This window comes from Rugosimonospora acidiphila (assembly GCF_039543385.1).
GTDB classification, from domain to species: domain Bacteria; phylum Actinomycetota; class Actinomycetes; order Mycobacteriales; family Micromonosporaceae; genus Rugosimonospora; species Rugosimonospora acidiphila.
In genome coordinates this window covers 1-55,986 of sequence record NZ_BAABJQ010000014.1, presented here as the reverse complement: position 1 = coordinate 55,986, position 55,986 = coordinate 1, and the positions used below count along the sequence as shown (strand labels likewise).

The following is a 55,986-nucleotide window of genomic DNA, read 5'->3' as shown; positions in this document are numbered from 1 at the left end:
CGGCCCGCAGTACTCGGTCGTGCGCTTCGACGAGGTACCGAAGATCGAGGTGATCCTCATCAACCGGCCCGACCAGCCGGCCTGGGGAGCCGGCGAGCCCACGATCGGCACCATCGGCGGCGCGATCGGCAACGCGGTGTTCGCCGCGACCGGCAGGCGTATCCGGCAACTGCCGATGACTCCGGACGTGTTCCTGGCGGCGCCGACCGAGTGACGCCGAACCCGGTGAAGCCGACTCGGTGACACCGGACCCAGTGACACCGGACCCAGTGACACCGGACCCAGTGACGCCGGACCCGATTGGCGGCCCTGTGACGCCGGGCGGCGGGCGCGCCCCGCTCGCCGCCCGGCCTGCCCTCGGTTAACCGCTGTTTCATCCTGGTTTCACCGATTGGTCTCCAACCATGCCCGCTCCACGAATTCGGGGCGAATTCCGATGCGCCGGACCGCACGACCTGGGGCGATGCGCGGTACGGTGCTGCCCATGCGGCTGAACTGCCAGGCGATCCTGGTCGACATCGATGGCACCCTGGTGGACTCCGCCGGTGCCGTGACCCGGGCGTGGTCCCTCTGGTCCAAGGAGTACGGCGTCGACGTCGACGCGGTGCTGCGCGTGTGTCAGGGCCGCCGCAGCGAGGACACGGTCGCCGAGTTCCTGCCCCAGGGGCAGCGCGAAGAGGCGCTGCGCCGGCTGGACGCGCTGGAGTTGGCCGACCTCGCCGAGGTCGTCGCCCTGCCCGGCGCGCACCCGCTCCTGGAGAGCCTGCCCTCCGGGCGGTGGGCCGCCGTGACGTCCGGCAACCGGGCGCTGATGGGCGCCCGCCTGGCCGCCGCGGGACTGCCCGTCCCCGAGGTGGTGGTCGCCGCGGACGACGTGAGCGCCGGCAAGCCGAGCCCCGAGGGATACCTCAAGGCCGCCGCGGCGCTCGGCTACGACATCGACAGGTGCGTGGTGGTGGAGGACTCGCGGGCCGGCGTGGCGGCCGGCCGCGCGGCGGGGGCGTGGGTGGTCGCCGTCGCTACCACCCATCCGGCCGCGCAGCTCGGCGTGGCCGACATCGTCGTACCCGATCTGACCGCGCTCACCGTGGACGTTATCGCGGGTGGCCTCCTGCTGAGGATCGCGAGCTGATGGGCGGCGGGTACGACTCCGGCCGCCCCCGCCGGGCGGCCGGGTGGCTCAGCAGGCCGTGATCGGCCAGCTCGGCGGCGATGCCCACGCTGGGGTTACGCAGGGTCAGGGTGAGGTGCATGTCCGGCGCCGCCTCGTGGGCGGCGATCAAGGCGCCGACCGCGGTCGGGTCCAGGCTGGTGGCCCGGGCGAAATCGACCACTATGCGGCGGCGCCGCTGTCGCATGAGAGCGTTGATCAGCTCGCGGCGGAGCTGATGGCTGCCGGTCTCGTCCACATTCCCACGCAGCGAAATCACCACGCTGTGGGCGAAGATCCGGGAGCTGACGGTGGGGGCCACCATCACTACCTCCGGGTCGGTAGGTTCATGCCGGCTTAACGTTACGGCCGGGCGATCGTGCTTATCCAGCCTCCCGGGGCTGCGAGCTGGTCACAGTGATCATAAGCGCGAATATATGGTGACCCTGCGTGACTGATTGCGGACTGTACCGGCTCGTAGCGGGCGTCGCCGCTGAACAACGCGTGAACGCCGCGCCCGTGCCCGGATCGCGGGTGGCCGGGCCGCGGGTGGCCAGACCGCGGGTGGCCGGTCCGCGGGTAGCCGGGGCGCGAGTCCCCGGCACCCGACGACGCCGACCCGGGTGGTCGACTCAGCCGAGCCCGGATCGGGCCAGCGGGGCGGTGCCCAGGATCCGCGTCACGTACTGGCGCACCGCGAAGTGCTCCGCGTCGCGCAGGCTGCGCACCTTGCCGTCCGCGATGGCCCGTCCGATGCCCGACTCGATCGCGGCCAGGTCATCGGGGGTGAGCCCCTGGTCGCGTACCCGGCGCAGCGCGACGCTGGTCAGCGCGTCGGGGGAGGGGTACCCGATGTCGTAGCGCAGGAACCGGTCACGGATCGCCTCGTCCACGAGGTCCGGCCGGTTGGTGGTGAGCACCAGCGCGGTGCGGCTGGTGTCCAGGTCGTCGACCGCGTGGAAGAACACGCTGTCCTGGGAGAAGTGCCACTCCTTGGCCTGGTCGCCGCCGCGCGCCATCAGGATCGACTCGATGTCGTCGAAGATGAGCACCGAGCGCTGCCCGTGCAGGCCGAACCCGTGCCGCGCGGCGTCGAAGAGCTCACGGATGCGCTTCTCGGTCTCGCCGTACTTGGACCGGGCGAGGTCGCTGCCGTCCACGACGACCGCGGCCACCCCGTCGCGCCCCGCGGCGCGGGGGAACCGCCGGACCAGCTCGTACGCCAACCGCCGGGCCAGCGTGGTCTTGCCGACGCCGGGCGGCCCGCTCAGCAGGAACCCGCGTACGGCGCCCCGGCGGATGTCGTGGCGCCACTGGTGCTCGACCAGCGTGGTCTGCTCCGCGACGAGGGGCAGGTGCAGCTCGTCGAGCAGTTCGCCGGAGCCGCCCGCCGCGGTCGGGTCGCCGTCGCCGAATTCGCTGCGCAGCCGCTCGAGGTCCAATGCCGTACCCGGGTACGCGGGGAACCCGTGGTCGTGGTGGTGCTCACTCATGCGCGTCCTCCAGCGGTGGGGTCAGGACCGGGAACGTTCCCGCTCCCGGTTGATCGCACCCGCCTCGATCGGGTTGCCGTCCTCGTCGTAGATGCGCTGGCTGCCGAAGCCCTCCGGCCACACGCTGGTGAACCAGGTGCGGATGCCGAAGGCGATGCGCAGCTGCTGAACCGGGTTCGGGTTGTCGTTGGTGTGTTCGTGCTCCCACATCGCGGGTGGGACGTAGAGCACGTCGCCGGCCTCCCACGGCACGTCGCGGCCCTGCATCTCGGTGTAGCCCTGCCCCTCGATGGCGTAGACGACCGCCTCCAGGTGCTTGTGGCGACCGCTGTGGTGGAAGGCCTCGTCCCGCCAGCGGGTGGTGACCGCCACGCTGACCGACCGGAAGCCGTTGCGGGGCACCACCAGGTGCTGGGTGAAGCCGTGCTGGTTGCGCACGGCCGCGATGTTGCCCTGCGCCGAGTAGGAGGGGTCGGTCGGCGCGTCCTCCAGATGGATCAGGGCGCGGCCGCCGTCGTCCTTGTAGTACTCGGAGACCTGAGCGGGCATCGCGGCCAGCTCGGCGGGGTCGTTGGGCCCGCACTCGGCGAGCTGCTGGATGCGCGCGACCCGGACGAAGCGCTCCAGGTCGAAGGCCATGCCCGACACGTACAGGACCGGCACGTCGCCGGTGTTGAAGTGCTGGTGCTCGTGCCAGAACGGGATGTGCAGCGTGCTGCCCTCGTGCCAGTCGAACCGCTGCCCCTCGATGATGCTGAAGCCCTCGCCGGAGAGGATGTGCAGGGACTCCTCGCCGTGGCGGTGCCGGCCGGTGTGCCAGCCCACCGGGATCTCGGCCTTGAGCACGTTGCTGCCCATGGTGGCGAAGCCGAGCTCGTTGGCCACCATGAGCTTGACCTTGGCGTCCTGTGGCGTGCTCACCCACGGGATGTCCTTGTCCCGCGCGACCGCGGGGGAGTTCCAGAATTCCTGCTGGAGGCGGTCGGGTGTTTCGAGCCAATCGTCATAGAAGGTCTTGGCCATGCCTCGCGTCCCTCCAGATGTAAACTGTGTGCTGGATACATTACACGGAAGCGGTGTTCCCGTGACCCAAGATTCTTTCCGGCTTCCGAGCGCCATTCGGGGGCGGTGGTGTCGCTGGCGTCGAGCGAAGTGGATATAGCATACTGTGATCTGCCACTGGCGGGTCGGCGCTTCTTCGGCCCGGTGCGGCAGCGCCAAACTCAGCTTTGCACCGCTGCCGCAACCACCGTGAAACGGCAACTCTCCAGGTACGTCTTACCCATCAGGGAGCCCAGTTGACAAACTCCGCCTCCGTTCCCGGTGACCGCCGCCTGCACCGTCGCACCACCTCTGACACGGTGGCCGACGAACTGCGCTCAGCGATCCTCCGCGGCGACTTCGAAGATGGCATGGAGCTCAACCAGGTCGACCTCGCCCGCGAGTTCGGTGTGTCCCGGGTCCCGATTCGGGAGGCGTTGCGCCAGCTCAAGGCCGAGGGCCTGATCTCCTCCGAGCCGCACATGCGCGCCGCTGTGGTGGGCCACACCCTGGAGCGGGTCATCGAGATCCTGGAGCTACGCATCCTGCTGGAGACGTACCTGCTCTCGCGCAGCGCCACCCGGATGACCAAGGGCGACTTCGCGGAATTGCGCGCCATGTGCGACAAGATGGGGCGCACCCGCAGCCACGAGGACTGGCTCGTGTTGAACACCGCGTTCCATGACCGGCTGTACGACCACGCCGACGCGCCGGTCGCCCGTGACCTGGCACACCAGCTGACCATGCGGGTGCAGCGCTACACCCGGATGGTCCGGTCCGGCCGCAACAAGCGCAGCGGCGACCCGAACGCGGAGCACGTCGCGATCCTCGACGCGCTGGAGCGGGGAGACGTGTCCGCCGCGCGGCAGGAGTTGGAGCGCCACATCCAGCACACGGCCGCGCGGGTCAAGCAGATCTTCGTAGACCGTGGTGAGCAGGCCAAAGCGACCACGGCCTGACGCCGGCGGCCGGCGCGCCCCACGCAGGGGCGTCCCACGTCCGTTCGCGACGCCCCGGGTGGGATCCACCCGGGGCGTCGCGCGTTTCGCCAGCCGGAACTCCCGCGCCGAAATCGGGGTGCGGTCAGCGCGGATGCGTCGCTCGAGTGTCTTGCATTCTGAATACAGTTGCCCAATACTGATAACGCGCAGAGCCGACACCAGCACGCGACGCGACCCGTGTCGGGGGCCGCGTCACGGGGTGCTGCTGTCGGGCCGATCAAGTGCAGCCTGTCGAAGGGACCATCGTGGGAGCCAATATTCGGTTTCATGAGTGGCGTACGGAACGCCGGATCCGGGCCGCGGCCACCAGGGGAATCCGGCCGCCACTGACCAATCCCCTCGACGAGACGCTCAATCCGCTGCCAGCCGAGGGCGAGCAGGTCAAGGACCGCCGCCAGCTCGTACCGGCCCTGGGTCTGCGCGAGTACTGGTGGCCGGCGCTGCCCAGCAAGAGGGTGCCCAAGAAGCGCCCGATCTACTGGAAGCTGCTCGGCGAGGAGTTGGCCTTCTTCCGCAACGCCGACGGCAGCGTGGCCGCGGTCAGCGACGTCTGCCCGCACCGCGGCGCGAGCCTCGCGCAGGGCAGGAGCTTCTATCCGGGCACCGTCTCGTGCCCCTACCACGGCGCGACGTTCGACGGTAAGGGCGCCTGCAAGGCGTTCATCACCGAGGGCCCGGCCTCGAAGATGGTCGGCGACCTGCGCGTGCGCGCCTACCCGGTGCAGGAGCACAAGGGTTGGGTCTTCGTCTGGATGGGCCGCGAGGAGCCCTCCCCGATCGAGCAGGACGTGCCGCCGGAGTTCTTCGAACCCGACACCACCATCGTGCTGACCACCTACACCTACTGGCGCAGCTCGTGGATCCTGGCCATCGAGAACCAGGATGACCCGCACAACTCCCTCTATGCGCACCGCAACTCGCTGATGCAGCTGATGTCGCCCCGGTTCCGGGCGCGTACCCCGGTCGGGCCGCGGGCCAAGCTGGTCGAGGACCGCGCCCTGGTCATCCTGAACCTCAACCAGAAGTACTACGCCGACGAGAACGGCCAGCTGCCCTACCAGATGCACTACCCGGACGTGGACGGCGTGTGGCCGCTGTCCCTGTGGCGCAAGCGGCTGTGGAAGCTGTTCTCGCCCTGGTACAAGTACATCGTCTGGCGGCCCTCGCGACTCAACCGCCGCTTCGAGGTGGAGGCCGAGGAGTGGGGCAAGGGCCGGGGCTCCTCGTGGCACCTGCCGGCGATCGTGCGCCGCAACTTCAACACCTACATGTTCTCCCGGTGGGCGGTGCCGGTCGACCCCGAGCTGTCCCGGATTGTCTACATGCACGCCCGCCGTACCCGGCACGGCGTCACCAGGGCGGCGCTGCGGGTGTGGTGGCGGCTCTACTACAACTGGTGGAACTACTACAACTTCTCCGGCGCCGACGACAAGGTCGCCTCGCCGTCGCGCTACTGGACGCCGGAGAGCCTGTCGGCCACCGACTCGCACCTGGTCATGCTGCGCCGCCTGATCACCGAGCGCTCGCGCGACGCCAAGCTGCGCTTCGCCCGCGGTCAGAAGCCGGAGAACGCCAACAAGGTCACCACTCCGCCGGAGAAGGACGGCATCGTCCGGCAGGTCGGGGTGGGCATGCGCCCGCCGGAGGAACTGCTGGACGACCTGCCGGAGTTCGAGGGCGGCCGGGACACGGCGGTGCCCGTGTTCATCTCCGACGCGAAAAAGTGACCACGCGCCGACGGCCGCCGGGGTGCGGCAGCCGGCGCGCATCGGGCAAACACCTGACCGGTGGGGTCCGGGCCGCCACGGCGTACCCGGGCCCCGTCCTGTGCACAGAGGAAGGAACGCGAGAAATGGGCGACAACTGGGTGTCGGCGTGTCCGCGCGAGGCGCTCCGCTCGGGCGAGATGACCATGGAGGAGCTGTCCGGCAACGAGATTGTCCTCGCCGACGTGGACGGTGAGGTCTTCGCGTTCGACGGCATCTGCACGCACGCGTTGGGCTACCTCGACCAGGGTGACCTCGACGGGTACCAGGTGCTGTGCCCGCTGCACGAGGGCCGCTTCGACATCCGCACCGGCAAGGTGGTCGCGGGGGAGCCGGATGAGCCGATCGCGGTGTACCCCACGAAGGTCCAGGACGGCACCGTCTACGTCAACGTCCCCGAGTGACACCGGCGCCGCCCGGCGCACGCGCACTGGCCCCGGCTCTCCGTCAGGAGGGTCGGGGCCACTGCTTTAGGGGGAGGCAACGGGTTCAGCGCCCCGGGGTCCGCTGTTGTCGTCCCCGGTCTGATGGCGGCGGATCTCGCCGTGGTGGTTGGCGGACCAGGACGCCAGGGCCAGGACGGTGGGCAGCAGCGAGGTACCGAGTTCGGTGAGGGCGTACTCGACGCGGGGCGGGACCTCGGGGTAGGACGTCCGGGTAACGAGCCCGGTGCGCTGTTCGCCCTGGTATCGACCCGTCTGCGCCGAAGATCCCCGCGCTCCTGGCCGCTCGCCACCCCCTCCGTCATTGGACCCTACGCACATGAATGTGCCTTTTGTGGCTCTCCGATTCTAATGCATGATGGGTCTACGAACAGGAAGTAAGAAACGAAGGAGGGCGACATGAAGGTCGAGTTCTGGTCGGACATCGTCTGCCCCTATTGCGGGCTGATGGACCACCGACTCCACCTGGCACTGGACCGGTTGCCGTACGGCGAGCAGGTGCGGGTGATCCACCGATCGTTCCAACTGCACCCCGATCTGCCACGCGAGGGCGTCAGCCAACGTAAGTTGCTCGAGCTGGTCGGGGCCCCCACGACGATGGTGGACCGGGTCCTGCGGCCGATCGAGCGGGTAGCCGAGGCGGAGGGCCTGACGCCCTACCACGCGGTCGACCGCACGCTGGGCCCGACAGACCTGGCCCACGAACTGCTCGCCTACGCGACCGACCAGGGCCGCGGCGACGAGATCTGGACGGCGATGTTCCGGGCGCACTTCGGGCAGGCCCGCAAGCTGTGGACCGCCGAGGAGGTCCTCGATTTCGCCGCGGAGGTGGGCCTGGACCGCGCCGGGGCGGCCGAGGCCCTGCGTAGCCGCCGCTACCAGGCCCGCGTGACGGCCGACCAGCGCGAGGCTCAGCGGCTTGGCGCCCACGGCGCGCCGTTCCTCGTCTTCGACGGCCGCTTCGCGGTGCCCGGGGCGATCGGCCTCGATGACCTGATCACGGTCCTGGACAAGGTGTGGGCCGAAAGCCATCCCACGCCGCAGCCGCTGCCGGTCGTCGGTGGCGCCGAGGGCGTGTGCACCCCGGACGGGTGTGCGCTGCCCGACCGCACGGTCTGACGCCGCTCGCCCCAGGCGAGGAATTCCCAGAACCGCCATTCACCGGAGCGGACCGCTCGGGTGGCCCGAGGGTGGCCAGGACGAACAGCATCACGCTGGTGAAGGCGGCGAAGGTCCGCGACATCCCCAACGTCTGGACCAGCAGCAGGGAGGACGACAACCACGCCGGAGGATCCGTGTTCCCGATCTCCGACAACGCGGCGAACCTGCGCATGGCGGGCTGGCGAAGTAGCCGCGGCACCCCGGCGGGCCCGACGGCGGGCCGGCGCGGCTTGGCCCGGCCGGACCCGGTTCACCACGCCGTAGGCCCCGATCCTCCCTGAGGAGAGTCGGGGCCACGGCGCGAGGGGGTGGGGGAGGCCTACAGACCGAGGAAGGCCCGCGCGTTGGACTCCTGGATGTCCAGGCGCACCGCGCCCGGCAGGTCGAGGTCGGTCAGCGGCCACTCCGGCGGGACGTCCAGGAACGGATAGTCCGAGCCGATCACGATCTGGCCGGTACCCACGAAGTCGATCAGGTACCGCAGCGCCGCCGGGTCGAACAGCAGGATGTCGTAGAACAGCCGGCGGGCGACCACCTCGGGTGGGGTGGGCAGCCGCTTGCGCATCGGCGCCTTGGTCCGCCAGGTGTGGATCAGCCTCGGCAGCGCCAGCCCCAGCCCGCCGCCGCCGTGGCTGGCCAGCAGCCGCAGCGTCGGGCTGGCCTCCAGGGTGCCGTTGGCGATCAGCCCGGCCACCGCCAGCGCGATGTCCAGCGGGAAGCACACCGCGCTGGCCGCCGGCCCCGGTACCGCCGCGGCCATCGGCGGCTGGAAGGCGTGCAGGAACACCGCCAGGCCCAGCCGGTCCGCCTCCACGAACACGTCCCGGAACCGGGGATCGGCGATGCTGACCCCGTTGACGTTGGTACCCAGCTCGACCCCCGACAGCCCGAGCGCCTTGACCGTGGCCAGCTCGGCCGCGGCCGCCTCGGGCTCCTGCAGCGGCACGGTACCCAGCCCGTAGAACACGCCGGGGTGCGCCCGTACGGCGTCGGCGAGCCACGTGTTCAGCGCCCGGGAGAAGTCGAGCGCCGGGGCGATCGGGGCCCAGTAGGAGAAGAGGTGGGGCATGGGGGACAGCACCTGTGCGTGGCAGCCCCGGCCCGGCAGGTCGGCCCGGCGGGCCTCCAGGTCCCAGGCGGTACGCGCCACGGTCCGGTACAGTGCGCCGTCGACCAGCACGTCGCCCGTCTCCGGTCCGGTACGCAGCACCGGCCACCGTGGGTCGCCGGTCACCCCGAAGGGCAGACCGTCCGGTACGACGTGGGTGTGCACGTCGATGGTCGCGCCGCCCGCGGCGGGTGGCGGTGGTTCGAGGGACATCCAGACGCTCCGTGTCAGTCGAGGATCGGCCGCAGCGCCGCCACGACCTCGTCGGGCCGCTCCAGGCAGCTGAGGTGCTTGCACCCGGGTATCACCGTCAGGTCGGCCCCGGAGATCGCCTTGGCCAGCGCCTGGGCGTGCGGAGGCGGGGTGGCCTGATCGAGTTCGCCCACCACCACCGCGGTCGGCACCGCGATCCGTTCCAGCCGCTCGCGCAGGTCCATCGCGCCCAGCGCCGTGCAGCTGGCCACGTAGTTGTCCAGGTCGTTGCGGCGGAAGATCTCCAGCAGGCGTTCGCACAGCTCACCGTGGGAACCGCGGAACCCGTCGGTGAACCAGCGCTCCAGCTGGAAGCCGGCCAGCGAGGACAGGCCCCGCTCCCGGGCCTGCCCGGCCCGGGCGGCCCACGCGGCCGGGGCGTCCTCGCCGTACCAGGCGGTGGTGTCGACCAGCCCGAGGCGGCCGACGAGGTCGCCGTGGCGGATGGTCAGTGCCTGCGCCACCGACCCGCCCAGCGACATGCCGATCAGGGTCACGTCGCGCATGCCCAGCGTGCGCAGCAGCTCGGCGACGCCGTCGGCCATCGACTCGACGCTGCTGGGGTCGCCGTACGGAGCGGGTCCGTGGCCGGGCAGGTCGGGTGCCAGGACGGTGACGCCCGGACCGAGCAGGGGGGCGAAGTCCCGCCAGATCGTGCCGTCCATGGCGAGGGAGTGCAGCAGGACCACGGTGCGGTCGCCACCCTGGCCCACGAGGTCGTAGCGCAGCTGTCCGGTCATGTCTCCTCGGTCGTCTCGAAGTGGGGGTGGGTGCCGCCGGCGCGCGGCGTCAGATCATGCTCGATCCGCCGTTGACGCTGAGCACCTGGCCGGTAATGAACGAGGCGTCGTCGGAGGCCAGGAAGGCCACGGCGGCGGCCTGCTCCTCGGGCTCGGCCCGGCGCCCCATCGGGATGGTGGTCAGCACCCGCTCCCGCAGCACCTCGCGGGACGCCTGGTCCTGTTCGCTCATCGAGGCGTACCGGGGGCTGATCCGGTCCGGTTGCGAGTTGGTGCCGCCGGGGGCCACGCAGTTGCAAGTGATGCCGGTCTCGGCGACCTCGCGGGCGATGCTCGTGGTGAGCGCGTGCACGCCGCCCTTGCCCACGTTGTAGGGGGCCCGGTCCCACAGCCCGTTGCGCACCGACTCGGCCCCGATGTTGACGATGCGCCCGGCGCCGCGCTCGATCATGTGCGGCAGTACCGCGCGGCAGCAGAACAGCGTCGGCAGCAGCGACCGGTTCATCTCGGTGAGCATCTCCTCCGGCTCCCACTCGACGAACGGCTTGAACGAGGTGGCACCGCCGACGATGTTGGCCAGGATGTCGATGCGACCCTCCAGCCGTACCGTCTGGGCCGCGAGCTCGGCCACGCCCGCGTAGTCGGTCAGGTCGCCGGTCAGGCCGCGTACCCGCGCGCCGTGGGTGGTCAGCTCCTCGACGGTACGGGCACAGCCCGCCTCGCTGCGGTCCCAGATGACCACCCCGGCGCCCTCGGCGGCCAGCCGCCGGGCGACGGCCCGGCCGATGCCCTGCCCGGCGCCGGTGACCACGGCGATCTTGCCGCGCAGCCGGTTGCGGGCGCGCACATCGAGCGCCTCGGCCGCCTCGGCGTCCACCAGTTGTACTGCGTTGTCGGTACCGGTCACAGCCGTCGTCCTCTTCCTGTTCGGTGGTGGGGGTTTCCAACTGGTCTGGCTCGGCGTGTGTGGCGCCGCGCCGCGACCCGGACCAGTCGTGGGTCGGTGAACACGGCTACCGGCCGCCGGAGGCGCTTTCGGCCGGTTCGAGGGCGCGCAGCATGTCCCGCAGCTGCCGGACCAGCGGGCCGTAGCCCGACTGGTGGCGGGTCTCGTCGACGGTGCGACCGCGGCCCAACGGGATGTCCATGACGCCCTCGACCACGCTGCCCGGCCCGCGGGACAGCACGACACACTGGTCGGCCAGCAGTACCGCCTCATCCACCTGGTGGGTGACCATCAGCACGGTCAGCTTGGTGAGTTCCCGGATGCGCAGCAGTTCGTCGGACAGCCGGTCGCGGGTCTGCGGGTCCAGCGCGGAGAACGGCTCGTCCATCAACAGCAGGACGGGATCGTTGGCCAGCGCCCGGGCCAGGTTGGCGCGCTGCTGCATGCCGCCGGAGAGCTGGTGCGGGTAGTGCTCGGCGAACTTGCTCAGGCCGACCATGTCGAGCATGTGCCCGACCCGGTCGCGTACCTCGGCCTTGGGGGTACCGCGCAGCTCCAGCCCGTACCCGACGTTGCGCTCCACCGTGCGCCAGGGCATCAACGCCGGGCTCTGGAACACCACGGAGCAGTCGGCCCGGGGTCCGGTCACGGCCGAGCCGTCGACCAGCAACCGGCCGTGCTGGTAGCCGAGCAGGCCGCAGACCGAGCGCAGGAAGGTGGACTTGCCGCAGCCGGTCGGTCCGACCAGCGCGACCAGGGAGTCGTCGGGCACGTTGAAGGTCAGCGACCGTACCGCCTCGAAGAAGGAGCCGTGGCGCTGGCTGAAGTACCCGATGCCGACGTCCTCGACCTCCAGCTTGAGGGGGCCGGCCGCGGGTGCCGTGCGTTGCTGGGTAGGGGTCGCGGTGGCTGCCGTCACCGCGAGTTCACTGTCCATGACCTCTCCTCGTCCGTTCGCCGCGCTCATGAGGTGCGCCAGCGCTGGAAGCGGCGTTCGAGTATCCGCAGCAACTGGGTGGCGATCAGCCCGAGGGCCGAGATGATCACGAGGCCGGCGAACAGCTGTGGCGCCTCGAAGCTCTGCGCGGCGGCCTGCATCGTGAAGCCGAGCCCGGAGCTGCTGCCGGCCAGGAACTCGGCCACCACCACGCCGATGAGGCCGTTGCCGATGGCCAGCCGCACCCCGGACAGCACCTGCGGAAGGGCACCCGGAAGCACGACCGTGCGGATCAGCTGCAGGCGGCTGGCCTTCTGGGAACGGGCCATCTCGATCAGCAGCGGATCCACGGAGTGCACCCCGGTCATCGTGTTGATGAGCACGGGGAACACCGACATCAGGAAGACCATCGCTATGCCGGTGGTGCGCCCGATGCCGAACCACAGGATCAGCAGCGGGACCAGCGCGATGCGGGGCGAGGCATACACCAGGCTGACCAGATAGTCGAGGAAGAACCCGACCCGCTTGTACCAGCCCATGAGCAGGCCCAGCACGATGCCGGCCACCAGGGACAGGAGCAGGCCGTAGATGAAGGTCAGCCCGGTGGTGCTCAGGTCCTTGGCGAACTGGGCGGTGGTGATGTAGTCCCACATCGCGCGCGCCACGTCGGTCGGGGAGCTGACGAACAGCTTGTTCACCCAACCGGCATCGGCGGCGACCTGCCAGGCCACCAGTACCAGGATCAGGCACAGGGTGCCGAGCACGATCGGCTCTCGGCGCCGGTAGCGCAGCCGCCACGGCGACATGCCCCTCGGGGCCCCCGAGGCGCCGACCTGACGGTCGGCCGGCGCCTCACTCGTCACTGTGCTCATACCGCGACCGCCTCTCCTCGCCCGTTCATGGTGTCCGTCCGGGCGCGGTCGGGCCCATCACCGATGTGCGCATCATCATTGATGTCCTCGCTAGAAGAGCACGAATGCCTTGTTGGAGTTGAAGATGTACGTCTCGACCAGTTCGGCCCACTGCAGCTTGCTGCCGAGCTCGGACATCGCGCCCAGCAGGCAGAACCAGTTGAGCATCTCCTGCTGTCCGGACTTGGTGATCGATTCCAGCGGGTACGAGCGCCAGGCGTCGTAGTCGCCGGCCTCCAGCGCCTCGAACAGCCGACGGTCGCTGGCCACGTCCGGGTACAGGTACCGGTTGCAGGCCGCGAGGAAGCCGTGTGACCAACTCGCGGAGGCGACCAGGGCCACCCGCCACGGACTGGCCGCCATCACCCGGGCGGTCGCCGCGCCGAGATCGAAGCAGCGGGTGGGGGACGGCGACGGCGGGTCCAGGGCGTCGCCGCTGGGCGGGTTGCCCGGGTCGACGAACAGCCCCTTAGCCGAGATGACCAGCCCGCCGTAGCAGTTCACCGAGATCGGCAGGATCGGGTACGGGAAACCCTTACGGTCGTAGTCCAGGTACAGCACCGTGTTGGTGAACGCGTGCGACAGGCCGTCGTACTCGTTGGGGCGGTAGCTGTACGCGACGTCGAAGCCGGCCTCGATCAGGCCACCGGCCAGGTACCGGCCGGCCCGGTTGTTGCCGGCCACCCGCAGCTCGGTGTCGGAGTCCTCGCCCCACGCGTTGTCGCCGAGGTGGAAGTTCTTCCACGGCTTGTGCGTGAACTCGTCGTACGCCAGCACACAGAACGGCGGGATGACGCTCTCTTTGAAGTTCTCGTACTGGTCGTCGCCCCACACCACGACGAGGTCGGGGTTGAACTCGTCGAGGCGGGTGCGGACGGTGGCGAGATTGCGCCGCAACCGGTCGCGGTGCTCCGCGGCGGCGGACAGGCCCCGGTCGTCGCCGAGTTCGGCGACCAGCTCGGCGGGCAGCGCCGAGCCGGTCTTCGCCTCCTCCGGCGTCGAGGGATGATTGATCATGCGGGTGAACGCCGCGGTCATCCGTTCGTCCTGAGCGGACAAGGGCGGGAAGTGGGTCATGCCCACGCCTAGTATTTCGGCCATCTCTCCTCCGTGTCGCCAGTTGTGTCGTGGGGCGCTCAGGCCGGGTTGCGACTGACGAAGAACTCCGAGAAGTCGGTCGGCGCCTTGTCAATGATCTTGCTGCGGACCAGGCCGTCGGCGGTCGCCCGCATCTGCGCGTCGGACAGCTTCATCGCCGGCTGGCGCAGCGGGCCGCCGTTGTAGCCGGTCAGCCAGGCCTGGTACTTCCACAGGTACCGGTGGATGAAGTTGGCGCCCTCGAAGGCGGCCTGGGCCGAGCCGCGGGTGGTGCGCGCGGCCTGGGTCTGCCAGTAGATGTCGATGGCCTCGTCGCGGCGGCCCTCGGTCAGGGCGGCGAACATCCGCGGCATCCGGTCGCCGTAGTACTCGTAGTTGCTGGTGCCCATCCACTGCATGCCGAAGACGTCGGTCCAGATCGGCGCGTTGGGCTCGAACGGGTCGGACACCACGATGTTGTGGTCCTTCAGCGCCCTGAAGCACTCGTACGTGCCGGTCGCGCCGGGGCGGCCCACCTCGTACTTGACGCCGATGACGTTCTCGAAGTCGGCCATCTCGATGATCGCGTCCAGCGGGAACCCGCTCGGGTGCACCCGGCTGAAGTTCCAGTGCTGGGCGCAGAACAGCACCACGCCGAGGTCGACGTTGTCGCAGATGTTCTTCGTGTAGTCGATGATGTCCTGCGCCGACTTGGGGTAGAAGCTGTTGGGGTGGCCCAGCAGCACCGCGTCCAGGCCGATCGCCTTGGCGTCCTTGGACATGGCGATGATCTGGTCGGAGTTGTCGAAGGTGCCGTGCAGCAGGATCTGGTGCTGCCCCTTGGCCTCGTCGACGGCGATCTCCATGAACTGCCGCATCTCGTCCAGCGTGGTGCCGACCTCGGACACCAGCAGCGCCCCGGTGAAGCCGAGCTCCATGTTGCGCCGCACGTCGTGGCGGATGCCCGCTTCGTTGAGGCCGCTGAGGTCCGACTTGAAGCTGGGGATGATCACGTTGCAGACCCCGAGCAGGTTCTGCTTGGCCCAGTCCTTCGCCTCGGACTTCTCGTAGCCGCTGCCAGCCATTGTCACTCCGCTCCCTTGGTGCGTTGGAAAGAAAGGATGTTCGTGTGGTGTCGTGGGTTCATTGAGATACGTTCAGCGCGACGTACTTGGTGTCGAGGTATTCGGCGATGCCCTCGCTGCCGCCCTCCCGGCCCAGGCCCGACGCCTTGACTCCGCCGAACGGGGCCGCCGCGTTGGACACGATGCCCTGGTTGAGGCCGACCATCCCGACGTCCAGGGCCTCGCTGACCCGCACCGCGCGGTCGAGGTTCTTGGTGAAGACGTAGGCGACCAGGCCGTACTCGGTGTCGTTGGCGAGATCGATGGCCTGCTGCTCGCTGTCGAACGCGATGACCGGCGCGACCGGGCCGAAGATCTCCTCGCGCATCAGCTCGGCGTCCAGCGGTACCGCGTCGAGCACGGTGGGCGGGTAGAAGAAGCCCGGCCCCGCGGGCGCCCGCCCGCCGGTCAGGACCCGGGCGCCCCGCCCGACGGCGTCGCCGACGAGCCGGTCGACCTTCTGCACGGCGGCCGGCTCGATCAGCGGCCCGATCTGGGTGCCGTCGTCCAGCCCGTGACCCAGCCGCAGCGCCGCGAACCGTTCCGCCAGCGCCTTGGCGAAGTCGGCGGCGACCGCGCGTTGGACGTAGAAGCGGTTCGCCGCGGTGCACGCCTCGCCCATGTTGCGCAGCTTGGCCAGCATCGCGGCGTCCACCGCCGCGTCCAGGTCCGCGTCGGCGAACACCAGGAACGGCGCGTTGCCGCCCAGCTCCATGGAGGTGCGTACGATCTGCCGGCCGCACTGCTCCAGCAGGATCCGGCCGACCTCGGTGGAGCCGGTGAACGACAGCTTGCGGATCCGGCCGTCGTCGAGCAGGGGGCGGGTCACCTCGGCCGGGGTGGTCGTGGTGAGCACGTTGAGCACGCCCGGCGGCAGCCCGCACTCAATGAGCACCTGGGACAGCAGCAGGGTGGTCAGCGGGGTCAGCTCGGACGGCTTGATGATCATCGTGCAGCCGGCCGCGATCGCCGGAGCGATCTTGCGGGTGGCCATCGCCAGCGGGAAGTTCCACGGCGTGATGAGCAGGCACGGCCCGACCGGCTGGCGCATCACCATGATGCGCCCGGAGCCGTTCGGAGCGACCTGGTAGCCGCCATCGATGCGCACGGCCTCCTCCGAGAACCAGCGCAGGAAGTCGGTGCCGTAGTCCAGCTCGCCCTGGGCCTCGGCCAGGGGCTTGCCCATTTCCAGGGTCATCAGCGCGGCGAACTCGTCGCGCCGGCGGCGCACCTCGTCGTACGCGCCGCGCAGGATGTCCGCGCGGACCCGGGGCGGGGTGTGCCGCCAGGTCCGCTGCGCCCGCACCGCCGCCTCCAGCGCCGCCGTGGCGTCCTCGGCACGCGCGTCGGCCACGGTGGCCAGCTCGGCGCCGGTCGCCGGGTCGTGGACCCGGAAGGTGGCGCCGGCCGCCGAAGCGGTCCAGGTGCCGTCCACCAGCAGTCCCGATGGCAGGTCCACCGGTAGCCGTGGATGGCGGGTAGCGACCGCGTCCATCAGCTGACCCTTACCGCGTTGTTGGCGAACGGCTTGAGCGCCGCCAGCTCGCCCAGCTGCCGGCCGCGGCCGTCGCGCTGCGCGCCGTCCAGCAACAGGCGGGCCAGGGCCAGGTCCTGCAGGGCCGTGCCCACCGACTTGTAGGTCAGAAGGTCCCGCTCCGCGGAGCGGCGCAGCAGCGAGGCGTCGGCCGACACTGACGCGACCGGGGCAAGGTGGTCGCGGGTCAGATCCCCGTCGGCCAGCGCGGCCAGGATGTCTCCCGATTCGGCGAGCACCTGACGCAGGTCGTCCACGACCAGGGTGCCGGTCCGTCGCATGGTGGCCGCGTCCAGTTCGCGCAGGTTTGGCCGGGTGGACCCGACCGACAGCACGGTGGCGCCGGTGGCCAGGTGGGCGCCGTCGAGCACCGGGGTGCGCGACTTGGTGGCCAGCATGACCAGGTCGGCGTCGGCGAGCGCGGCCTGCGAGCTGTCGCAGGGGGTCACCTTCACGTCGAGTTCGGCGGTCATCCGGGTGGCGAAGTCGACGCGGCGCTCGGGGGAGGGGCTGAAGACGCAGATGGCCTCGAAGTCCCAGGTGCGGGTCAGCGCCTTGGTGTGCCCGTCGGCCTCGTACCCGGAGCCGATGACCGCGAGCGTGCGGGGCGGCCGGGTGACCATCAGCTTCGCGGCGGTCGCGGTGAACGCGGCGGTGCGCAGCCGGGTCAGTTCGTCGGCGTCGAACGCGCCCAGCAACTCCCCGGTCGCCGATTCGTACAGCAGCACCAGGTACCGGTTGCCGATGCCCTCGGTCAGGGTCATCACCTTGACGCCCATCACCGGTCCGAGCACCGCGGGCATCACCCGCAGGAACCCGTGCCCGCTGGGCACGTCGATGCGGGGCGGCAGCTGACTGTTGCCAGAGGACTCGGCCTCTACCGCGGCCAGGGCGGCGCGCTCGCACAACTCGTGCGTGGCGAGCGCCTTGATGTCGTCGCTGTCCAGAAAGAGGGTCATGCGGCGGTCCGTTCGTAGTCGGGTTCCCGTGCAATGGCTACTGTCAACACTTTCGAGAAGTACCTCCGCGGGAAGTCTTCGACAGTCGCGCTCTCGTTGGCTGGATCGCCCGCCGGGCGCGGTCGGCGTCCGTGGTTCCGGATCGCGATCCCTGTTGCTGGGATGCTAGCAGGGCTTCGGGCTACTGTATACACCTTGCCGGTGTTGTTCTGGCCGGTGTTCGCGGTTGGCGCCGGGGCGCGCATCCGCACGTAAACCCTGATGGGACAAGGGTTTCCGGGCCACCCGGCCGGCCATCCGGCTCGGGTGGCTGGCCGGGCGGGTCGCGGTCGCGACACGGCCGCGGCCACGCTTAACCCCGCGGCCCTGGTCGGGGCAGGTTGGGCCACCGCTTCACGACGCGGTCCTGGTCGGGCCACGTGCACGGCGCCGCCACGTGCACGGCGCCGCCACGTGCACGGCGCCGCCACGCTCACGGCGCCGCCACGCTCACGGCACCGCCACGCTCGCGACGTGGCCACGGTCCTGGCCGCGGTCGGCTGACGGCGCGGCCACGTTCGCCGGCTGGTCGGTGCTCAGGCGTTGGCCGGGACGGCGACCGACTCGTACGCCGTCTGCGCCGCGCGCAGTGCCGCCACGACGTCGTTGAACAGCGTGCTCGCCGCGAGCGTGGCGACGATGGCCTGGTTGATCTGCTCGATCGTGACCCCGAGGGTCAGTGCCCGCTTCACGTGCACGGCGAGGCTGTTCAGCTGCCCGACGGAGGCGAGCGAGCCGATCACGATCAGCTCGACGGTCGCCTGGTCGAGCGGGCCGGCCTCGACGGCGTGGCGCAGCTGCGCGAAGGCCTCGGCGGCCGCGGGGTTCGCTGCGGCGAGCACCTCGGCGGGGCGCTTCTGCGGTTGGCTCATGGTCGCTCCTAACGGTCGCGCTCCATCGCTGGCGATGAAGTAAACTGTATTCATTTTTCCACGCCGGCGGCGATCGGCGAAAGGGGCAGCGGGGACGGTGTTCGGCCGGGCGCCGGCGGGTCGGCCTCAGTCGGCGGCCTGGGCGCGCGTCGCGTGGCACGAGATCGCCTTGTCACGGGTGGCCAGCACGTGCTGCTTGACCGCTTCGCACGCGGCGTCCGCGTCGCCCGCCGTGATGAAGTCCAGGATGAGTTCGTGCTCGTTGTTGGCGTCGCTCGGGCGCCCAAGCCCCTTGCCGTCGCTCCACATATTGACGTACCGCTGGGCGCGCGCACTCAGCTGCCCGACCAGCTCGATCGCCACGGTCGCGCCGGAGGGCCGGTTGAGCTCGGCGTGAAAGGTGGTGTTCAGCGCCAGCCACGCCTCGAGGTCGGGGGTGTGGCGCATCTGCGCGATCAGGGCACGCAGCCGCGACACGGTCGCGGTGTCGATGTTCCGGATGCTGCGCACCACGATGTACTCCTCCAGTAGCGCCTGGATCTCGTACATCTCGCTGACCCGCTCCACCGACAGGGCGGCGACCACGGCACCATGGTGCGGCCTGACCGTGATCAGGCCCTCCGCCCGCAGCTGGTGCATCGCCTCGCGCACCGGTACCCGGGACACCCCCAGCATCTTCGCGATGGCTACCTGGTTCAGGGGCGTCCCGTCGGCCAGAATGCCCTGGTTGATGGCGTTACGCAGAGTGTCCGCAACCTGGCTGGACACGGTGCGCCGCTGCGGCATCCGCGGGTCCGGCCGCAGCGCCTCCAGACCGGCACCGGTGGTGGGCACCGCGTCGTCCGCCGACGCCGCCAGCGCACGGGCCAGCGCCTGGTCCACCGGCGCGCCACTCTGGTCGCCGGTCTCATTCGCCAGATCCTGGGGAGTCGTCATCTCGGTACCCGCTCTCCCTCGCAGCGCAGCACCGACCCTCGACGGGGCCGATGAGGCCAGTAGAAAGTATCCGGCCCGCCGCGCCCGTTGGGCGACGGTGCGCGGGGTAGAGACGGCATCATATCGATCTTACGGAGCTGTATCCAGTATCCGGCGTCAACCGATTGGCATCGGTCGCGGAGCCGCGCCCGCGGGACCGGATCCCGTTACGGCCGCCATTTCCGCTGCTCTCGATGGCTCTGGTTGATCAGAACCTGTTGACAGTGTTGCTGGATACAGTAGGCTTCATCCTCACGACGAGGGGAGCTCCATAGCAGGCAACTACGTGAGCAGTAGGGGCCTCGGGCCGGGGCCGACCCATGTCGCCCAGTCGCGCGCCCCGTCACCAGAAGTCACGTCCACTACCGGCGCGCGCCCGGCACCCGGTGGGTTCGTCGATCCGCTCGCGCGTCCCCTCGTCCGACAGGCACCAGACCATCCAGGAGAGACTGTGGGACAAGTCGTTCTGGGCGTGAGCACCGTGCACGCCCCGTTCATCACGGGAGCGCCGAAGATGGCTCCCGACGACCGCCGGCAGCGCGTCTACGACGGCTTCAGCCAGCTGCGCGAGCACGTACGCCGCGCCGAACCCGACCTGATCGTCGCGTTCTCCAACGAGCACATCACCAACTTCACGCCGGGGCACGTCTCGGCGCACTGCGTCTCGCTGGCGCTGGAGAACCCGGCCCTGCCGGAGTTCAACCTGCCGAAGGCCGGGGTGCCCGGCGATCCGGAGTTCGCCCGGGGGCTGGTCAGCTACGCCTACGCCAACGACTTCGACCTGGCCTACGCCGCCGAGCTCGAGCTGGACCACGGCACCGGGCTGCCGCTGAGCTTCCTGACCCCCGACTACGACGTGCCGGTGGTGGTCATCCTGCAGAACGTCATCTTCTCGCCGATGGCCTCGGTGGCCCGTTCGTTCCGGCTCGGCGAGCTGGTGACCCGGTACGTGACCGAGCGGGCCGACAACCGGCGCGTGGCGCTGCTGGGCACCGGCGGGGTGTCGCACTGGGTCGGTAACAGCAGGCACGGCGACATCAACAGCGAGTTCGACGAGTGGTTCCTGCGGCAGATCGCGAGTGGCGACTACGGTCCGCTGGTGCGGTTGACCCAGCCCGAGATCGACGAGGCGGGTGACGGCGCCAACGAGATCCGCAACTGGCTCGCGGTCGCCGGGGGAGCCCAGGCGCTCACTCCGTCGGTGGTGCTGGAGGAGACGTTCGTACCAGGCTGGAACACCAGCGCGTACCAGGTGGTGTGGCAGTGAGCCGCGCCGATGCCAAGCCGTACCGTCGCATGGAGGTCAGCCATGTCCACCCATGAGGTTGTCCGCGCCATCCGGGACATCCAGCGCCGGCGCATGTTCGACGTGTTCGACGCCGACCGCCCGTCGTTCCTCACCCGCTACCGGCTGACCGACGCCGAGCAGCACGCGTTGCTGACCAACGACTACCGGGCCCTGTACGACGCGGGTGTGCATCCGATGTCGGTGCTGTTCTTCAGTCAGGTCAACGGTGTTCCGATGCCCGAGTACCTGAGGATCATCGGTGCCGCCGCGCACCGGGTGGCGGAGTTCGGCCGGCTGGGCCGCGACTGACCCGCGGGGGCGACGGCCGTGGCCCGGCCGTCGCCGGTGACCGCTATGCCCGGCCGTCGCCGGTGACCGCTATGCCCGGCCGTCGCCGGTGACCGCCGTTTGCGGCCGTTGCCGGTGACCGCCGGGCCCGAGCGTCGCGGCTGACCCCTGTGCGCGGCGCCAAACAGGCGGGTGCCCGCGCCGTGCGCCGCACCGGAATCCGTGCCGCTCGGCAGCGGCCACGGGAGACCCGCGCGCGCCAGCGACGGCACCGCCAGCGACGGCGCCACCGGAGGGACCCGCGCGTGCGCGCCAGGTGCGTGTCGCATGTCCGGCGTCCGCCCGCGCGCCGTCTCTTGTTGCCGGTGTGTTTCCGTGGACCGCCTTGGAGACACTTGACAGTTATTCTGTATTCATTAGTCTTCATCCAACGTCCGTGCTTACAGCAGCCTCGACAACCGCGCCGCAGAAGCACTCACACCCGAGGACGGTGCCGGATGAACCGGAGTACTTCACCACCACCCGCGTACGCACTGCGCACGGGCACCCTGATTGCCGGCTGCCTCGCGGTGTGTGTCGCCCAGATCGGCCTGGCCATCCCGGCCACCCTCAACGGCCTGTTGCAGACCGCGTTACACCCCATCGGCTCGCAACTCACCTGGATCTCCGACGCCTTCCTGTTGCCGGTCACCGTGCTGGAGTTGACCTTCGGCGTGCTCGGTGACCTGTTCGGCCGCAAACGTCTGCTGATCGGCGGCGCTGTGCTGGTCGCGGCCGGCGAACTGTGCGCCTCGCTGGCCAGCGGCGTGCACGTGCTGTGGCTCGGCCAGGCGCTGGCCGGGCTCGGCGCGGCGGCCCTCTTCCCTACCTCGCTCGCTGTCATCGCCGCCGGCACCCACACCGTCCGCACCCGCGCGAGCGGCATCGCCACCTGGGCCGCCGCGCTGGCTTCCGGTGGGTTCCTCGCTCCGATCATCGGTGGGCTGGCCGGCAACTACGCGTCGTGGCGCTGGGCCTTCGTCATCGTGCTGGCCATCGCCGTGGCGAGTGCCGTCGTGTCCGCGTCGCTGGCCTCGGACTCCCGCTCGCCGCAGGGCAGGTCGCTGGACTACGGCGGCCAGGTCACCATCCTGGTGGGCCTGTTCGCCCTGCTCTACGCGGTCATCCAGGGGCCCAGCGACGGCTGGACGGCCCCCTCGGTGGTCATCGCCTTCGTGGTGGCCGCGGTGTTTCTCGCGCTGTTCGTCCTCGCCGAGCACCGGGCCCGCGCCCCGATGCTGAGGTTGGAGCTGTTCCGCAACCGCACCTTCACCATCGCCTCGATCACCACCGTGATCGGCATGTTCAGCTTTCTCGGCACCGCGTACACCACCAGCATCCGGCTCGGCCCCATCCAGCACCAGAGCCCGCTGCACACCACCGTGGGGCTCATCCCGTCCACCATCTTCACGGTGCTGCTCGCCCCGATCACCTCGCGGCTGCTGGAGCGGGTCAACCCGCGCTGGCTGCTGTCGGGCGGTCTGCTCCTGATCGGCGCGGGCGACCTGTTCGCCGCCACCGTCGACATCGACAACCGGGCGTGGAACGCGTTGCTGTTGCCGCTGATCCTGGTCGGAATCGGCTTCGCGCTGACCGTCTCGTCGATCACCGCCACCACCGTCAATACCGTGCCCACCCACTTCGCCGGTATGGCCAGCGCCTCCACCAGCCTGCTGCGCGACCTGGGCTTCACCCTCGGGCCGGCCATCATCGGCTCGATAGCGCTCAGCCGCGCCGCCTCGGTGTTCACCACCAACCTGGCGGCCTCCTCACTGCCCGCCGGCGCGAAGGGTGCGGCCGGGGCCCTTGCCCGCGAGGGCGGGCCGCTCGCGGTGAACTCGGTGCCACCCGCCTCACCACCCGGGGCGGCGGCCTCCCTCGCCGAGCATGCCCTGGCCAACGGATACTCCCTCGGCTACCTCGTCTGCGGCCTGGCCGCGTTGGTCGCCTGCCTGCTCGCCGCCGTGGCCGTGCCCGGCCGCCGCGTCGATGCCCTGACTGCCGAGCCGTCCCCGGCGCAACACCCCACGGCCGAACTCGCGCCGAACCTGTCGACCTGACTCATTTGTGCCCGACGCCCGGACGCCGTTCCGGCGGCGGGCCGCCCGGCCACCGCCCCACCAACGGCCGGGCGCCCTACGCACCGCCCGCGTACCCCAATGGACGCGTCTATCCGGCAACCGACGTTGCCGGACATCCCGCCGACTGGAACACCCCCGCAGTCGCCGATTCGACAAGTGAGGAATCCGATGACCCACAAGAAGTGGCGCGTCCTGGCTACCGGGACCGCCGTCCTGGTGGCGGTCGCCGGTTGCAACTCGGCCGTGACGAACTCCGCCGATGACAAGGCGGCGGCGCCCGGAAAGCCGACGAAGGTGACCATTGCGATCCCCGCGTCATCCGCCGCGGCCTCGTTCATCCAGCTCGCCGTCTCCGCCGGCCTGACCAGCAAGCTCGGCCTGGATGTCACGCTGAACACCACCATCCCGCCGGCCAACACGCCCGCCGCGCTGGTGTCCGGCAGCATCCAGGCCGCCGCGCTCACCTCGACCGCCACCCAGGCCAGCGGCAAGGGCATCCCGGTGGTCAACGTGGTCAACACCGGCTCTCACGCGCCGTTCGTCATGCTGGGCGCTCCGGGCATCAAGCAGATCAGCGACCTGTCCGGCAAGTCGGTGGTGACCAGCGCGCCGACCGACACTCCCGGCACGGAGACCCAACAGATCCTCCAGGCCGCCGGCGTGTCCAGCAAAGCCAAGATTATCTCGGTGGCCAGCGTGCCCGGCCGCTCGGCGCTGTTCGACGGCGGTCAGGCCGACGCCATCTACGAGGCGCTCAACCTGGCTCTGCAGGACGCGGCGAAGCGCCCGGGCTCGACCATCATCGGTGACAACCAGGGCCTGCCGGTCACCCCGGCCGACGGGCTCGCGGTCACGAAGACCTATCTGCAGCAGCACAAGGACACCGTCAGCGCGCTGGTGAAGGCGTGCATGCAGGCGTCGAACATGATGAAGAACGAGCCGGACCAGGCCGCCCCGTACCTCGAGAAGATCTACAAGCTCAACGCCGACGAGGTTAAGCAGTTCCTCGACCGGCAGCAGAAGTCTCTGGTGGTCACCGGGCAGCCCACCGATGAGGCGTACAGCAACCAGGCCGACCTGTTCAACAAGCAGCCGAACCAGAGTGTGCAGTGGACGACCGCCAAGGTTCAGGCGTCCTGGGACACGACGCTGGCGGCGCAGGCCGACCAGGAGTTGGGCTTCCACTAGGCGCGACGCGCCGGGGCGCCGCACCGCTGGCACCAGCCGCGGTGTGGCGCCCGGCGCGTGGCGTACCAAGGAATTGACGCACACACCGGCGGCTCGTCGCCCGCCGCCGCAGGAGGAGAGATGGATTCGTCACCGACATCAGCGCGGCGCCGGGCCGCGACCATTGCCGACCGGGGAGCCCGACGATGAGCGGTGACCTGACCGGCGGCGTCGCCGTGGTCACGGCGGCGGGCTCCGGGATCGGACAGGCCACCGCGCTGCGCATGGCGGCTCGCGGCGCCACCGTCATCGCCGTGGACGTTGACGCGGACGGGCTCGCCACGACCCGTACGCGAGCGCCCGCCCCGGATCGGCTCATCGCCACCGTCTGCGACGTCACCGACGAGGACGCGGTGACCGCCCTGGCCACCGAGGTCCTCGACCGGCACGGGGTACCCATCGTGCTGGTCAACGTCGTCGGCGGCGCGAAGCTGGCCGGCATCGGGCGGATGACCCCGGCGCTGTGGGCCGAGCAGTTGAGCCTGAACCTGACCAGCACGTACCTCATGTGCCACTCGTTCGTGCCGGCGATGACCGGGGCCGGACGGGGCAGCGTGGTGAACACCGCGTCCGGGTTCGGGTTCATGCCGGCACCCGAGCGGTCCGCGTACGCCGCCAGCAAGGCCGGCATCGTGGCGTTCTCCCGCGCGCTGGCCACCGAGGCGGCGGCGGACGGGGTGCGGGTCAACGTCGTGTCACCCGGGCCGATCGAGACACCGCGGATGCTCGCGCTGACCCGCGACGACCCGTTGGCCCGGAGCAAACACCAGCAGATCCCGTTGGGCCGGTTCGGTCGGCCGGACGAGGTCGCCGCCGTCATCTCCTTCCTGGCGTCCGACGAGGCGTCCTTCGTGTGCGGCCAGGTCGTGCACGTCAACGGCGGGGTGTACATGCCATGACCCGACCCATCGTCGAGGCGGCCGGCGCCGACCTCTCCGGCGCCGATCTGACCGGGGCCGACCTGTCCGGCCTGGACCTCACGGGCATCGACCTGACCGGGGCGCGGCTGCGCGCGGCGAACCTGCGCGGGGCCAACCTCGCGCACGCCCGGCTGCGTGACGCGGACCTGACCGGCGCGGACCTGTCCGGCGCGGTACTGGTCGAGCCGAAGTTCAGCGGGGACTACCTGTTGCGGGTGTTCCTGTCCGGCCGGGACGCCGTGGGCACCAACCCGACCGGTGCGGACCTGCGCGGCGCCGACCTGTCGCGCGCGCTGGTCGCCGGCGCGGACCTGACCGGCCTGGACCTGACGCGCACGGCCCTGTCCGGCGCGAACCTGTCGGGCGCCGACCTGTCCGGCGCGGTGCTGTCCGCCCCGCGCCGGACGGCGGATTTGCGGGGGGTGCGGCTGACCGGTGCGCGGCTGCGGTTGGCCGTGCTGTTCTGCGCCGACCTGTCCGGGGTGGACCTGTCCGGCGCCACGCTGGTGGACACGGAGTTGTATCTGGCGAACCTGCGCGGCGCGAACCTGTCCGGGGCGCAACTGGTCGGTGCCCTGTTGCTGGAGGCGGATCTGCGCGGCGCGCGGCTGGACGCCGCCGTGTTCACCCGGGCCGAACTGTCCGGCGCGTACTGGCGCGACGCGACGGGTACGGCATCCACCTGGGCCGGTACCCGGTGCCCGGACGGCGTTCTCGCGCAGGAACACGGAGGTAGCTGCGCGGGGGTGTTCTCCACTCGCGAGGGGGAGATTCCGCGTGGATCCAACGTCTAGAAAGTGTATCCACTCCGGTGTTAGTGTATGCAGTACGCACTTCGCCCCTCGCAGTGCTTGAGGAGAACGATGGATCTGGAACGCACCGCGGAGCGGGTCCGCGACCGTGACCCCCGCGAGCAGGGTTTCTACGAGAACGTCTTCGCCAACCTCGCCGAGCGCCGCCAGCGCGCCAATGACGGCCGCATCGTCATCAAGGCGTCCGAGGCGATGTGGGAGGAGAACCGGCAGGGCAAGATCGGCTACTACCTGCACGAGTTGGTGAAGGACTCCGCCCTGCAGGACTGGCGGGTGTTCGCCCACGACATCCACACGCACTCCGGACGCCACACCCACCAGGGCGGCCTGGTGCTCTACGTGACCAGAGGCTCCGGATACACCGTCGTCAACGGGGTGCGTGAGGACTGGCGCGAAGGTGACCTGATCGTGCTGCCGGTGCTGCCCGGCGGCTGCGAGCACCAGCACTTCAACGAAGACCCCGACCAGGCCAGCGAATGGTTCGCCTTCATCTTCGTTCCGCTGCAGTACGCCACCGGCGCGCTGTTCGAACAGAAGGAGAACAGCCCGAACTGGAAGGACCCCCGATGACCGCCCCGACCACCGGAACCCTGTGGGACTCCATCATCCAGCGCAGCGCCGAGGAACGGGAGCGGGTACGCGCCGGCCGCTCCACGGTCACCCGCGCCGAACTGGAGCCCGAGCTGACCCCGTTCGGGATCCTGCGCTGGTACCTGCACAACGACCTGAGCGGACCGGTGGCACACGCGCTGTACTTCTGCGAACTGGAGATCCCGCCCGGTTCCCGCTCCGGGCTGCTGCGCCACCAGGGTGGCATCGTGCACCTGGTGGTCGAGGGCAAGGGCTTCACCCGGTTCGACGACGCCGAGCACGAGTGGGAGAAGCGTGACGTGGTCGCCCTGCCGGTACGGCCGCGGGGTGTGGTCTTCCAGCACGTCAACAACGGCACCGGGCCGGCCCGGATGGTGATGTCCTGGCCCAACCTCGACTCGGCCATCGGCCCGGAGGGTGGCGTGGCCATGGAGGTCCTCGAACCGGCCCCCGAGTACCTGGCGGCCCACCATTCCTGAGCCAGAATCCACCCCCGCGTTCGCCGCCCGCCCCGCGCCGGGGCGCCCGGTCGGTGACGCCGCGATCGAGGTGCCCGACGCCCTCCTGACCGGCCTCGGCGTGCTGCCGGGCGAACTCGTCGCGGTGCGGTCGCCGAACGAGCGCCGGGTCTTCACCCGGGTGTCCGGGGCCGGGCCGGACGAGGGCGCCGGTGCCCTGGTGCGCCTGGGCCGGTTGCTGTGGACCCAGCTCAACGTCAAGCCGGGCGACCGGCTGCGGTTGTCCCGGTACCCGGCACCGGCCCCGGCGACCCGGTTGAGCCTGCGGCCCGCCTTCCACCTCTCCCACCATCTCGGCGACCACGTCATCGAGTTCCTGTGCAAGGACGAGACGGTGGTCTGGCCGGGGGCGACCATCTTCGCGCCCATCTTCGCCGGCGGCGGTGGCGTGCTGCTGCGCGCCGAGGGCGACGCCGATGCCGGTCCGGTCCGGGCCGGTCACGACACCCAGGTGACGTTCCTCGACCCGGACCCGGACATCGCCCGGCGCGGGGTCACCTTCGCCGAGGTGGGTGGCCTCGACGGGGCCATCTCCCGGCTGCGTGATCTGATCGAGCTCCCGCTGCTGCGCCCCGGGCTGTACCGGTCGCTCGGGGTACGCGCGCCCAAGGGCGTGATCCTGCATGGACCGCCCGGTACCGGCAAGACGCTGCTGAGCCGGGCGGTGGCCGCGGAGCTGGGCGCCAACGTACTCAAGATGCCGGCCACCGAGCTGGTCGGCACGTACTCCGGTGAGACCGAGGCGAACCTGCGCTCGCTGTTCAGCGAGGCCGCCCACCACGCGCCCACTCTGATCATCATCGACGAGATCGACGTGATCGCGACCAGCCGGGGACGGCTGGCCTCGCAGGGGGACATCCGGGCGACCACTCAGCTGCTGACCCTGATGGACGGGCTGGAGCAGGTCGACGGGGTGGTCATCCTGGCCACCACCAACCGGCTCGACGCGATGGACGAGGCGTTCCGCCGCCCCGGACGGTTCGACGAGGAGCTCTACATCGGGCCGCCCGATCCGGCCGCCCGGCGGGAGATCCTGTCCGTGCACACCAGGGAGATGCCGCTGACCCGCGAGGCCGAGGCGGCGTTCGCCCAGGTCGCCGACGGCCGGACCGCCGGGTTCACCGGCGCGGACCTGATGCGCCTGGCCCGGGAGACCGGCCTGTCGGCGGCCCGCCGGCTGGCCGCCGGCGGCAGCGGCCTGGAGATCGCCGAGTCGGCGCGGGACACCGAGGTCTCCATCCGGGCCGCCGACGTGTACGCCGGCCTGGATCGCGTGACGCCCAGCGCCATGCGGGGCATGCCGGTCCCGGACGCGGTGCTGGACTGGGACGAGCTTGACGGACTCGACGACCTCAAGCGCTCGGTGCTGGACGCGGCCGACGCGGCGCTGCGGCCGGGCGCCGGGCGGCGCGAGGGCGTACTGCTGACCGGTGGCTCCGGCAACGGCAAGAGCGCGGTGGTCCAGGCACTCGCCCGGCGGGTCAACGCGAACCTCGTGGTGGTGGACGGCTCGACCATCTTCACCCAGTGGCTGGGTGAGTCGGAGGCCGCCATCCGGGCGCTGTTCGGCCGGGCCCGCGACGTCTCGCCGGCCGTGGTGGTGCTCGAACACCTGGACTCCATCGCTCCCCGCCGCGTCGCCGGCCACGTGGAGAGCGCCACCAGCCGGGTGCTGTCCGCGCTGCTGTCCTGCGTCGACGAGGCGCTGGGCCGCACCGGGGTGCTGGTCGTCGGGGTCACCGACCGGGCCGACATCATCGACCCGGCGCTCACCCGGGCCGGTCGGCTCGGCCTGCACCTGCGGATCGACGCCCCGGACGACGCGCGCCGCCGCCAGATCCTGTCCCGCCTCCTGACCGGCCACCCGGACGCGGACCTCGCGCGCCTGGTGACCGACACCCAAGGGCTCAGCGCGGCCGAGACCGACCGGCGCGCCCGCACGATTTCCCGGCAATGACCACTCCAGCAATGACCACTCCGGCAATGACCGCTCTCCCGCAATGACCGCTTTCCGGCAATGACCGTGACCCGAAGGAACCACCATGCCGCACCCCACAACCGCGACGACCACGGCCGGTCAGGTGACCGGCATCGACGACGAACGCCTGGTCCACAACTCCGTCTACCTCGACGACAAGCTCTACGCCCATGAACAGCGCACCCTGCTCGGGCGGGTCTGGAACTTCGTCGCCCACGACACGGACATCCCGCAGGTCGGCGACTACCTGACCGTGCAGGTCGCCGGCAACCCGGTCCTGGTCATCCGGGACGAGAGCGGCCGGGTCAACGGCTTCTACAACGTGTGCCGGCACCGGGGCGCGCAGGTGCTCGAGGGTGCCGGCCAGTGCTCGGTCATGCGCTGCCCGTACCACTGGTGGACCTACGACCTCAACGGCGAGCTGAAGGGCATCCCGGGCAGCCCGGCCTACGAGAACACCGGCTTCGTCAAGGAGAAGTTCGGCCTGGTGCCGATCCGTACCGAGTCGATTTTCGGTCTGCACTTCGTCTGCGTCGACGAGAAGGCGCCCAGCCTGCGCGAGTTCCTCGGCCCTCGGATCATCGAGGTGCTCGGCACGCCGCTGGAGACCGTGCCGATGGAGGTCATCCACAAGCAGGAGTGGGCGGTACCGATCAACTGGAAGCTCGTCGCGGAGAACCAGCGCGACGGTTACCACGTGCCGTTCGTCCACCCGATCTTCCGGTCCGCGAGCCCGGCCAGCCCCTACGAGATCGTGGACAACGGCCACGCGGTGCAGTGGACCAAGCTCGACTACGAGCGGCTGCCCGAGGAGCTGAAGGGCTCCACCGAGCACGCGCTGCCCGGCTTCGAGGGCGGTGGCGGGTACATCATGACGCTGTTCCCGGACCTCATCTGCCAGGTCCGCAACAACTACTTCATGATCTCCAGTTCGGTGCCGGAGGGCATCGACCGAACGGTGGTCACCCGGCGCATCTTCGGCGTCGTCGGCGACGACGAGGCCAAGCGGAAGATCCGGATGGCGGCGGCGGAGGCCACCGCGCTGGCCTCGTACGGCGACGAGGACGTTCCGGTCCTGATGCGCCAGCGGGCCGGCCTGGCCAACTGGACGGTTCCGCACAGCCTCATCGCCCGTGGCCAGCCCGCTACCGAGGGGACCCGCGGCGACGACAACCGGCTACGCCAGTGGTGGCAGTACTGGCGCGACTACGTTGGCGCGACCACCAACGTGAGCCCTTTCCTGGAGGCGTGACATGCACATCGTCCTGGACCCCGACCTGTGCCAGGCCTACGGCAACTGCCTGCTGGCCGCCCCCGACGTGTTCGAGCTGACCGAGGCCACCCCGGTCGTCATCGTGCGACAGGCCAACCCCGGCGAGGATCTCCGCGCCGAGGTCGAGGAGGCCGTGCGCAGCTGCCCCGTTCAGGCGTTGACCCTGGAGCACGCGTGAGCGCGCCGATGCGTGAGGTGGTGGTGGTCGGCGCGTCGCTGGCCGGACTGCGCGCCGCCGAGACGCTGCGCCGACAGGGCTTCGACGGCACTGTCACGCTGGTCGGCGACGAGGCGCACCCACCGTACGACCGGCCGCCGCTGTCCAAGGGCTTCGCCGGCGGCACCGTGGGGCGTGAGCAGATCCACCTGCGCCAGTCCGCCGAGCTCTCGGCGACCTGGCTGCTCGGACGCCGAGCGGTCGGCCTGGACACCGGCCGGCGCGAGGTGCGCCTCGACGGCGGCGAGACGCTCGGGTACGACGGGCTGGTCGTGGCCACCGGGGCCACGCCCCGGCGCCTGCCGGGCCTGCCCGAGCACCTGCCGGGCCTGCACCTGCTGCGTACCGTCGACGACGCCCTGGCGCTGCGGGATGAGTTGCGCCCCGGCGCCCGGGTGGTGATCGTGGGCGGCGGATTCATCGGGGCCGAACTCGCCTCCACCTGCCGCGACCTCGGCCTGCCCGTCACCGTCGTGACGCCCCTGCCGCTGATGGTCAGCGCGCTCGGCCCGCTCTCGTCGGCCGCGGCGAAACGCGCCCGCCGGCACGGCGTCGACCTGATCGAGGGCATCGCGGTGACCGGTGTGGACGCGGATGAACGGGTCCGCGGCGTCCGGCTCGCCGACGGTGGCGTCATCCCCGCCGACGTGGTGGTGGTCGCGGTCGGCGTGGTGCCGGCCACCGACTGGCTGGCCGGCTCCGGCGTCGAGTTGGAAAACGGGGTGGTCTGCGACGAGACGCTCGCCGTGCGCGGCGTCGACGATGTGGTGGCCGCCGGTGACGTGGCGCGCTGGCCGCACCCGGCACTGGGCGGCGGCCTGCTGCGGCTGGAGCACTGGACGAACGCCGCGGAACAGGCGGCGGCCGCGGCCGGCCGGCTGCTGCGCGGGTCCGGGCCCCGGTTCGCGCCGGTGCCGTCGTTCTGGAGCGACCAGTTCGGCGTGCGGCTGCAGGGCATCGGGCTGCCGGGGCTGGCGGACGAGGCCACCGTGGTCGACGGCGACGCCTCGGGGGAGCACTTCGTGGCGGAGTACCGGCGCGGGGGAGAGCTGATCGGGGCGCTCTGCGCGGGTACCGTCAAGCCGCTGCTGCCGTACCGCCGGCAACTGGTCGGCGCCTTCGCCTGAGCGCGTCGTCCGGCCGCCGGATCTCCGGACATTTCACCCCACTCCGGTTGGGCTCGCCGGTGTGGGGGCCGGCCCGGGCGCCCGTCCGCCCTGGTGGCGCGTGTCTCAGCCCCCGGTGCTACAGGCCCGTCGGGCGCATGCATACGCTTGGCTGCGATGGGGACCGTCGAAGAACGCCGGATCCGGGCCTCGCGGGCGCGGATCGGCGGATGTGCGGGGGCGCCGAGGGGTGGGCGGTCACCGGTGCCAGAGCGAGGGAGTTTCCATGTCTGACAAGAAGCCGGCCAACGCGGCGTCGGCCGGCACCATCGATCTGGGCGGCGACCTCACGGTCAACCGCCTGGGCTTTGGTGCGATGCGCATCACAGGCGACGGCATCTGGGGTGACCCGCCCAGCCGTGACGAGGCGAAGGCCGTGCTGCGGCGCGCCGTCGAGCTGGGTGTCAACTTCATCGACACCGCCGACGCCTACGGGCCCAACGTCAGCGAGGAGCTGATCGCCGAGGCGCTGTACCCGTACCCGGAGGATCTGGTCATCGCCACCAAGGGCGGCCTGGTGCGCACGGGCCCGGGCGTGTGGCCGTCCAACGGCCGCCCTGAGCACCTGGTCGAGGCGGCCGAGGGCAGCCTGCGCCGGCTCAAGCTCGAGCAGATCCCGCTGTACCAGTTCCACCGGCCCGACCCCGAGGTGCCGGTGGAGGACTCCATCGGCGCACTGGTCACGCTCAAGGAGCAGGGCAAGATCCGGCACATCGGCGTGTCCAACGTCAACGAGGAGCAGCTGCGCCGGATGCAGCGGATCACTCCCGTGGTGTCCATCCAGAACCGGTACAACGTGGACGACCGGACCTCGGAGTCGCTGGTGGACCTGTGCGAGCAGGAGCAGCTGGCGTTCCTGCCCTGGGCGCCGATCCAGGGGCTGGACGACAGCGCCGTAGCGCGGGAGATCGCCCGCCGGTACGACGCCACCACCCGGCAGATCGCGCTGGCCTGGATGCTGGCCCGCTCGCCCTCGATGCTGCCGATCCCCGGCACCGGCTCGGTGTCCCACCTCGAGGACAACGTGCGGGCCGCCGAGATCACGCTCACTCCGGACGAGGTCGCACAGCTGACCAAGGCCGCGAGCTGACCCACGGCCTTACCGGCCCGTCACCCGAGCGCGGTGGCGGGCCGGTCGGCCTGTCCGGCGCCGTCGGTGTCCGGGAATCCGCTACGCGTCGCGGCGCATCAGCCCGGCGCCGAGCGCGATGAACACGCAGAGCAGGGCGACGACCGTGAACGCCACCGGCAGCGACGCGGCCCCGGCGATCGCCCCGATGAGACCGGGGCCCACCAGGCTGGCCCCGTAGGACACGGTGGCCACCCCGGCGATGGCCTGCCCCGGGTGCGGTCCGATCCGGCCGGCGGCGGTGAACGCCAGCGGAATGACCGTCGCGACGCCGGCGCCGAGCAGCGCGAAGCCGACGAACGCCGGGGCGGCGCCCCGGGCGGCGACGATGAGTACGCCCCCCGCGACGGCCAGTACGCCGCCGGCGCGCACGGTGCGTACCGGGCCGATCCGGCCCACGAGCCAGTCACCGGAGAACCGCATGATGGCCATGACGCACGCGAACGTGGTGTACGCGCTGGCGGCCACCGCCTGGCTGGCGCCGCTGACCCGGTTGAGGTAGACGGCCGACCAGTCCATGCCGGAGCCCTCGGCGAAGGCGGCGCAGAAGGCGACGAGCCCGAGCAGCAGGATGGTGCCGGTCGGCAGGGAGAACCGCCGCGGCGCGGGCGGGTCGCCGGCCCCGGCCGGCTCGGCGATGACCGGATCGGCGATGACCGCCTCCGCGGTGGACAGTTGTGACTCCGCGGCGATGTCGTGAGCGACGGCCTCGCTTCGCCTGCCGAGGCCGGGTGCGGTGCTGCCGGGTGCGGTGCTGCCGGGTGCGGTGAGGCTCGGTGCGGTGCTGCCCGGCGCGGCGAGGCTCACCGGGGTGGTGTCTCGGGTGGCGGGGTCCCGGGCGGGGTCTGCCGCCTCGGCGGTCGATGAGGTTTCGGGGAGCGCGTGTCCGGCCAGCGCGGCCAGCAGCACCAGGACGATCGCGGCCGCCGTGAGGTGTGGCCGGTAGCCGACTCCGAACAGCGCCGCGAGCGCGCCCACGCCGGAGCCGGCGAAGCTGCCCACGCTCCACAGCCCGTGCAGCCCCGACATGATCGATCGCCCGGCCCGCCGCTCGATCTCGACAGCCTGTGCGTTCATGGCCACGTCCGACGAGCCCGCGGCCGCGCCGTAGACAACGAACGCGGCGACCAGCGTCCAGAGGTTTCCGGCCAGGGCGGGTAGGACCAGCGCCGCGCCCCACAGCGTGAGCAGGAGCCGGGTGGCCGAGCGGGCGCCGAGGCGATGGACCACCCAACCGGTGAACGGCATGGTGGACACGCTGCCCACGGCCGGCATCAGCAGCGCGACGCCCAGCGTCGTGGCGGACAGGCCCAGGTGCCCGGAGATGGCCGGCAGCCGGGCGGCGAGGCCGCCCGAGACCGCCCCGTGCACCATGAACGCGGCGGCGATGGCCACTCGCTCCTGGGGAAACCGCTGTCGCATCGGGACCAATCATAGATCCCCATCGCGTCGACCCCTGCCAATGATCGAGCGGGGTGCGGTGGCCACTAGCGTACAGAGTGGACAAAGTGGACGGCCACAGTGGACGGTCACGATGGCCGTACCGCCGCCTCGCAAGATCATTGCTGGTCCGGCGCGCCCCGTGACCGCGGTCGGCCGAGCATATATTGATCAATGTTTTTACTGGTTGGGCCGTTGATCCAGGTAGCCGACGGCGGGTCCGGCCTTGATAACAGTTCGGAAACCTTTCAGTTAGCCTTGACAGCGGGTCCTTCAGTTAAGAATTCTTATCGCCACCGTAAATATTCTTATCTGAAAGGTCGTCGATGGATGACGAGGTGACGCTGACCGCGTCGCGGGCCGCCGCGCTCGACGCCCCGTCGTCCGCGCCCGGAACCGGCGCGACGACCGGCGCGGATTCGTCGTCCGTGCCACCCGACGGCGTGCTGTTGCGGCTGGGCGTCCGGCTGCCCGAGTTCACCGGCGCCCTGCGTCGCGTCGCCGAGCAGGTGCTCGCCGACCCCGCGGCCGCCGCCCGGGCCACCATCGTCGAGCTGGCCGAGCGCAGCGGCACCTCGCCCGCGACCGTCACCCGGTTCTGCCGGGCGCTCGGCTTCGACGGGTACGCCGACCTCCGGCTTGGCATCGCCGGTGAGACCGGTCGGGCGGCCCGCGCGGCCGGGTGGAGCGTGGACATCGGGCGGGAGATCCAGCCCGATGATCCGCTGGAACGGGTACTGCACCAGATCATGGTCGCCGACACGCGGGCCATGCACGACACCGCCGCCCTGCTGGACCTGCGGGCCGTCGCCTGGGCCGCGGACGCGGTCACCGCCGCGCGGCGGGTCGACATCTACGGCGCCAGCAGCAACGCGCTGGTCGGCGCCGAGCTCCAGTTCTGCCTGCACCGCATCGGCGTGGCGGCCTGGTGCTGGAAAGACATCCACGACGGGTTGGCCAGCGTGGCCAACCTGGGCGACGGTGACGTGGCGATCGGCGTGTCGCACACCGGCCAGACCCGGGAGACCATCGAGGTTCTCGCCGAGGCCGGCAGCCACGGCGCCACCACCGTCGCGCTGACCAGCTTCCCGCGCTCGCCGCTGGCCGAGGTCGCGGATCTGGTGCTGCTGACCGCCGTACAGGCGACGCCCTTTCGTCCCGACGCACTCTCCGCCCGCCACCCGCAGCTGGTGGTCATGGACCTGCTGTACATCGCCGTCGCCCAGCGGCTGCACGACCGCGCGGACACCGCGTTCCAGCGGACCGCGCGGGCGGTGGCGGCGCACCGGGCACACCGAGATGTCGACGCTGACGCGTCGATGCCGCACCACGGCCGGGCGTGACACCCGGACGGGGTAAGGCCGCAACGCAACACCCTAAACCGATTATTTCCAGGTACCAGGTACGTATCCGAGGAGGAAGCGTGAAGCGCAGGATCGCGGTCGCCGCGGCTCTCGCCGCGACGCTGCTCGGTGCCGCGGCGTGTGGCGGCAAGAGCTCGTCGTCCAGCGACTCGCTGGACGGCAAGGGCAAGACCCTCAAGGTGTGGCTGATGGTCGACGCGCAAACCGGCTGGCCGGCGGTGGTCGACGCGGCGAACGCCAAGTTCAAGGCGGACACGGGCGCCAGCGTCACGGTGGAGTACCAGCAGTGGACCAACCACCTGACCAAACTGGACGCCACCCTGTCCGGCAAGTCCGTGCCGGACGTCATCGAGCTGGGCAACACCGAGGCGGCCAAGTACGTCTTCAACGGCGGCTTCGCCGACATCACTGACAAGAAGGGCAGCTTCGACAACAGCGCCGACTGGCTGACCGGCCTGTCCGCGCCGTGCGAGTCCGACGGCAAGCTCTACTGCGTGCCGTACTACGCCGGCGCCCGGGTGCTGATCTACCGCACCGACCTGTTCCAGGCGGCCGGGCTGAAGCCGCCGACGACCTATGACGACCTGACCGCCGACGCGCAGAAGCTGCAGGCGGCACACGGCTCGGACCCGAAGTTCTCCGCGTTCTACATGCCGGGCGCCTACTGGTACGCGGCGATGTCCTGGGTCTACGGGTCGGGCGGCCAGATCGCGCAGAAGGGCAGCGACGGCAAGTGGAAGGGCACGCTGGAGGACCCGACCGCCGAGGCGGGCCTGCAGAAGTGGGTCGACCTGGCCAAGACGTACTCGAAGGGTGACCCCACCAAGAACGAGAACGACCAGGACGCCGTCTTCGCCCAGGGCGACAGCGCCATGCTCTACGGCAACGGGTGGGAGTTGGGCGCCGTGCAGTCGCAGCACCAGGACCCCAACGACCCGAACTCCCCGATGGTGGACACCGCGGTGAAGGGCAAGGTGGCGGCGGTGCCGTTGCCGGGCGCCGCGGCCGGCCAGAACCTGCCGAGCTTCCTCGGCGGCTCGATCCTCGGCGTGGCGCAGAAGAGCAAGAACGCGGGCCTCGCGGCCCAGTGGATTAAGGATTTCACCGGCACCTCCTCGCAGCAGGCGCTGCTGGCCAAGGGCGCCCTGCCCAACGCCACCAACCTGCTGGACGCGGCGGCGCAGGTATCCGGCAACGAGGCCACGGCCGGCGCGGCGAAGAACAGCTGGTTCACCCCGAACGCGCCGACCTGGGCGGACGTGGAGAAGGCGAACATCCTGCAGCAGGCGCTGGTGAATATGGTGACCGGTAAGCAGTCGGTGGACGCCGCCGCCAAGGCGGCCGATACCCAGATCACCTCGACGCTCAACGCTTCCTGACCTGCGCTGGCCCGATCCGGTGCCGTCGAGGCGGCGGCACCGGATCACGACCCCGCCGACGAGCGAGGGGGAGTACGCGAATGTATGCGGTCGAGCCATCGACCCGTCAGCCCGTCGACCCGGGCCCGCAGATACCGGTGCCCGCCCTGGGTGGCCGGCGCCGGAGGCAGCGCCTCGCCGCACCGTACCTGCTGGCGCTGCCCACGGTGATCGTGCTCGCCGCGCTGTTGGCGTACCCGGTCATCAAAATGATCATGCTGTCCTTCCAGCACGTGACGCAGCGCGACCTGTTCACCGGCGAGTCGCCGGCCTGGATCGGCTTCGGGAACTACGCGGCGGTGCTGGCCGACGGGTTCTTCTGGACAGTGGTGCTGCGCACCATCGTGGTGGCCGTCGTCTGCGTGGTGCTGTCGGTGGTGGTGGGCCTGGCCGTCGCGCTGCTGATGCGGCGGGTGGCGGGCTGGGTGCGCATCCTCATGACCGTGGCCATGATGCTGGTCTGGTCCATGCCGCAGCTGGTCTCCACCCAGGTCTTCGGCTGGCTGGTGGACTCCGACTGGGGCGTGCTGAACTGGGCGCTGGACAAGATCCCGGGGGTCGACTACACCAACCACAGCTGGTGGATCAACCCGGTACAGGGGTGGTCGGTCATCATCGCGCTGGTCGTCTGGGGCGCCATCCCGTTCATCGCGATCAGCCTGTACGCCGGCCTGTCCCAGGTACCCCGGGAACTCATCGAGGCCGCGGTGGTCGACGGCGCCGGTCCCGCGGCGGTGTTCCGCGGCGTGACCTTCCCGATCCTGCGCCCGCTGGTGGGCATCGTGACCACCCTGTCGGCGATCTGGGACATGGGGATCTTCACCCAGATCTACGTGATCCGCGGCAGCAAACCCGAACTCGACTACTACAACCTCGCCATCTACGCCTACCAGGAGGCGTTCACCAAGAGCCATTACAGCCCCGGTGCGGCGATCTCGATCCTCACGGTGATCCTGATGCTCGGCGTGATGGCGTTCTACGTACGGCAGATGTTCCGGATCGGAGACGCGGACTGATGGCTGCTCCCACGCAACGCATGCGGCCGGTCGCCGCCGGGCGGCCGGCGCCCGCGAACCCCCGCCGGCACCGCCACCTGGGCTCCGGCACGGATCCGCACGTCGGGCGCTCCCGGGCCGGGACGCTGGTGGCCAACCTGGCCGGGCTGGTCTTCGCGGTGGTCATGGCGTTTCCCGTGTACTGGGCCGTCAACACCGCGTTCAAGCCGGTGAACGAGGTGGAGACGTTCACGCCGCAGTTCGTTCCCCGGCACCCGACGCTGGCCAACTTCGCCTCGGCGCTGAACGCGCCGAACTTCCTCATCGACCTGAGAAACAGCCTGATCGTCACGCTCTGCGCGGTCGCTTTCGGTCTGGTCATCGGGTTCCTCGGCGCCCTGGCCATCGCCCGGTTCCGCTTCTACGGCCGGCGGGCGCTGATCCTGGTGATCCTGATCGTGCAGATGATCCCGTTCCTGTCGCTGCTGATCCCGCTGTACCTGACGCTGAACAGCCTGGGCCTCACCGACAGCCTCACCGGCGTGATCGTCGTGTACATGGTGCTGGTCCTGCCGTACACGGTGTGGATGCTGCGCGGGTTCATCATCGGCGTACCTCGGGAGCTGGACGAGGCGGCCATGGTCGACGGTTGCACCCGGTGGCAGACCTTCTACCGGATCATCCTGCCGCTGACCGGGCCGGGCCTCGTCGCGGCCTCGATCTACGGGTTCATCCAGACCTGGAACGAGTTCATCATCATCAACACCCTCAACGACTCCGACAAGTGGAACCTGATGGCGTGGCTGGCCTCCAACCAGACGCTGCGGGGCACCACCTGGGGTCCGCTGATGGCCGGCGCGACGCTCGCCTCGCTGCCGGTGGTGGTGTTCTTCCTCATCATCCAGCGCAACGTCGCGACCGGCCTGACCGCCGGGGCGGTCAAGGGCTGACCGCCCGCCGGCCCGGTCGGACGGGAGGGCCGACCGGGCCGGCGGGCGGGGTCACGCGGTCGCGTCGGCCCCGCACGCCGCGGGCAGCGCCGCGGTCACCCGGTCCCAGGTGCGTTCGATGCCCGCGGCCAGGCAGCCGTCCACCACCGCGTCCGCGCCGAGGGCGCTGACCCGCAGCTCCGGTACGACCGGCGCGAGCCGGCGCAGTTCGCGCTCGACCGACTCGACGAGACCTCCGGCCTGCCCGACGCCGCCACCGAGCACGGTGAGGTCGGGGTCGACGACGGCGATGACCGAGCAGACCGCCCGCGCCACCAGCACCGCCTCGGCGGCGGCGACCGCCACGGCGACGGTGTCGCCCCGGTTCGCGGCGGCGAAGACGCGCCGCGCGGAGACCGGTCCGCGCAGTCCCGCGCCACGGGCGGCGCGCACGATGCCCGCGGCCGAGGCCGCGGCCTCGAAGGCGCTGCGGCCGAGGCCGCCCTCGCGGCCCCGGTCGCCGACCTCGACGCGACCGTCGCCTTCCACGCCGCCCAGGGCACCGCCTCCGCCGTCGGTCTCGCCGCCGTCGGTCTCGCCGCCGTCGGTCTCGCCGCCGTCGGTCTCGCTGCCCTTGGTGTCGCTGCTGTTGGTCTCGCTGCCGTCCAGGTCGCTGTCGTCGCTACCGCTGTCAGCGGTACCGGTGTCGTCGCTACCGCTGGCATCGTCGTGGCCGGGGTCGGGGCCGCCGTTCAGCGGTAGGTAACCGATCTCGCCGGCCGCGCCGTGCGCGCCGCGGTGCAACCGGCCGCCGAGCACGAGCCCCATGCCGATGCCGGTGCCGATCCAGACAAAGGCGAAGCTGTCCACGCCCCGACCGTGACCGTGCGCGCGCTCGGCCAGCGCGGCCGCGTTCACGTCATTCTCGATCATCAGGGAGTCACCGAACGCCTTGCGCAGCTCGGCGAGTATCTGCGGCGTGCCCCAGCCGGCGAGTCCGGTGGTGAGGCTCAGCGCGTCGCGCCGAGGGTCGTACACGCCCGGGCTGCCCAGTACGGTCTGCGTGATGTCGGACGCGGCGACGCCGGCCCGCGCGTACAGGCTCTCGGCCAGCCCGACGAGTTCGGCGACGCGGGCGTGCCCGCCCCGGGCGCGGGTGCGGATCGAGCATCGGGCGCGGATGCGGCCGGAGAAGTCGCCGATCGCGCCGCGCAGGAACTGCTTACCGACGTCGAGGGCGAGCACGAAGCCGGCCTCGGGGTGAACCTCATACAGCAGGGCGGCCGGTCCGGGGGCGCCGGTGCGCACCCCGGAGGTGCGCACCAGCCCGGCCCGCTCGAGGTTGGCCAGCGCCAGTGACACGGTGTTCTTCGCCAGCCCGGAGATGCGCGCGAGCTCGGCGCGGGAGATCCTGCCGCCGGCGCGGATGTGGTCGAGCAGCAGGTGTTCGTTCATCGCCCGGATCAGTCGCGGACGTGCGGGCGAACCGCCTCCGGCCTGCGTGCTCACGCATCGACCTCCCGTTGCAGAGCTGATACCGACCATCTGATCCAGACACTTGCATGGCTCTGGTCGATAGTCTACTTTCCTAACAAACGCGGGTCCATCCACGAATTCACGGGAGCCGCACATGCACTCTCCGGTCGTACTGGGACTGGACTTCGGGGGAACGAAGATCGCGGCAGCGGTCTGCGAGCCGAACGGTGCCCGGCTCGGCGCGACCACGGTCGACACCCTGGCCGAGGGCGGCGCACGGGCCACCCTCGAACGGGGGATCGGTGCCGCGCGCGGGCTGCTGGCCAGCGCGGCGCCGGACCGGCCGCTCGCCGCCGTCGGCGTCGCCACCTTCGGCATCCCCGGCGAGGACGGGGTCGCCCTGGCGCCCGCGGTCCCCGGCTGGAGCGACATCGCGCTCGGGCGCGAACTGCGCGAGGCGTTCGCTGGCGCGCGGGTCAGCATGGCCACCGACGTCAAGGCCGCGGCGCAGGCCGAACTCGCGTGGGGGGCGCTGGCCGGCTGCGACCCGGGGATCTACCTGAACCTCGGCACCGGCCTGGCCGTGGCGATCGTCGCGGGCGGCTCGGTGGTGCTGGGCAGGCACGGCGCGTCCGGCGAGATCGGATACAACCTGCGGTCGCTGGGCGACGTCGGGCTCCCGCTGGGCGAGCGCCAGCCGCTGGAGGAGGCGGTCAGCGGGATGGCGTTGCTGCGGGAGGCGTCGGCGCTGCTGCCGTACGCCACCGGCGCCGTTGACGTGTTCACCCGGGCCGGCGACGACCCGCGGATGGCTCGGCTGCTGGACGACTTCGTCGCGGAGTTGGCCTTCCACCTGGTGAACCTGGCCGTCGCCGTGGACCCGGAGCGGATCGTCGTGGGCGGCGGCATGGTGCGCTCGTGGCACCGGCTGGAGACCGACCTGCGCCGGGCGCTGGAGGCCGCCGTGCCGTTCCCGCCCGAGTTGGTACCGGCCGCCTTCCCCTTCGACGCGCCCCTGATGGGCGCCCTCGCACTGGGTACGGCCGCGGCGCGCGAAGCGCAGAGCGAAGGCGCGGCGGCATGAGTGCTCCGACGCTCACCGCACGGATCAGGAAGGGACAGCCTCGATGAGACGCACCAAGACGCTCGCCGTCATCATGGTTGCGGGCCTGCTGCTAACGGCCTGCGGATCGAATTCCACTCCCTCGCACAATTCCACTACCACCAACAGCACTCCGGACGACATCAACGCGCCCCGCAAGAAGGGCGGCACGGTCACCATCTCCAACGAGCAGGGCCAGACCTGGACCTGCCAGTTCAACCCGTTCAACCCGGCCAACTACCTGGAGTCGGTCGGGTTCGTCTACGAACCGTTGGTCTTCGTCGACCTGCTGAACAACCAGGCCGAGACGCCGATGCTCGCCTCGTCGTACCAGTGGAGCGCGGACAAGAAGAGCATCGTGTTCACCATCCGGGACGGCGTGACGTGGAGCGACGGCCAGCCGTTCTCCGCCGACGACGTGGCCTTCACCTTCAACCTGCTCAAGCAGTACCCGGCGATGGACCTGTACTCGCTGTGGACCGGGGCCGGGCTGCAGTCGGTGACCGCCAGCGGCAACAAGGTCACCATGAACTTCAGCCAGGCGGCCCAGCCCTACTTCTTCAACTTCGCCAACCAGGTGGGCATCATCCCCAAGCACATCTGGTCCACCGGCGACGCGGCCGCGCACCCGGACACCTGGACGGACACCAACCCGGTCGGCACCGGCCCGTTCATGGTCAGCCCGTGCAGCGCCAACAACATCCAGTATGTGGCCAACCCGCACTACTGGCAGGCCGGCAAGCCCTACATCCAGAAGGTCGAGTACCCGGCCTACCTGGACAACGGGCCGGCCAACCTGGACCTGGCCAACAACAAGGCGCAGTGGGGCAGCCAGTTCATCCCCGGCATCAAGCAGTTCTACCTGGCCAAGTCGGCCAACAACCACACCTGGTCCCCGCCGGTGACCAACGTGGCCATCTTCCCCAACCTCGACCCGTCGCACGCCGCCACGAGCAAGCTGGCGGTGCGCCAGGCGATCGCCTCGGCCATCGACCGGAGCAAGGTGGCGCTCATCGGTGAGGGCGGCCAGCAGCCGGCCGCCAACCAGACCGGCATCGTGACGCCGACGTTCTCGAAGTACTACGACGCCTCGGCAGTCTCCTCGGCCGGCTACGCCAAGCCCAACACGGCCAAGGCGACCCAGCTGATGGCCAGCGCCGGCTACTCGAAGTCGAACCCGCTGAAGCTGTCCATCATCACCATCACCGGGTACACCGACTGGGCCGCCTCCCTGGCGGTCATCAAGCAGGAGCTCGCGCCGATCGGGATCGACCTGACCATCACGCCGCTGGCTCAGCAGACCTTCGATGACAAGCTGTTCAACGGCGATTTCGACCTGGCCTACTACGGTGAGCCGGGCGGCCCGACGCCGTACTATGAGCTGCGGCAGATCCTGTACTCGAAGAACTCCGCGCCGATCGGCAAGCAGGCGAGCTTCAACTACGAGCGATACCTCAACCCCGACGTCGACAAGCTGTTCGACCAGTACGCCGCGGCCGACGACGCCACCCAGGTCTCGCTCATGAAGCAGATCGGGGCGGCCATGCTGCGGGACGTGCCGATCATCCCCGTCACCGAGTCGGTCGACTGGTTCCAATACAACACCACGGACATCGGTGGCTGGCCGACCGAGGACAACCCGTACGCCCAGCCGTCCGCGTTCAGCGTGCCGGACACCGGGCAGGTGCTGACCCACCTCTACTCCAAGTCGGCTCAGTGATCAGACGGTAGGACCGAAGAAAGGCCGGACCATGGCAGTGGGCACGAGGAGCTGTTCGCCGTGAACTATGTGCTACGACGCCTCGGGTTCTTCGTGCTCACGCTGTGGGCCGCGCTGACCCTCAACTTCTTCATCCCCAAGTTCATGCCCGGCAGCCCGATCAACGCGCTCCGGGACCGCACCCGCGGCAAGGTGTCACCGGCGGCGTTGCAGCAGATGCTCACCGCCTACGGGTTCAAGCCGCACCAGAACCTGTTCGTGCAGTACCTCAACTATCTCGGCGACATGTTCAGCGGGCACTGGGGCGTGTCCATCGGGGCGACCCTGGGCACGCCGGTGTCCACTCTCATCGGTCAGGCGCTGCCCTGGACGCTGGGGTTGGTGGGCATCGCCACCGTTCTCGCGTTCGTGCTCGGCTCGCTGATCGGCATCGTGGCGGCGTGGCGCCGGGGCGGGAAGGTCGACTCGATCCTGCCGTCGGTCTTCGTGGTCACCTCCGCCCTACCGTATTTCTGGGTCGGACTGCTGCTGATCCTGATGCTCTCGGTGTGGACCAACGGGTTCCTGCCGAGCGACTTCAACTACGACAACACCCTCCAGCCGTCGCTGTCGCCGGGCTTCATCGGCAGCGTGCTCAAACACGCGATCCTGCCCGCCGGCACGATCCTCATCACCTCCATCGGGGGCTGGATCCTCACCATGCGCAATAACATGATCACCACTCTCGCCGAGGACTACGTGCGCATGGGCCGGGCCAAGGGCCTGTCCAACCGGCGCATCATGTACGGGTACGCGGCCCGCAACGCGATGCTGCCCAACCTTTCCGGCTTCGCGATGTCGCTCGGCTTCGTCATCTCGGGCGCGATCCTGGTGGAGTACGTGTTCAACTACCCCGGCCTGGGCTACCTGCTCTACAACGCCGTGCAGAACACCGACTACCCGCTCATGCAGGCGCTGTTCATGCTGTTCACCGCGGCCGTGCTGATCGCCGTGCTGCTGTGCGACTTCGCGACGGCCTGGTTGGATCCGCGCGCCCGGGCGAAGGGATAGACCTATGACCTCCCTGCTCGTGCAGCCGACCGCGGCCACGCCCGCGCCGGCCACCACGTCCAGGCGTGGGCGTGGCGGCGCCCTCGCATCCCTGCTGCGCAACCGCAAGGCCACCGTGGGGCTGGCCATCTTCCTGGTGTTCTGCGTGCTGGCCGCGGTGCCCCAGCTGTTCACGTCGGTACGCGACCCGAACGCGCTGTCGTTCGTGCCATCCCAGCAGCCGTCCGGGGCGCACTGGCTGGGCACCACCGCGCTCGGGCAGGACATCTGGGCCCAGCTCGTCTACGGCGCCCGCCAGTCGCTGGTCATCGCGCTGGTCGCCGGGCTGTGCGCCACCGTGCTGTCGGTGCTGATCGGGGTGTCCGCGGCGTACCTGGGCGGCGTCGCGGACGAGGCGCTGTCCATGCTGACCAACGTCTTCCTGGTCATCCCGACCTTCCCGCTGATCATCGTGCTGGCCACCTACGCGGGCAAGGGCACCCTGCTGGTGGTGCTCATCGTGCTGGTCGTCACCGGCTGGTCGTACGGCGCCAACCAGTTGCGCGCGCAGGCACTGTCCATGCGCAACCGGGACTTCCTGGAGTCTGCCCGGGTACGGGGGGAGCGGCGCTCGTACATCATCGTGTTCGAGGTGCTGCCGACGATGACCTCGCTCATCCTGGCCAACTTCCTGGGCGCCGCGCTGTACTCGGTGTTGACCGCCGCCGGCCTGCAGTTCCTCGGGTTGGGCGATCCCAACTCGATCAGCTGGGGCACCATGCTCTACTGGTCGCAGAGCCAGCAGGCGCTGCAGACCGGCATGCCGCTGTGGGCCATCGCGCCGGGCGCGTGCGTGGCGCTGCTCGGCGTCTCGTTCGCCCTGATGAACTACGCCTTTGACGAGATCAGCAATCCCGCGCTGCGACCGGTGAGGAGGAACCGTGCCAGGCGCACCCATTCTTGAGGTCCGCGACCTGCGCGTCGAGTACGCCACCGGCGGCGGCGCGGTCCGCGCGGTGGACGGCGTCGACCTCGACGTGCACCAGGGCGAGTTCGTCGGCGTGGTCGGCGAGTCCGGCTGCGGCAAGTCCACCATGCTGTTCGCCATCGCCCGGCTGCTCAGCCCGCCGGCCGGGATCACCGGTGGCAGCGTCGTCTTCCACGGCCAGAACCTGGTCACCATGGCCGAGAAGGAACTCAACGTGCTGCGCTGGCGCGACCTGTCGGTCGTCATGCAGAGCGCGATGAACGCCCTCAACCCGGTGGCGAGCATCGGCGCGCAGCTGCGCGACGCGATGGAGGCGCACGGGAAGTTCACCGCCGCCCAGGTGCGGGAGCGCTCGGCCGAGGTGATGAGCCTGGTCGGCATCGACCCGGTACACCTGAAGAGCTACCCGCACCAGCTGTCCGGCGGGATGCGCCAGCGGGCCATGATCGCCATGGCGCTGCTGTTCACGCCGGACCTCGTCATCATGGACGAGCCGACCTCCGCGCTCGACGTGGTCGCGCAGCGCTCGCTCATGTTGCAGATCAAAGAGCTGCAGCGCGAGCTCGGCTTCGCGGTCGTCTTCGTCACCCACGACATGTCACTGGTCAGCCACTTCTCCGACCAGTTGCTGGTGATGTACGGCGGGCAGGTCGTCGAGGTCGGGCCGACCCGCACCGTCTTCGACACCCCGGCGCACCCGTACAGCCGGGGACTGCTCGACGCGTTCCCGTCGATCCGGGGGCCGAGGGTCGAGCTGACCGGGATCCCGGGCAGCCCGCCCGACCTCGGCGCGCCGCCCAGCGGCTGCCGGTTCCAGCCACGGTGCCCGGTCGCCGAGGACGACTGCCGGGTCATCGCGCCCGCGCTGTACCAGGTCGGTGCGGCACAGTCGCGCTGCCTGCTCAACGACCCGCGGCGAGCCGGCGCACCCGCCGCCGAACCGGACGTGGAGGTGGGACCGTGACCATCCCGAGCCAGGCGACGCAGGCCGGTCCGCCGGAGGGCGCGGCGGGGCAGGCTCCGCTGCTGGAGACGCGCAAACTCACCAAGCACTTCAAGGTCGGCGGTGCGCTGTCCCGCCGGAACCTGCACGCGGTCGACGACGCCGACCTCACCATCAACCGCAAGGAGATCGTCGCGCTGGTGGGGGAGAGCGGCAGCGGCAAGAGCACCGTCGCCCGCCTGCTGGCCGGCGTCTACCGGCCGACCGCGGGCGAGATCCGCTACCAGGGCCGCCCGCTGACCGCGATGCGCGGCCGCCGGCAACTGCTGGAGTACCGGGGCGACGTGCCGATGGTGTTCCAGGACCCGTTCAGCTCGCTCAACCCGGCATACCGGGTGTCCCACGGCATCCTGCGCGGCCTCAAGCTGCACCGCCACGACCTGAACCGGGCGCAGCGGTTCGAGGAGGCGCTGCGGGTCACCGAGGCGGTCGGGCTCAACCCGGCCGCCGAGATCCTCGAGCGGTACCCGTACGAGCTGAGCGGCGGCCAGCGGCAGCGCATCGGCTTCGCGCAGGCCCTCGCGTACCGGCCGAAGCTGATCCTGGCCGACGAACCGGTGTCCATGCTGGACGTGTCGATCCGCATCGGACTGCTCAACGTGATGGCCCGGCTGCGCGCCGAGGAGGATGTGTCGTTCCTCTACATCACCCACGACATCGCCAGCGCCCGCTACGTCTCCGACCGGTTGATGGTGATGTACGCCGGCCACGTCGTGGAGTCCGGCCCGACCGAGGCGGTGCTGGCCGACCCGAAGCATCCGTACACGCAACTGCTGCTGTCGGCCGTCCCCGACCCGCGGGCGCCGCTGGCGGTGACCGCCGAGGCCGCCAAGGGCGAGCCGCCCAGGGTCATCGACCCCGGTCCCGGCTGCCGGTTCCGCTGGCGCTGCCCGCTGGCGATCGACGAGTGCGCGACGGTGACGCCCCTGCCCCGCCCGCTCGGGCCGGGGCGCCAGGCGGCCTGCCACGTGGCCACGGCCGACCCGGTACCGTCCGCGCGGACCACACCGGTGTCCACATCGGACACCAAGGCCGGTGCGGACGCGCAGCCGGGCTGACGGGCCCGGGCGCACTCGACCCGAGTCACGCCTGAGACAGCGTCGGTCGCGGGCCGCGATAGGGAAGCGTCGCGCTGTACACCACGTTGGTGGTGGTGCTGCCGAACGCGGCGAGGTCGTCGACGACCTGTTCGAGGTGCGCCATCGAGGTCGCGGCGACCTTCAGCACGTAGCAGTCGTCTCCCGTGGTGCGCAGGCACTCCAGGATCTCCGACCGCCGATCGAGCAATTGGCGCAGCGGATCGTGCCGGTTGCCGGGGTACTTGAGCCGGACCACCGCCAGCACGGCGAAGCCCGCCTTGGACAGGTCGACCTCGGCACGGTAGCCGGTGATGACACCGCTGGCCTCCAGTCGCTTCACCCGTTCGCTGGTCGCCGACGCGCTCAGCGTGACCCGGCGGCTGAGTTCGGTGATCGGCAAGCGACCGTCGCCCTGCAGCTCGGTCAGGATGGACCAATCGACGGCGTCAAGATTCTCGGTCACCGGGCCAATTTACCGGCGGATCCACGGCAAGGGCCAGCCGAGGCAGGGAAGACGGTGTTCACAGGCCGGATCCACGCTGGCTAGTCTCGGACCTGTGCAGATTGGTGTGAACGTACCGAACTTCGGCCCGGGTACCGGTCCCGACCTGCTGCGACAGTGGGCGCAGACGATCGAGGGCCTCGGCTTCGACCTGCTGATGCTCTCCGACCACATCGCGGTGACCCCGGACGTGGCCGGACAGTATCCGGCTCCGTTCTACGAGCCGATCACGACGCTGTCCTGGCTGGCTGGGGTGACCCGGCGGATCAGGCTGGGTACCACGGTGCTCATCCTTGCGTACCGGCACCCGCTGCTCACCGCCCGCATGGCGGCGAACCTCCACCGGCTCAGCGACGGCCGGCTCGTCCTGGGCGTCGGCGTCGGCTGGGCCAGGCAGGAGTTCGAGGCGCTCGGCGTGCCGTTCCACCGGCGCGGTGCGCTGACCGACGAGTACCTCCACACCATCCGCGAGGCCTGGCGCGACACCGACGACTATGAGGCGCCCGGAATCCCGGTCTGGGTCGGCGGCAACAGCGACAGCGCCATGCGTCGCGCGGTACTGCTCGGGGATGCCTGGCATCCGCTGCGGTGCACACCCGGCTGGCTGGCCGAGGCGGCCGGCCGGCTCGCGGCCGTCGCCGACGGATGGGACCGGCAGGTGCCCGCGCTGACGCCGCGCATCGCACTCCGGGAGACCCCTGAACCGGTCACCGCCCCGGATCGGCTGGCCGGGGTCGGCACGCTTGACCAGATCATCGCCGACCTCGATCAGCTGCGTCTGCTCGGCGCGCAGACGGTGCTGCTCGACCCGTTCAACGGCGACCTGACCGAAGTCCGTCGGCCCGAACGCGCCTGGCGGACGCTGGCCGCCGTGGCCGCGTATCACAAATCCCAGGAGGACCGATGACCCCCGACGACGAGAGGTTTCTCCGCCGTGCCGTAGCGCTCGCCAGCGAAGCCGGGGCGCTCGGCGAACGACCGTTCGGCTCGTTGCTGGTCGGTGCGGACGGCACGGTCCTGATCGAGGACCACAACACGGTGGTCTCCGATTCGGACATCACCGCGCACCCGGAGTTGAAGCTGGCGCGATGGGCCGCGCGGCAACTCGCTCCCGACGTGGCCGCCGGCATCACGATGTTCACCAGTTGCCAGCCCTGCCCGATGTGCGCGACCGCGATAGACCGATCCGGCCTCGGACGGGTGGTGTACGCCCTGTCCGCCGAGCAATTCGCGGAGGTCAAGCCGACCACTCCGCCGCTGCCCGAGGTGCGCTACGAGGGGCCGGCGCTGTTCGACGAGGCGCGCCGGCCGATCGACGACTACTACTGAGTTCTGTGCCGGTGGCGCGACTCACATCGCCCGCGGTGCGCAACCGGAAGCGGGCACACTGGTCAGATGGTTGGTCCGACGGGTTGGCCACGGTCGTGGGTGGGAACGTGGCTCGCCGCCGACGGCAAGGCAATCTCGATCTGCCGAAGCCCGAGGGGCGTTACGGTGACGGCCCGCCCCGGCCCGGGGCAGGCGCCGTATCGCTCCGCGCAGCTGCTGGACGACGGCACCAAGCCGATCGAAGATCTTCCCGCGCGCTGCGACACGGACCAGCGAGGGCACAGGTACCTTGAGGTCGAGGCGGGGACGGTGAATCTCGGACCCACCTACCGTCTCTATGCCGCCAGGGAAGAGGCGGACGAGCTACGGGGCGCCGCCGACGACCTGCCCGTCGAACGGCTGGTACTGGTACCCGAGATCGTCATGGGCCTGTACGACGACTACGACGACGACCTGGGCGTGCCGTGGGCCTACCCCCTGCGGCCGCTGCGATGGGCGCGACCCTCCGGGTAAACCGCGGGTGCCCGGCCCCGACGCGCGTCGGGACCGGGCACCCATTCATCCGTGCGCTATCCGGCGACGTCGATCCGGGGGGAGTTCCACCCGGACACGCTCACCACCGGCGTGGCGCCCTTGAGGTCCGAGGCGCGGTAGCTGACCGTCAGCGTCTGCGACTCGCCCGGCCACAGCGTGATGTCGTTGTCGCTCCACAGCGCGGAGCCGACCTCGTTGTCGCCCGGCAACTCCTTGCCGGACCTGGTACCCCGGCGCAGATCCGCCCGGAGGAAGAAGCCCACCGTCCGGGTCTTCGAGGTGTTGGTGATGGTCACCGTGGCGACCCGGTCGGCACCGTCCGGGCCCGCCTGGGCGTGGGTGCTGACCTTCGCTGCGATCTTGTTGTTCGTCGGCAGCGAGTGCAGCGCCGTCAGGTCCGCGTACTGGGACATGGTGGCCTGCGGGTTGCCCAGGGTGGCGTCCCAGTCGACCTGGTCGGCCTGGCTGGACACCCAGTACACGTTGCGGTCGACGACCTTGCCGTTCTGGCTGAGCTGAAGCTCCACGAAGGACGTCTTCGCGGGGGTGGGTGCCACCGTGGCGGCCGGCACCTTCGGGGTGAGCACCTTGTTCGTCACCTGCTGGCTGGTCAGGCTGAGGCCGCCGACCCGCTGGTCGTCCAGCACGTTGCCGGCCAGGTCGTAGACCTTCGCCTGCACCGACAGCCCCTTGGCCGCCTTGCCGGTGAGGTTGTCCACGGCCACCGTGCCGTCGTCGTACCCGTAGAGCACGTGCAGCCCCTCGTTGGCCTTCTTCGCGCCGAAGAAGCTGCCCGGCTGGTCGCCGTCCTGGTTGTACAGGTCCCACAGCAGGGTCGGCCAACCCTTGTTGACCTGCCAGTAGATGGTGCCGGTGGCCGGGGTGGGCTGGTTGGTCGAGTGGTCGACGAACGCCTCGAACTGCGCCCTGGTGTTCTCGTAGTTCTGGACCTGGGCCTCCTCGACGTACTGGTCGAGGCTCGACCACGAGCCGTACCGGTTCGTCATCGCCTGGTCGAACTCGAAGAGCGTGCCGAAGCGGTACCCGCCGTGGCCCGTCTCGTAGTTGGCGTGGTACTGGTTGGCGTCCGGCTGCTGCCAGAGCGCGGCCTGGTCGGCGGGGGACAGGAACCGGTTGAGGGAGTCCATGGTGGGCACCGTGTCCCCGGCGCTCTGCTCGCTGTCCAGGCCCCAGGAGCCGCCGGCGTTGGTACGCGACGAGTCACCCGGGTCGTAGTTGCTGGTGTCGTACCAGTAGCTCGGCGGCACGTAGTCGTACGGTCCTTCCTTCTCGCCGGCCTGTCCCAGCGTGGGCGTGCTCTTGTACTCCGCCGACGCGACGATGGGTACGTCGAAGTCGGCCTGCTGGAAGGCGGGCAGCGAGACGGCCTCCTGCTGGGGCCGCGGCGCGTTGTCGCTCCAGGAGAAGGTGAACACGCTGGGGTGGTTGCGCTCGTTCTGGCCGATGGTCAGCGCCGACAGCGCCATGGTGTCCAGGGTGGCCTGGCTGATGGTTTTCCCCGGCTGCCACGCGTCGCAGCACTGGAACCCGGAGTCGATGAGCATGCCGGCCGCGTCGGCCTGCTCATAGAAGTTCTCCGGCATGAAGTGCCCCTCCAGCCGCAGCGTGTTGATGCCGAGGTTCTTCAGGATCGCGAACTGGCGGGCGATGTCGGTCGCGTCGTAGTGCAGGAACAGGTCCTCGGCGAAGCCGCCGCCGCGCACCACGATGGAGCGGCCGTTGATGGCGTAGCTGCGCACGCCGTCGGGCGCGATCGGCGACGCGCCGACCAGCGAGGTGGTCACCGTCCGGATGCCGAAGGTCGCGCTGGCCGAGTCGGTCACCGCGCCGCGCTGCGACACCGACGTGCGCAGCGTGTACAGCGGCGAGGCGCCCATCTGGTACGGCCACCAGATCTGCGGATGCCTGATGGTCAGGGCCCGGTACGCGTCCGGCGTGAACGACACGGTCTGGGTGGTGTGCGCCGGAACCGTCACCGACTGCGTGACCGTTATCGCCTTGCCGCCGTGGCCGGGCGGCGTGACGGTGGCACGCACCGTGCCGGTCTGTGGCGCGGCCGTGTTGTTGGTGACGTCGGTCTTGACGGTCAGCGCCGAACTGCTCAGATCCGCCGCGTTGGCCTGGAGCACGTGCGCGTTGCTCTCGCTGAGCGCGTCGGAGACCTTGAGCTGGATCGGGAACTGGATGCCGGTGTTGTTGTCCGGCGGGACCTGGTTCCAGTCCACGTCGTCGAGCGTGAGCATGGTGCTGGGGTCGTTGGGGTAGACCTCCAGCGCCAGCGAGTTCTTGCCCCGGTGAAGCAGGGTGCTCACGTCGAAGGTGAATTTGGTGTAGTCGCCGGTGACGGTGGCCTTGGTGGCCACCTCCGAACCGTTGACCCAGACGTCGGCGGCGCCCACAACGCCGTTGACGATGAGGCTGGCGGTCTGGCCGGGGCGCAGGTCGGCGGAGAAGTCGGTGCGGTACCACCAGGGCACCGCGAACTGCGGCACGCTCACCGGGCCGGCGTCGTCGGTGAACCCGAAGCACGTGCGGATGTTGTCGGAGTAGTACGGGTTGGGGCAGGCCCCGTTCTGCAGCAGGGCCTCGATCTCGGTGCCGGGCGCGTCCCCGTCGTCCGGCCGCACCGACAGCCAGTGCGCGGTGGAGAAGCCGGGGGTGGAGATCTGGTCGCCGGTCTGGGTGGCGGTGGCGCTGGTGAGCACCTTCCAGCCGCTGGTGCCGAGGTCGTGCGGGGCGGCCGCCGATCCGGCGGTGGGGCCGGTGAACGTCACCGCCGAGGGGGCTGCGGCGTTCGCCGCGCCGGGCCCGCCGAAGGCGGGGGCGCCGAGGGTGACGGCCAGCGCGGAGAGGGTGAGTAGTCGGATGGGTACGCGAGAACCAATGCGCCGTCTTTTCATGAACCATCTCCTAGAGACGCATGCGGTGGCGCGGGCCGGCCGGGGGCCGGGCGGCGCCACGGGACCGAACTGATGGACTTCAAACGGTCAGGCAGGCTTCCTGATAGAAGATAACAGATGCTGATCGGCGCGGGCAGCGGTGCGGGGTCAGTCTGTGCGCAGGATTTTCGCCCGCCACAAGGCGTCCTTTGTGGACAATCACGGGCGCAACCGCGCGAATGGGCCGGTGGAGTTCAGGTGCCTCCGACGGTTCCCGCCGCCGGTGTGACACGGCGGGTCCGCGGTTACGGAACGGCCGCACCCCGGACCGGGTCCGGGGTGCGGCGAGGGGCGAGCGGCGTTACGAAACGACGACCGTGAAGTTCTCCTGGTCGGTGGCGCCGATCGCGTCGGTGGCCTGCAGGGTGAACTCGTAGGTACCCGCGACACTGGGGATGCCGGTGATGTTCGCGGCATCGTGGCCCTGAACCTGCGGGCCGCTCATGCCGGTGGGGATGACACCGGCAACGAGCTTCCATTGCACCTGCGTCGGGGTGGTTCCGCTGCCGAAGTTGCATCCCGTGGTCGTGAAGTTGACCGTCCCCAGGTTCCCGACCGCGAGCGTGGCCGTGGTCCCGAAGTTCTCGGAGACCCCGCCCGGGAGCGTGACCAGCGTCTGCGCCGCGATCACACAGCTACCCGTGGGCGGCGCCGGCGGCTGGACCGGCTTCGTCGACGGCGTGCAGCCCTGAAGCTTGGCGGTTACCAGCGGGGAGTCGGCGTCGCGCACGGTGATCAAGCAGTCGGGAGCGTGGAAGTTGGATGCCTCGATCTTGAACCGCCCGTCGTTCCCGACGCGCACGTCGGCCACGTCGACGGTCGACTCGGCGGAAATGCTGGTGCCGGGTTCGCCACCCGACCCTTGGACCTGAAGTTGGCCGTTCTTCAGCACGGCGCTCTGAACCTTGACGTTGAACAGGCTGGCGTTGGCGGGTCCGGCGAGCAACGCCTGACCGATCAGACCCAACGCCACGGCGGTCAACGCGAGGGTCATTCGACGTGTGGATTTGGGTGACATGGCACTCCTGAACTCGGGTGGACGTGACTGTTCGACGGGCCCTCGGGGCCCGCTTCCTGGCAAGGCCGCGCGGTCCTACTCATCAGCACGTGCGCACATAGAGATGGTTCACGGATTCGGCCGATGCCCCGGAACATTCGCCCAGGGCCGAAAGGCGAGGGAGTTCGGGCGAGGCCGCGAAAATGCAACGGCGGTCAGGCGGGCCACCCGCCGGCCCGGGCGCGGACCAGCCCGGCGACCTCCTCGACCGTCCGGCCATCCGTGTCGACGCACAGATCACCCAGGCCGACCCGCTCCAACTCGGCCGCCTCGCGCGCGGCCCGCTCCGCGAACCGGAGCAGTGCGTCTTCGGGCCAGCCCTTCAGCGCCTTGCCAGGGATCGTCGGCCCGCCGCCGGCGCCGCGCAGCAGGACCCGCCGTGCCAACTCGGCCGGCCCGGCGTGCAGGCGGCACAGCGTGAGCGCCGTACCCGGTACCGCGTCGGCGTAGGCGCGCACCGTCTCCGGGCGATGGACGGCACCGGTGACGACGAGGCACCGCGCCCCGGCATCCCGGTACATCGGCCACAGCGCGCCGAGGTTGCGCGCCTTGAGCCGGTGGTTGCCCGGGTCGCCGGCGGGGGCCGGCCGGCAGAAGCCGATCTGGGCGAGGTCGACGTACGCGGCCTTCACACCGGACCCGTTGACCTGGGTGAAGATCTCGTACCCGACCGTGGACTTGCCCACGGCGGGCGGGCGGCACACCCACAGGACAGGCGTGGAGCCGGGCCGGACGCCGTCATGCCCACCCTCGCGGAGCGCCGTCTCGCCGGTCGATGCTTCGCCGGTCGGTGCTTCGTGCGGCGGCATCGGGTCCAGCGGTGCCGAGCCCAGCGTCGCCGGATCCAGCGGTGCCGGATCGAGGGGTGCCGGGTCCAGCGTCGCCGCGTCGTGACGGGGCCAGCCGCCGGCCCGCTCGCGTACCAGCCGGGCCACCTCGGGCACCGGCAACCCATCGGTGTCCACGCACGGGCCGGGGAGTTTCCCGCGCTCCAGTTCGTCCGCGTCCCGGACGACCTCGTCCAGCAGGTCCGGGCGCCAGCCTCGGCCGAGGAACCGCTCGACCAGTACCCGGTGGCCGGCGCGCAGCCGCATCAGCGTGACGGCGGCGTCCGGCACCTGGCCGGCGTACGCGCGCACCTGGTCGGCGGTTTCGACCCCGCCCGACACGACCAGGCACCGGACCCCCGCGTCCCGGTGGGCCGGCCACACCGCGCCCAGGCCGCGGGACTTGACGCGGTGGTTGCCGGGGTCGTCGGCCGGCGCGGGGTAGCACAGGCCGACCTGATCGAGGTCGACGTAGCCGACCGGTACGCCGGCCCGTTCGAGCTGGCTGAAGATTTCGCACCCGACCGTCGACTTGCCGACGCCGGACGGGCCGCACAGCCACAGCAGGGGCACCGGGGCGCCGTTCATGCCGGCGAGAGTAGTGACGGACGCGCCTCGCGGGCGAGCCAATTACCCGGCGGGCGCGCTGCCCTGAACGGCCTCGGGTGGCGGGCCGGTGCTAGCGTTCGGCCCGCTTCTGATTGTTCGTGACGAGTCGGGGAAACTCGCGACGAGGGGATGCAGATGACCACCTGGACGAGCCTGGTCGAGTACGTACGCTCCAACTATAAAATTTCCGATGAGAAGGACGACCGCGTCAAGCTGATCTTCGAAGTCGGCGACATGCGCACGCAGGTGGTGTTCCTGTGGCGGCAGGTGCTGGGTGAGGGCACCGAGGAGTGGCTGCAGATCGAGTCGCCGGTGGGCAAGGTGGACTCCCTGAACCTGCGCGCCGTGCTGGAAGAGGTCGGCGGCAAGGTCTGCGGCGGCGGGGCCATCATCGACGGTCACCTGTTCATCAGGCAGTCGATGCCGCTGGCGGACCTCGACATCAACGAGTTCGAGCGCCCGCTGTCGCTGATCACCTCGACCGCGGACCGGCTCGAGCGCCAGTTCGTGGGCGGCGACGAGTTCTGAGGCGGGTTCCCGGCGCGGCCGGTGCGCGCGGTGCGCGCACC

General features: G+C 70.4%; 55 protein-coding genes (1 of these 55 only partly in view). 34 read left to right on the top strand and 21 right to left on the bottom strand.

Annotated elements, in window-relative coordinates; translation table 11 throughout:
• Nucleotides 1–214, top strand: partial view of a xanthine dehydrogenase family protein molybdopterin-binding subunit gene (locus ABEA87_RS22860; RefSeq protein WP_345632659.1) — the end only. 2,183 nt of this gene lie to the left of the window's left edge; the window shows 214 of its 2,397 coding nt (coding positions 2,184–2,397); its start codon lies beyond the left edge, outside the window; the stop codon is at nt 212–214.
• A gap of 270 nt (nt 215–484) precedes the next feature.
• Nucleotides 485–1,132: an HAD-IA family hydrolase gene (locus ABEA87_RS22855; protein ID WP_345632657.1), complete on the top strand. Its 648-nt coding sequence runs from the start codon at nt 485–487 to the stop codon at nt 1,130–1,132.
• Here the strand turns inward: ABEA87_RS22855 and ABEA87_RS22850 are convergent.
• The 3 genes from ABEA87_RS22850 to ABEA87_RS22840 all read right to left on the bottom strand — a co-directional run bounded on the left by ABEA87_RS22850 (nt 1,095) and on the right by ABEA87_RS22840 (nt 3,666).
• Entirely contained in the window at nt 1,095–1,475 is a 381-nt protein-coding gene (locus ABEA87_RS22850; protein ID WP_345632655.1) for an STAS domain-containing protein, read from the bottom strand. The genes ABEA87_RS22855 and ABEA87_RS22850 overlap by 38 nt on opposite strands.
• A 307-nt stretch (nt 1,476–1,782) precedes the next feature.
• Nucleotides 1,783–2,643 carry an AAA family ATPase gene (locus tag ABEA87_RS22845; RefSeq protein WP_345632653.1) on the bottom strand — a complete coding sequence of 287 codons (861 nt, stop codon included), beginning with the start codon at nt 2,641–2,643 and terminating at the stop codon, nt 1,783–1,785.
• A 21-nt stretch (nt 2,644–2,664) separates the two neighbouring features.
• The gene (locus tag ABEA87_RS22840) at nt 2,665–3,666 is read right to left on the bottom strand and encodes a cupin domain-containing protein (protein WP_345632651.1); all 1,002 of its coding nucleotides are present in this window, start codon (nt 3,664–3,666) and stop codon (nt 2,665–2,667) included.
• A 275-nt stretch (nt 3,667–3,941) separates the two neighbouring features.
• On the opposite strand from ABEA87_RS22840, the gene ABEA87_RS22835 reads away from it, so the two are divergent.
• The 3 genes from ABEA87_RS22835 to ABEA87_RS22825 all read left to right on the top strand — a co-directional run bounded on the left by ABEA87_RS22835 (nt 3,942) and on the right by ABEA87_RS22825 (nt 6,855).
• A complete protein-coding gene (locus ABEA87_RS22835; RefSeq protein ID WP_345632650.1) occupies nt 3,942–4,643 on the top strand; it encodes a GntR family transcriptional regulator in 702 nt (233 codons plus the stop codon).
• 287 nt (nt 4,644–4,930) lie between these two features.
• Nucleotides 4,931–6,412, top strand: coding sequence for a Rieske 2Fe-2S domain-containing protein (locus tag ABEA87_RS22830; RefSeq protein ID WP_345632649.1), 1,482 nt, complete (start codon nt 4,931–4,933; stop codon nt 6,410–6,412).
• Nucleotides 6,413–6,537: 125 nt separating this feature from the next.
• Nucleotides 6,538–6,855 (top strand): Rieske (2Fe-2S) protein, encoded by a 318-nt coding sequence (locus ABEA87_RS22825; protein ID WP_345632648.1) that lies wholly within the window; start codon nt 6,538–6,540, stop codon nt 6,853–6,855.
• A 66-nt stretch (nt 6,856–6,921) separates the two neighbouring features.
• Here ABEA87_RS22825 and ABEA87_RS22820 read toward each other — a convergent pair whose 3' ends face one another.
• A complete protein-coding gene (locus ABEA87_RS22820) occupies nt 6,922–7,215 on the bottom strand; it encodes a winged helix-turn-helix transcriptional regulator (protein ID WP_345632647.1) in 294 nt (97 codons plus the stop codon).
• Nucleotides 7,216–7,293: 78 nt separating this feature from the next.
• Between ABEA87_RS22820 and ABEA87_RS22815 the strand changes: the two genes are divergently transcribed.
• Together ABEA87_RS22815 and ABEA87_RS22810 are read left to right on the top strand one after the other, a co-directional pair.
• On the top strand, nt 7,294–8,013 hold the full coding sequence (locus ABEA87_RS22815) for a DsbA family oxidoreductase (protein WP_345632645.1): 720 nt from the start codon (nt 7,294–7,296) through the stop codon (nt 8,011–8,013).
• A gap of 71 nt (nt 8,014–8,084) precedes the next feature.
• Nucleotides 8,085–8,336 carry a hypothetical protein gene (locus tag ABEA87_RS22810; RefSeq protein ID WP_345632643.1) on the top strand — a complete coding sequence of 84 codons (252 nt, stop codon included), beginning with the start codon at nt 8,085–8,087 and terminating at the stop codon, nt 8,334–8,336.
• 38 nt (nt 8,337–8,374) lie between these two features.
• Here the strand turns inward: ABEA87_RS22810 and ABEA87_RS22805 are convergent, their stop codons facing one another.
• The 11 genes from ABEA87_RS22805 to ABEA87_RS22755 form a co-directional block, all read right to left on the bottom strand.
• A complete protein-coding gene (locus tag ABEA87_RS22805) occupies nt 8,375–9,376 on the bottom strand; it encodes an amidohydrolase family protein (RefSeq protein WP_345632641.1) in 1,002 nt (333 codons plus the stop codon).
• A 14-nt stretch (nt 9,377–9,390) separates the two neighbouring features.
• Entirely contained in the window at nt 9,391–10,155 is a 765-nt protein-coding gene (locus ABEA87_RS22800) for an alpha/beta fold hydrolase (protein ID WP_345632640.1), read from the bottom strand.
• A gap of 49 nt (nt 10,156–10,204) precedes the next feature.
• Nucleotides 10,205–11,062, bottom strand: coding sequence for an SDR family oxidoreductase (locus ABEA87_RS22795; RefSeq protein ID WP_345632639.1), 858 nt, complete (start codon nt 11,060–11,062; stop codon nt 10,205–10,207).
• Nucleotides 11,063–11,168: 106 nt separating this feature from the next.
• A complete protein-coding gene (locus ABEA87_RS22790; RefSeq protein WP_345632637.1) occupies nt 11,169–12,038 on the bottom strand; it encodes an ABC transporter ATP-binding protein in 870 nt (289 codons plus the stop codon).
• A 26-nt stretch (nt 12,039–12,064) separates the two neighbouring features.
• Nucleotides 12,065–12,910 (bottom strand): ABC transporter permease, encoded by an 846-nt coding sequence (locus ABEA87_RS22785; protein ID WP_345632635.1) that lies wholly within the window; start codon nt 12,908–12,910, stop codon nt 12,065–12,067.
• A 90-nt stretch (nt 12,911–13,000) separates the two neighbouring features.
• On the bottom strand, nt 13,001–14,050 hold the full coding sequence (locus ABEA87_RS22780; RefSeq protein ID WP_345632634.1) for a class III extradiol ring-cleavage dioxygenase family protein: 1,050 nt from the start codon (nt 14,048–14,050) through the stop codon (nt 13,001–13,003).
• 35 nt (nt 14,051–14,085) lie between these two features.
• Nucleotides 14,086–15,111, bottom strand: a complete 1,026-nt coding sequence (locus tag ABEA87_RS22775) for a dihydrodipicolinate synthase family protein (protein WP_345632633.1) — start codon at nt 15,109–15,111, stop codon at nt 14,086–14,088.
• 58 nt (nt 15,112–15,169) lie between these two features.
• A complete protein-coding gene (locus tag ABEA87_RS22770) occupies nt 15,170–16,645 on the bottom strand; it encodes an NAD-dependent succinate-semialdehyde dehydrogenase (RefSeq protein ID WP_345632631.1) in 1,476 nt (491 codons plus the stop codon).
• Nucleotides 16,645–17,643, bottom strand: coding sequence for an ornithine cyclodeaminase family protein (locus ABEA87_RS22765; RefSeq protein WP_345632629.1), 999 nt, complete (start codon nt 17,641–17,643; stop codon nt 16,645–16,647). Before ABEA87_RS22765 ends, ABEA87_RS22770 begins: the two co-directional genes overlap by 1 nt.
• Before the next feature lie 575 nt (nt 17,644–18,218).
• On the bottom strand, nt 18,219–18,554 hold the full coding sequence (locus tag ABEA87_RS22760; protein ID WP_345632627.1) for a carboxymuconolactone decarboxylase family protein: 336 nt from the start codon (nt 18,552–18,554) through the stop codon (nt 18,219–18,221).
• A 126-nt stretch (nt 18,555–18,680) separates the two neighbouring features.
• Nucleotides 18,681–19,490 (bottom strand): GntR family transcriptional regulator, encoded by an 810-nt coding sequence (locus ABEA87_RS22755; RefSeq protein WP_345632625.1) that lies wholly within the window; start codon nt 19,488–19,490, stop codon nt 18,681–18,683.
• 490 nt (nt 19,491–19,980) lie between these two features.
• Between ABEA87_RS22755 and ABEA87_RS22750 the strand changes: the two genes are divergently transcribed.
• The 13 genes from ABEA87_RS22750 (at nt 19,981) to ABEA87_RS22690 (ending at nt 33,017) form a co-directional block, all read left to right on the top strand.
• Nucleotides 19,981–20,796, top strand: coding sequence for a DODA-type extradiol aromatic ring-opening family dioxygenase (locus tag ABEA87_RS22750; protein WP_345632623.1), 816 nt, complete (start codon nt 19,981–19,983; stop codon nt 20,794–20,796).
• A 42-nt stretch (nt 20,797–20,838) separates the two neighbouring features.
• Nucleotides 20,839–21,126, top strand: a complete 288-nt coding sequence (locus tag ABEA87_RS22745) for a hypothetical protein (RefSeq protein WP_345632621.1) — start codon at nt 20,839–20,841, stop codon at nt 21,124–21,126.
• Between the two features lie 476 nt (nt 21,127–21,602).
• A complete protein-coding gene (locus tag ABEA87_RS22740) occupies nt 21,603–23,204 on the top strand; it encodes an MFS transporter (protein ID WP_345632620.1) in 1,602 nt (533 codons plus the stop codon).
• Between the two features lie 189 nt (nt 23,205–23,393).
• On the top strand, nt 23,394–24,413 hold the full coding sequence (locus tag ABEA87_RS22735) for an ABC transporter substrate-binding protein (protein ID WP_345632618.1): 1,020 nt from the start codon (nt 23,394–23,396) through the stop codon (nt 24,411–24,413).
• 185 nt (nt 24,414–24,598) lie between these two features.
• Nucleotides 24,599–25,351: an SDR family NAD(P)-dependent oxidoreductase gene (locus tag ABEA87_RS22730; RefSeq protein WP_345632616.1), complete on the top strand. Its 753-nt coding sequence runs from the start codon at nt 24,599–24,601 to the stop codon at nt 25,349–25,351.
• Nucleotides 25,348–26,166 carry a pentapeptide repeat-containing protein gene (locus ABEA87_RS22725; protein WP_345632615.1) on the top strand — a complete coding sequence of 273 codons (819 nt, stop codon included), beginning with the start codon at nt 25,348–25,350 and terminating at the stop codon, nt 26,164–26,166. Before ABEA87_RS22730 ends, ABEA87_RS22725 begins: the two co-directional genes overlap by 4 nt.
• Before the next feature lie 69 nt (nt 26,167–26,235).
• Nucleotides 26,236–26,754 carry an AraC family ligand binding domain-containing protein gene (locus ABEA87_RS22720; RefSeq protein ID WP_345632614.1) on the top strand — a complete coding sequence of 173 codons (519 nt, stop codon included), beginning with the start codon at nt 26,236–26,238 and terminating at the stop codon, nt 26,752–26,754.
• The gene (locus tag ABEA87_RS22715; protein WP_345632613.1) at nt 26,751–27,254 is read left to right on the top strand and encodes a cupin domain-containing protein; all 504 of its coding nucleotides are present in this window, start codon (nt 26,751–26,753) and stop codon (nt 27,252–27,254) included. The genes ABEA87_RS22720 and ABEA87_RS22715 overlap by 4 nt, the downstream gene beginning before the upstream one ends.
• Before the next feature lie 70 nt (nt 27,255–27,324).
• Complete coding sequence (locus tag ABEA87_RS22710) at nt 27,325–29,250, top strand: AAA family ATPase (protein WP_345632612.1); 1,926 nt, start codon at nt 27,325–27,327, stop codon at nt 29,248–29,250.
• 85 nt (nt 29,251–29,335) lie between these two features.
• Nucleotides 29,336–30,523: an aromatic ring-hydroxylating oxygenase subunit alpha gene (locus ABEA87_RS22705; protein WP_345632610.1), complete on the top strand. Its 1,188-nt coding sequence runs from the start codon at nt 29,336–29,338 to the stop codon at nt 30,521–30,523.
• Between the two features lies 1 nt (nt 30,524).
• Nucleotides 30,525–30,722 (top strand): ferredoxin, encoded by a 198-nt coding sequence (locus tag ABEA87_RS22700; protein ID WP_345632608.1) that lies wholly within the window; start codon nt 30,525–30,527, stop codon nt 30,720–30,722.
• Nucleotides 30,719–31,888 carry an NAD(P)/FAD-dependent oxidoreductase gene (locus ABEA87_RS22695; RefSeq protein ID WP_345632606.1) on the top strand — a complete coding sequence of 390 codons (1,170 nt, stop codon included), beginning with the start codon at nt 30,719–30,721 and terminating at the stop codon, nt 31,886–31,888. Before ABEA87_RS22700 ends, ABEA87_RS22695 begins: the two co-directional genes overlap by 4 nt.
• 265 nt (nt 31,889–32,153) lie before the next feature.
• Complete coding sequence (locus tag ABEA87_RS22690) at nt 32,154–33,017, top strand: aldo/keto reductase (protein WP_345632604.1); 864 nt, start codon at nt 32,154–32,156, stop codon at nt 33,015–33,017.
• An 81-nt stretch (nt 33,018–33,098) separates the two neighbouring features.
• Here the strand turns inward: ABEA87_RS22690 and ABEA87_RS22685 are convergent, their stop codons facing one another.
• Nucleotides 33,099–34,478 carry an MFS transporter gene (locus ABEA87_RS22685; RefSeq protein WP_345632602.1) on the bottom strand — a complete coding sequence of 460 codons (1,380 nt, stop codon included), beginning with the start codon at nt 34,476–34,478 and terminating at the stop codon, nt 33,099–33,101.
• A 344-nt stretch (nt 34,479–34,822) separates the two neighbouring features.
• Here ABEA87_RS22685 and ABEA87_RS22680 point away from each other — a divergent pair, with 344 nt between their 5' ends.
• The 4 genes from ABEA87_RS22680 (at nt 34,823) to ABEA87_RS22665 (ending at nt 39,223) form a co-directional block, all read left to right on the top strand.
• Complete coding sequence (locus ABEA87_RS22680; protein WP_345632600.1) at nt 34,823–35,839, top strand: MurR/RpiR family transcriptional regulator; 1,017 nt, start codon at nt 34,823–34,825, stop codon at nt 35,837–35,839.
• 80 nt (nt 35,840–35,919) lie between these two features.
• Nucleotides 35,920–37,239: an extracellular solute-binding protein gene (locus ABEA87_RS22675; RefSeq protein ID WP_345632598.1), complete on the top strand. Its 1,320-nt coding sequence runs from the start codon at nt 35,920–35,922 to the stop codon at nt 37,237–37,239.
• Between the two features lie 80 nt (nt 37,240–37,319).
• Nucleotides 37,320–38,294, top strand: a complete 975-nt coding sequence (locus tag ABEA87_RS22670; protein WP_345632596.1) for a carbohydrate ABC transporter permease — start codon at nt 37,320–37,322, stop codon at nt 38,292–38,294.
• A complete protein-coding gene (locus tag ABEA87_RS22665; RefSeq protein WP_345632594.1) occupies nt 38,294–39,223 on the top strand; it encodes a carbohydrate ABC transporter permease in 930 nt (309 codons plus the stop codon). The genes ABEA87_RS22670 and ABEA87_RS22665 overlap by 1 nt, the downstream gene beginning before the upstream one ends.
• A 51-nt stretch (nt 39,224–39,274) precedes the next feature.
• Here ABEA87_RS22665 and ABEA87_RS22660 read toward each other — a convergent pair whose 3' ends face one another.
• A complete protein-coding gene (locus ABEA87_RS22660) occupies nt 39,275–40,657 on the bottom strand; it encodes an ROK family transcriptional regulator (RefSeq protein WP_345632592.1) in 1,383 nt (460 codons plus the stop codon).
• A gap of 175 nt (nt 40,658–40,832) precedes the next feature.
• Between ABEA87_RS22660 and ABEA87_RS22655 the strand changes: the two genes are divergently transcribed.
• Genes ABEA87_RS22655 through ABEA87_RS22630 form a run of 6 tightly spaced genes read left to right on the top strand, consistent with a single transcriptional unit; the run spans nt 40,833 to nt 47,578 of the window.
• The gene (locus ABEA87_RS22655) at nt 40,833–41,762 is read left to right on the top strand and encodes an ROK family protein (protein ID WP_345632591.1); all 930 of its coding nucleotides are present in this window, start codon (nt 40,833–40,835) and stop codon (nt 41,760–41,762) included.
• 43 nt (nt 41,763–41,805) lie between these two features.
• Complete coding sequence (locus ABEA87_RS22650; protein ID WP_345632589.1) at nt 41,806–43,500, top strand: ABC transporter substrate-binding protein; 1,695 nt, start codon at nt 41,806–41,808, stop codon at nt 43,498–43,500.
• Nucleotides 43,501–43,560: 60 nt separating this feature from the next.
• On the top strand, nt 43,561–44,550 hold the full coding sequence (locus ABEA87_RS22645) for an ABC transporter permease (protein WP_345632588.1): 990 nt from the start codon (nt 43,561–43,563) through the stop codon (nt 44,548–44,550).
• Nucleotides 44,551–44,554: 4 nt separating this feature from the next.
• Nucleotides 44,555–45,493 carry an ABC transporter permease gene (locus ABEA87_RS22640; protein ID WP_345632586.1) on the top strand — a complete coding sequence of 313 codons (939 nt, stop codon included), beginning with the start codon at nt 44,555–44,557 and terminating at the stop codon, nt 45,491–45,493.
• Entirely contained in the window at nt 45,471–46,481 is a 1,011-nt protein-coding gene (locus ABEA87_RS22635; protein WP_345632584.1) for an ABC transporter ATP-binding protein, read from the top strand. Before ABEA87_RS22640 ends, ABEA87_RS22635 begins: the two co-directional genes overlap by 23 nt.
• A complete protein-coding gene (locus tag ABEA87_RS22630; protein WP_345632582.1) occupies nt 46,478–47,578 on the top strand; it encodes an ABC transporter ATP-binding protein in 1,101 nt (366 codons plus the stop codon). Before ABEA87_RS22635 ends, ABEA87_RS22630 begins: the two co-directional genes overlap by 4 nt.
• Nucleotides 47,579–47,603: 25 nt before the next feature.
• Here the strand turns inward: ABEA87_RS22630 and ABEA87_RS22625 are convergent, their stop codons facing one another.
• The gene (locus tag ABEA87_RS22625; RefSeq protein ID WP_345632580.1) at nt 47,604–48,062 is read right to left on the bottom strand and encodes an Lrp/AsnC family transcriptional regulator; all 459 of its coding nucleotides are present in this window, start codon (nt 48,060–48,062) and stop codon (nt 47,604–47,606) included.
• Nucleotides 48,063–48,156: 94 nt separating this feature from the next.
• Here ABEA87_RS22625 and ABEA87_RS22620 point away from each other — a divergent pair, with 94 nt between their 5' ends.
• From ABEA87_RS22620 to ABEA87_RS22610, 3 genes are all read left to right on the top strand, one after another.
• A complete protein-coding gene (locus ABEA87_RS22620; RefSeq protein WP_345632578.1) occupies nt 48,157–49,008 on the top strand; it encodes an LLM class flavin-dependent oxidoreductase in 852 nt (283 codons plus the stop codon).
• Nucleotides 49,005–49,430 (top strand): nucleoside deaminase, encoded by a 426-nt coding sequence (locus tag ABEA87_RS22615; RefSeq protein WP_345632576.1) that lies wholly within the window; start codon nt 49,005–49,007, stop codon nt 49,428–49,430. The genes ABEA87_RS22620 and ABEA87_RS22615 overlap by 4 nt, the downstream gene beginning before the upstream one ends.
• Nucleotides 49,431–49,595: 165 nt before the next feature.
• On the top strand, nt 49,596–49,943 hold the full coding sequence (locus ABEA87_RS22610; protein ID WP_345632574.1) for a hypothetical protein: 348 nt from the start codon (nt 49,596–49,598) through the stop codon (nt 49,941–49,943).
• A gap of 56 nt (nt 49,944–49,999) precedes the next feature.
• On the opposite strand, the gene ABEA87_RS22605 is transcribed toward ABEA87_RS22610, so the two are convergent.
• From ABEA87_RS22605 to ABEA87_RS22595, 3 genes are all read right to left on the bottom strand, one after another.
• Complete coding sequence (locus tag ABEA87_RS22605; RefSeq protein WP_345632572.1) at nt 50,000–52,885, bottom strand: glycoside hydrolase family 2 protein; 2,886 nt, start codon at nt 52,883–52,885, stop codon at nt 50,000–50,002.
• Between the two features lie 340 nt (nt 52,886–53,225).
• Complete coding sequence (locus ABEA87_RS22600) at nt 53,226–53,918, bottom strand: hypothetical protein (RefSeq protein WP_345632570.1); 693 nt, start codon at nt 53,916–53,918, stop codon at nt 53,226–53,228.
• Between the two features lie 218 nt (nt 53,919–54,136).
• On the bottom strand, nt 54,137–55,396 hold the full coding sequence (locus ABEA87_RS22595; RefSeq protein WP_345632568.1) for a hypothetical protein: 1,260 nt from the start codon (nt 55,394–55,396) through the stop codon (nt 54,137–54,139).
• A gap of 156 nt (nt 55,397–55,552) precedes the next feature.
• On the opposite strand from ABEA87_RS22595, the gene ABEA87_RS22590 reads away from it, so the two are divergent.
• Nucleotides 55,553–55,945, top strand: a complete 393-nt coding sequence (locus tag ABEA87_RS22590) for a hypothetical protein (protein ID WP_345632565.1) — start codon at nt 55,553–55,555, stop codon at nt 55,943–55,945.
• Nucleotides 55,946–55,986: the final 41 nt, after the last annotated feature.

Bases quoted from the DNA above. Each gene is read 5' to 3' on its own strand.
- ABEA87_RS22855 (WP_345632657.1), top strand. From the start codon at position 485: ATGCGGCTGAACTGCCAGGCGATCCTGGTCGACATCGATGGCACCCTG.
- ABEA87_RS22850 (WP_345632655.1), bottom strand. From the start codon at position 1,475: ATGGTGGCCCCCACCGTCAGCTCCCGGATCTTCGCCCACAGCGTGGTG.
- ABEA87_RS22845 (WP_345632653.1), bottom strand. From the start codon at position 2,643: ATGAGTGAGCACCACCACGACCACGGGTTCCCCGCGTACCCGGGTACG.
- ABEA87_RS22840 (WP_345632651.1), bottom strand. From the start codon at position 3,666: ATGGCCAAGACCTTCTATGACGATTGGCTCGAAACACCCGACCGCCTC.
- ABEA87_RS22825 (WP_345632648.1), top strand. From the start codon at position 6,538: ATGGGCGACAACTGGGTGTCGGCGTGTCCGCGCGAGGCGCTCCGCTCG.
- ABEA87_RS22820 (WP_345632647.1), bottom strand. From the start codon at position 7,215: ATGTGCGTAGGGTCCAATGACGGAGGGGGTGGCGAGCGGCCAGGAGCG.
- ABEA87_RS22815 (WP_345632645.1), top strand. From the start codon at position 7,294: ATGAAGGTCGAGTTCTGGTCGGACATCGTCTGCCCCTATTGCGGGCTG.
- ABEA87_RS22805 (WP_345632641.1), bottom strand. From the start codon at position 9,376: ATGTCCCTCGAACCACCGCCACCCGCCGCGGGCGGCGCGACCATCGAC.
- ABEA87_RS22800 (WP_345632640.1), bottom strand. From the start codon at position 10,155: ATGACCGGACAGCTGCGCTACGACCTCGTGGGCCAGGGTGGCGACCGC.
- ABEA87_RS22790 (WP_345632637.1), bottom strand. From the start codon at position 12,038: ATGGACAGTGAACTCGCGGTGACGGCAGCCACCGCGACCCCTACCCAG.
- ABEA87_RS22785 (WP_345632635.1), bottom strand. From the start codon at position 12,910: ATGAGCACAGTGACGAGTGAGGCGCCGGCCGACCGTCAGGTCGGCGCC.
- ABEA87_RS22780 (WP_345632634.1), bottom strand. From the start codon at position 14,050: ATGGCCGAAATACTAGGCGTGGGCATGACCCACTTCCCGCCCTTGTCC.
- ABEA87_RS22775 (WP_345632633.1), bottom strand. From the start codon at position 15,111: ATGGCTGGCAGCGGCTACGAGAAGTCCGAGGCGAAGGACTGGGCCAAG.
- ABEA87_RS22770 (WP_345632631.1), bottom strand. From the start codon at position 16,645: ATGGACGCGGTCGCTACCCGCCATCCACGGCTACCGGTGGACCTGCCA.
- ABEA87_RS22765 (WP_345632629.1), bottom strand. From the start codon at position 17,643: ATGACCCTCTTTCTGGACAGCGACGACATCAAGGCGCTCGCCACGCAC.
- ABEA87_RS22760 (WP_345632627.1), bottom strand. From the start codon at position 18,554: ATGAGCCAACCGCAGAAGCGCCCCGCCGAGGTGCTCGCCGCAGCGAAC.
- ABEA87_RS22755 (WP_345632625.1), bottom strand. From the start codon at position 19,490: ATGACGACTCCCCAGGATCTGGCGAATGAGACCGGCGACCAGAGTGGC.
- ABEA87_RS22745 (WP_345632621.1), top strand. From the start codon at position 20,839: ATGTCCACCCATGAGGTTGTCCGCGCCATCCGGGACATCCAGCGCCGG.
- ABEA87_RS22740 (WP_345632620.1), top strand. From the start codon at position 21,603: ATGAACCGGAGTACTTCACCACCACCCGCGTACGCACTGCGCACGGGC.
- ABEA87_RS22735 (WP_345632618.1), top strand. From the start codon at position 23,394: ATGACCCACAAGAAGTGGCGCGTCCTGGCTACCGGGACCGCCGTCCTG.
- ABEA87_RS22730 (WP_345632616.1), top strand. From the start codon at position 24,599: ATGAGCGGTGACCTGACCGGCGGCGTCGCCGTGGTCACGGCGGCGGGC.
- ABEA87_RS22725 (WP_345632615.1), top strand. From the start codon at position 25,348: ATGACCCGACCCATCGTCGAGGCGGCCGGCGCCGACCTCTCCGGCGCC.
- ABEA87_RS22720 (WP_345632614.1), top strand. From the start codon at position 26,236: ATGGATCTGGAACGCACCGCGGAGCGGGTCCGCGACCGTGACCCCCGC.
- ABEA87_RS22715 (WP_345632613.1), top strand. From the start codon at position 26,751: ATGACCGCCCCGACCACCGGAACCCTGTGGGACTCCATCATCCAGCGC.
- ABEA87_RS22705 (WP_345632610.1), top strand. From the start codon at position 29,336: ATGCCGCACCCCACAACCGCGACGACCACGGCCGGTCAGGTGACCGGC.
- ABEA87_RS22700 (WP_345632608.1), top strand. From the start codon at position 30,525: ATGCACATCGTCCTGGACCCCGACCTGTGCCAGGCCTACGGCAACTGC.
- ABEA87_RS22690 (WP_345632604.1), top strand. From the start codon at position 32,154: ATGTCTGACAAGAAGCCGGCCAACGCGGCGTCGGCCGGCACCATCGAT.
- ABEA87_RS22685 (WP_345632602.1), bottom strand. From the start codon at position 34,478: ATGCGACAGCGGTTTCCCCAGGAGCGAGTGGCCATCGCCGCCGCGTTC.
- ABEA87_RS22680 (WP_345632600.1), top strand. From the start codon at position 34,823: ATGGATGACGAGGTGACGCTGACCGCGTCGCGGGCCGCCGCGCTCGAC.
- ABEA87_RS22670 (WP_345632596.1), top strand. From the start codon at position 37,320: ATGTATGCGGTCGAGCCATCGACCCGTCAGCCCGTCGACCCGGGCCCG.
- ABEA87_RS22665 (WP_345632594.1), top strand. From the start codon at position 38,294: ATGGCTGCTCCCACGCAACGCATGCGGCCGGTCGCCGCCGGGCGGCCG.
- ABEA87_RS22660 (WP_345632592.1), bottom strand. From the start codon at position 40,657: ATGAACGAACACCTGCTGCTCGACCACATCCGCGCCGGCGGCAGGATC.
- ABEA87_RS22655 (WP_345632591.1), top strand. From the start codon at position 40,833: ATGCACTCTCCGGTCGTACTGGGACTGGACTTCGGGGGAACGAAGATC.
- ABEA87_RS22650 (WP_345632589.1), top strand. From the start codon at position 41,806: ATGAGACGCACCAAGACGCTCGCCGTCATCATGGTTGCGGGCCTGCTG.
- ABEA87_RS22640 (WP_345632586.1), top strand. From the start codon at position 44,555: ATGACCTCCCTGCTCGTGCAGCCGACCGCGGCCACGCCCGCGCCGGCC.
- ABEA87_RS22615 (WP_345632576.1), top strand. From the start codon at position 49,005: ATGACCCCCGACGACGAGAGGTTTCTCCGCCGTGCCGTAGCGCTCGCC.
- ABEA87_RS22605 (WP_345632572.1), bottom strand. From the start codon at position 52,885: ATGAAAAGACGGCGCATTGGTTCTCGCGTACCCATCCGACTACTCACC.
- ABEA87_RS22600 (WP_345632570.1), bottom strand. From the start codon at position 53,918: ATGACCCTCGCGTTGACCGCCGTGGCGTTGGGTCTGATCGGTCAGGCG.
- ABEA87_RS22595 (WP_345632568.1), bottom strand. From the start codon at position 55,396: ATGAACGGCGCCCCGGTGCCCCTGCTGTGGCTGTGCGGCCCGTCCGGC.
- ABEA87_RS22590 (WP_345632565.1), top strand. From the start codon at position 55,553: ATGACCACCTGGACGAGCCTGGTCGAGTACGTACGCTCCAACTATAAA.